Raw genomic sequence first — 54,168 nt, forward strand, 5'->3', positions numbered from 1 at the left:
CCCGGCGGCTGACCCCCGCCGCTCCGAACCCGCCCTCCGCCGCACCTCCCGTCACGACCGAAGGACCACCACGCATGAGCATGACCCCGGAGCAGGCCACCTGGTTCGCCGACGTCGCAGGCCGCATCGTGACCAACGTCGAGCAGGTGCTCCTCGGGAAGACGTTCGTGATCCGCCTCGCGGTCACGGCGATGCTCAGCGAGGGGCACCTGCTCCTCGAGGACGTCCCCGGCACGGGCAAGACGAGCCTCGCTCGTGCAATGGCGCAGAGCGTGCAGGGCACGACGAACCGCATCCAGTTCACGCCCGACCTCCTCCCTGGCGACATCACCGGCATCAGCGTCTACGACCAGCGCACGCAGGAGTTCGACTTCCACCGCGGCCCGGTCTTCGCGAACATCGTGCTGGCCGACGAGATCAACCGTGCGAGTCCGAAGACCCAGTCCGCGCTGCTCGAGGCCATGGAGGAGTCCGCGATCACGGTCGATGGCGTCAACCACCGTCTGGCCGCCCCGTTCATGGTGATCGCGACGCAGAACCCGATCGAGCAGGCCGGCACGTACCGGCTGCCGGAGGCGCAGCTCGACCGCTTCCTCATGAAGACGTCCATCGGCTACCCCGACCACGCCGCGACCGTGAAGATCCTCGAGACGTCGTCGGCTCCGTCGGCGTCCGTCCCGCTGGCGAGCGTCGTGCCCGCCGCGACGATCACCGAGATGGCCGCGCTGGCACGCACCGTGCACGTCGACGCCGTGATCGCCGACTACGTCGCCCGACTGGTCGACGCCACCCGTTCCGCGAGCGAGGTCCGACTCGGCGTCAGCGTCCGCGGAGCGATGGGCCTGATCCGTGCCGCCCGTGTCCTGGCGGCCCTGAGCGGTCGGCACTACGTCACTCCCGACGACGTGAAGGCCCTGGCGGTCCCGGTCCTCGCACACCGCATGGTGCTCGACGCGGAGGCCGAGTTCGACGGTGTCAGCGCGCCGAGCGTCATCGCGCAGCTCCTGGTGGAGACCCCGCCGCCCGCCGACCGAGTCACGACGTGACGGACCGCCGGCCCGTCTCCACGCGTTCGCGCCGTCCGTCCTCGACGCGGTCGCGTCGTGGCACGACGGCGTACGAGCGCACGGGGACGGTCACCGGCATGACCAACGTCCGCACGCGGATCGTCGGGGACCGCGAGGGCGTCGCAGCCGATGCGGTCATCGGGATCGTCCGGCTCTGGGCAACGGTCTGGAGGCTCGTCCTGCGTCTCTGGGGCGAGGTCTCGTCCGTCGTCACCGGGCTCGGGTGGACGGTCGCCGCGCTCACGCTCGTCGCGTTCGTGGCCGGCTACCGGTTCGGCCTGCGGGAGGTCGTCGTCGTCGGGTTCGCCGGTGCCGTGCTCGCCGTGGTCGCGGCGGTGGCGCTGATCGGACGGTCGCGGCTGGCGATCCGGATGCGGTTGCCGCAGCACCGCGTGGCCGTCGGCGACGAGGCCGGCGTGATCGTGACGGCCGAGAACCCCACGCGTCTGCCCTCGGTGCCGACCACCGTCGAGGTGCCCGTCGGCTCCGGGCTCGTCGACGTCGCCATCCCCGTGATCGGCCCGCACGGCACCTTCGAGCGGCAGGTCCCCGTCCCCACGGTCCGTCGAGGTGTGCTCGACGTCGGACCCGTGACCGGTGTCCGCGCCGACCCGGTGGGACTCGTCCGTCGCGAGGTCGTCTGGACCGCCCGCGAGCAGGTCATCGTGCACCCCCGCACCATCGCGATCCCGTCGACCAGCACGGGTCTGGTGCGCGACCTCGAGGGCCAGGCGACGACGGACCTGTCGCCGGCGGACATCGCCTTCCACGCCATCCGCGAGTACATGCCCGGTGACGACCCGCGCACCATCCACTGGAAGTCGACCGCCAAGTCGGGCGCGCTCATGGTCCGGCAGTTCGAGGACACCCGGCGTTCGCACCTCGTGGTCGCACTCGGCATCGCCCGTTCCGAGTTCGCCGACGACGAGGAGTTCGAGCTCGCGGTGAGTGCAGCGGCGTCGCTGGGCGCCCGCGCGATCCGGGACGGCCGCGAGGTCTCGGTCGTGGTGTCGCAGCGCACGCCGGAGTTCGCGAAGCGTGCGGTGTACGCCGTCCGGACGCTCCCCACCGTCACCCCGACGCGGCTGCTCGACGACTTCGCGTCGGTCGGTCTGGCCGACGCCTGCCTGCCGATCGCCGAGGTGTCCCGGATCGTCGGCAGCGACACCGATGGCATCTCCGTCGCGTTCCTCGTGGTGGGGTCGACCGTCGGACTCGCGGCCCTCCGGCTCGCCGCCACGCGGTTCCCGGTCGGCGTCGAGGTCGTCGCGGTGATCTGCGAGCCCGAGGCCCAGCCCCGGTTCCTGCGGGTCGCCGGCCTCACGGTCATGACCGTCGGCTACCTGGACGACCTCCGGCACGCCCTGCACCGATCGGCGTCGGCAGCGTGAGCGCGGCACCCGTCACCACCCCGGTCCCGGCGGACCGGGCGAGGCGTTCGACCCGCCGATCCGACCGTCGCGACGCACGACGGCTCGTCCCGTTCCGGCTGGCCGGCGGCACCCTGGCGGTGTGGCTGTTGCTGGCCGTCGCGAGCACGTCCTGGTGGCCGGTGTACCGCGACGGCGCGATGATCGCCGCAGCGGCCACCGCGATCGTCGCGGGCACGCTCGTCGCACTGCTCGGCACGGTGCTGCGGCTCCCGATGGCCGTGGTGTCGATCGCGACGGTCGCGGCCTTCACGCTCACCGGGGTCCCGGCCGCGGTGCCCGTGCAGGCGAACGGCCTGCTGCCCACCGGCCGCGGACTCCTCGACCTCTTCGCCGGCGTCGCCCTCGGCTGGAAGCAGCTGGTGACCATCAGTCTGCCGGTGGGGTCGTACGAGGCGCTCCTCGTGCCCTACTTCGTGACGTTGCTCGTCGCCACGGTGACGGCCGTGAGCGTGGCGACCCGCGCCTCCAGGCAGGAACTCGCCAGCATCCCGGCACTGGTGCTCTTCGCGGTCGGCGTGGTCGTCGGACCGAGCCGGCTGGACACGTCGATCGTGACGGCCGTCGTCCTTGTCGGCATCGCGCTCGTCTGGGCGCTGACGGTGCGGCACGCGCGGCGCGCGGTCGCGGTGGCGACCACCATCGGCTCGAGCGTGCCGGTCGCACGGTCCATCGTCCGCCCCGCGCTCGTGGGGACGGGGACCATCGTGGCCGCGGCGGTCGTGGCGACGGGGCTGGGCCTCGTGGCGCCGCCATCGGGGGACCGCACCGTCGCCCGCACCGACGTCGTCAAGCCGTTCGACCCCCGCGACTACGTCAGTCCGCTCAGTGGGTTCCGCGCCTACGAGGGGTCCGACGCGGCCGATGCGACGCAACTCCGGGTGACCGGACTGCCCGAGGACGGCTTCGTCCGCATCGCGACGCTCGACACCTACGACGGCGTGGTCTACCGCGTCGGTGGCGCGGACGGTTCCTCCGGGTCCGGCACCTTCGAACGCGTCCCGACCGCCGTCGACGTGCGTGGCGTCCGCGGCACCACCGTCGACGTCGGGGTGACCGTCGACGGGTACCGTGGTGTGTGGCTGCCGACGGTGGGCGACCTGGAGCGCGTGGAGTTCACGGGACCGGACGCCGACGACGAGCGCGGTGCCTTCTTCTACAACGGGTCGACCAGCACCGGAGCCGTGGTCGGCGGTGTCGGTGCCCGGACGTCCTACGACCTGACTGCCGTGGTGCCCGACCAGCCGACGGAACGACAGCTCGCCGCCGCGCGACCGGGGAGCGCCGCCGTGCCCACCGCGCGCGACGTCCCCGAGGCCGTCCGCGACACCGTGGAGTCGACGACGAAGAGCGAGTCGGCGCCCGGGGCGAAACTGCTCGCGGCGCTGCAGGCGCTCCAGCGGAACGGGTATGTCAGCCACGGCGTCGGTGACGACCGGATGAGCCGTTCCGGTCACGGCGCCGACCGCCTCCAGGAGCTGCTCACCTCGCCCCTGATGATCGGCGACCAGGAGCAGTACGCCGCGGCCGCGGCACTGATGGCGGACGAGATCGGGTTCCCCGCGCGGGTCGTGATGGGCTTCACGGCCGGGGGAGACTCGGGCACTGGCGGCACCGCGCAGCGTGGCGGCACGACGACGTTCCGCGGTTCGGACGTCACCGCCCGGATCGAGGTGGACACCGCCCAGTGGGGATGGGTGATGCTCAACCCCAACCCCGAGGTCCGGGAGATCCCGAACGAACAGCAGCAGACGCCGCAGCCGGTGACCCGACCGGAGACCGTCGTGCCGCCGCCCCCGGTCGACCGGCAGGACCAGGACCAGCAGGCGCCGCCGGAGAGCGACCGCAACACGCCGCCGGTGCAACCGCTGTGGCTGCAGATCCTCCTCGCGGTGCTGCCCTGGGCGCTCGGCACCCTCGGCGTGGTCGCCCTCGTGCTCCTGCCGTTCGTCGTGATCGTCCTGCTGAAGCGGCTGCGGCGTCGGCGACGGCGGAACGCCGCGACACCCCGCGGCCGCATCGTCGGCGCATGGGACGAGTACCGCGACGCCCTGCTGGACCGCGGGCACGACGTGCGTCGCTCCGCCACCCGCCGCGAAACGGTCGTCGGCGCACCCGGGGACGGTGGCGCCGGACTCGCCGCGCTGGCCGACCGGGCGGTCTTCGGGCCGAGCGACGTCGACCGGACCACCTCGGACCGCATGTGGGCGGCGACGGACGACGCGATCGGTTCGCTGCGGACCGGCCGCACCAGACGAGAGCGGTTCCGGACCGCGGTCTCGCTCCGATCGTTGCGCGGATCCGGTGGACGTCCGGCACCCGGTCGTCGACGCGGAACCGGCGGCCAGGGTGCGTCGGGGCACGGCGACTACGATGGCCAGAGGCCGGACGAGCGTCGTGGACGGCCGAGTGAGGACAGAGGCACCACGTGATCAGATGCGAACACTGCGGATCGATGCTCCCGGACGGGGCGATCTTCTGCGGTGAGTGCGGACGCGCGGTCACCGCCGCGGCCAGCCGTCGCCCGGTCGCGCCGACCCCCGTCGAACAGGCACCGCCGCCACCGTTGCAACAGCCGGACGCCCACGGCCGACGGTCCGACCCGGCGTCCGACGCCTGGTTGCCCGAGGCCACCCTCGACCCCGCCACCCGCGCCTGGCTCACCGGTGCCGACCGCAGGGGCACCGAGCCGCCCGCACCCGTTCCGGTGCAGCGCCCCGACGACTTCGCCCCGCGGCAGGCCCCGTCGCACGTGCACGGTGCCGGATCCGGGCTCGAGGACTGGTCGGGAGCCCCGGCCCAGTCGGACCCGGAGCCTGCGCTCGACCCGGACGCGTACCCGGCCGGACCCGTCGACGCCGACGACCCCGAGCACACGCGTCTCGCCCCGGCGACCCCCGCCACCCCTGTGGACGACGTCGAGCTGCCCGTGGCCGACCAGCTTGCCCCCGCTGAGCCCGTCGCGCCGGAACCGGTCGCACCCCGGCCGGTCGCCGAACCCACCGCGCCGGTCTGGGCACCGCCGGCGTCCACCGCGCCGCCCGCTGCACCCGCCGGTCCGTCCTGGTGGGTGGGTCGCGGCACCCCGGCCGCTGCCGACGCTCCGGCCGATCCGGCCGTCCCGCCGATGCCGGACGCTCCTGCAGAGCCAGCCGCCGAGCAGGCGGCCCCCGCTCAGGACGATCGAGACGCCCCCGAGCCGGACCACGACGAGACCGTCGTCGCTGCCTCGGATCCGAGCGCCGCCCAGGCACCCGCCACCGAGCAGCCGGCCGTCGTGTCGCCCCCGCAACCCGGGGACACCGCCGTCGTCGAGCCTCTGGTCGACCGTCGGCCCCCGCGTCCGGCCCCGCTCGTCACGCCCGGCATGCACGAGACGACCATCTGCCACGTCTGCGGCAACCGGCTCGAGCCCGACGACATCTTCTGCGGCGAGTGCGGAGCGGTCCGACCGGCCGTCACCGCGGCGTTCACCGGACCGGTCATGCCGCTGCCGATGACGCGACCCGACTGGGCAGCCGAGGATTCCGACGTCACCGATGCCGACGGTGCTGACGCGCACGACGCGTCGGACGAGTCCGATGCGTCCGCAGAACCGGACGACGAGATCCCGGTGGACGACGAGGTCCCGGTGGACGACGAGGTCCCGGCGGACGACGAGTCGGTCCGCGACGACGAGTCCGTCCACGCCGGAGTCGAGCAGTCCGAGCCGGGCCGACGGCCCCGCGGGGCACATGCGGCCCCGGTGGCCGAGCCGGAGACACGGTCCGATGCTCCCGCCGCGCCGCACGCTCCGATCCCACCGGTGCCCGGTTCCGCGACGGCCCCGTCCTCGGCGCCGTCCGCGACGACCGCGGGCGTGCCCCTCGCCGCGCCGCTGCCCCCGGTCCCCGGGGCGACCGGACCCGCGCTCCCACTGCCGCCCGCTGACCGCTCGGAGCCCGTCGCAGCGGCCGACGCGCTCGACGACCTCGACGAGGACGTCGACGAGACCCGCATCGTCGCGAAGACCCCGACCCGGGCGCCCTTCGTCCTGCACTTCAGCACCGGAGAACGCTTCGGGGTGCACGGCACTGGGCTCCTCGGCCGCCTGCCGCGCCCGCAGCCGGGGGAGCGGTACGACGACCTGCTGACCGTGCACGACCCGGGCAAGTCGGTCTCCAAGACCCACCTCGAGCTCGGCCGTGACGGCGATGACCTGTGGGTCTCCGATCGGTTCTCCGGCAACGGCACCGTGGTGCGGCACATCGACGGCTCCATCCGGCGTTGTGAGCCCGGGCGTCGGTACCGGGTCGAACGTGGCGCCCGCGTCGACATCGGCGAGCAGTTCTTCCTGGTGCAGTAGGCGACTTCTCCACAGATCTCGTTCGGCGCCGGTGCTGATCGGCCCGGCCTGGTGCGATGGGGTGGTGTCCCCGTTCACCGCCCGCTGCCTGGTCGTCGCTGCCGCGATCGTGCTCGTCGTGGCCGGGCTCCTGGCCCCGGTCAGCGGGCTGGGACACGGTGTCCTGCTCGCTGGCGGCGCCTGCTGCGCCCTGGTCGACGTCGTGCTCCATCGCTCGGCGTCACCTCGGTCCGGCACCGGCACCGGCACCGGCCCCGTCGTGATCGTCGCACCACCGCCACCAGGCCAGTACGACGCGACGGCCCGACCCGACGCGACGGCCCGACCCGATGGACCGGACCACCCCGAAGGACCGGACCACCCCGGCGCGCCGGAGCGCCTCGTCGGGGCCGGCGACGACGACGGAGCCGCCGTGCTCGTCCTCGGGTACGGGTGTGGGCCCGATGCCAGCGTGTTCGAGGTCGACCCGGTGTCCCACGTCGTGGTCCTCGGTACCGGGGTGCTCGCCGACGCCGTGTTCGGGGGACTCGCCGAACAGCTCCGAGCCGCAGCCGCCCGTGACGACGACGAGCTGCGGTGGGCCGTCTCGCCGGGGTTCGTCGCCGCGACGATCGGCATGGTGCCTCCGGACTGCGACACCGGAGACGTCGGCGACACGCTGATCTGCGGGGCCACCGGGGCCGCCGGGGCCGCTGCCGACGGTGGCCCGACGATGCGGACCCTGCCGCCGGGCACCTCCGTCGTCGCCCGGCTCACCGCGGACGGCCGACCGCACGGCACCGTGGTGCTCGTCGCCGGGCTCGGATCGATGCCCCGCAACTGGGACGTCGCGGTCGAGGTCACGCGCTACGGCTGCTCCGTCCGACGCCCCGACCAGGCACGGGCCGTCCGGGTGACACCGGTGCTCCCGCTCCTCACCGGATGAGGGTCAGCACCGACCGGTCAGCGCAGCCCGGCCCCGACGCGGACCGACCCGACGGGCACGCCGCCGCCGAGCACCGGCTCCCCGGTCGCGGCGAGCACCTCGGCGACCCCGTCAGCCGCGACGAGCCCGTTCCGCTCGAGCAGCGCGAGGGCCGCCAGGGTGCCGGCACGCTGCGAACCGTCGAGCACCTTCACCGCCACCGCGGCACCGCCGGGCAGGCCCATCACCATCACTCCCTCGGCACCGAGCTTGGCGAGGACCTGCAGCCGCTCGATCGTCACCGTGTTCGCACGCCCCACGCCGTCGATCGCCCACGGGTGCGCGAGGACGGCGTCGGTCAGCGCGGCGGAGTCGCCGTCGGCCCGGGCCACGACACCGGCGAACCCACGTGCCAGACCGGTCAGGGTCAGCGGGAACACGGGAGCGCCGCAGCCGTCGGTACCGACCAGGTCGACGGTCTCGTGCGTGTACTCCTCGACCACGGAGCGCACCCGCCGCTGCAACGGGTGCTCGATGTCGAGGTAGGTCGCCGCGTCCCACCCGTTCACCCGGCAGGCCGCGAGCATGCCGGCGTGCTTCCCGGAGCAGTTCATCGCCAGACGGCGGGGACCGTCCATCGTTCGGGCGGTGCCGCGGTCGAAGGGCATGTCGGGCGGGCAGCCGAGGTCGGCCTCGACGTGGTCGAACGACTCGAGCATGTGCAGGGCGAGGGCCTGGTGCGCCGCGGTGCCGGCGTGGCTCGCGGTGGTGAGGACGAGCTCCTCATCGGAGAACAGCGCACCGGCGCCTCGGACCGCCAGCGCCTGGAACGGCTTCATGGTCGAGCGCGGGTAGATGCTCGCGGCGACGTCGCCCACGGCGTCGATGACGGTGCCGGCCGCGTCGACGACGACACCTGCCCCGATGTGTCGGCTCTCGTCGAACCCTGAGCGTTCGAGCACCGCCAGCTCGACGGAACCGTCGGCGGTGAGAGGATGGCGATCAGTGCGGACTTCGGGGCTCACCGTCATGCCGCCATGCTAGCCAAGGCGGACACCCGCCACGGCCGGACCGACGCCGACGAGAAGGGCCGAACCGTGAACGACCACTCCTACGAGGTCTCCGTCAGCTGGACCGGCGACCGCGGGACCGGCACGTCCGGGTACCGCGACTACGGCCGCGAGCACGTGGTCTCGGCGACCGGCAAGCCCGACGTCCCCGGCTCCGCCGACCCGACGTTCCGCGGGGACCGCGACCGGTGGAACCCCGAGGAGATGGTGGTCGCGGCACTGGCGCAGTGCCACATGCTCAGCTACCTGCACGTGGCGGTCACACAGGGCTTCACGGTCGTCGACTACCGGGACACCGCGACCGCGTCCCTCCGCCTGAACCGTGACGGCTCGGGCGAGCTCACCGCGGCGACCCTGCACCCGGTGGTCACGATCCTCGAGGCCGACCGGGTCGCGGACGCCGAAGCCGCACACGTCACCGCCAACGAGCTCTGCTTCATCGCACGGTCCGTGGCGTTCCCGGTGCACCACGAGCCGCAGCTGGTCGTCCGACCTGCGTCATTGGCAGGAGACTCTTCGACAGGTGGGGCAGACTAGGTCCTCGTGAAGCGTCTGCGCCTGCTCCCGATCGCCATCGTCCCCGCCGTCGTGCTGGGACTCGCCGCCTGCTCCGGTTCCGGTTCGAACGGATCCTCCGCCTCGCCGACCCCGTCGGCCAGCGCCACGGCCTCGGCGATCACCTCCTGCCCCGACCCGGGCAAGTCGTCCGACGCCATCAAGGCGACCGGGTCGTTCGGCGGTCCGAAGGCGCCCGCGGTGAAGTTCACGTCCGGACTCTCCGCCAAGACCCCCCAGGCCACCCGGCTCGTGAAGGGCAAGGGCGCGGCACTCGCTGACGGCGACTACGCGCAGGTGTCCTACAGCGTGTACGAGGCGTCCGACGCCAAGAAGCTCGGCACCGTCGGCTTCGACGAGGGCAACCCGCAGGTGCTGTCCGTCGGCGGATCGGGCTTCGGCGCGCTCCTCGCCTGCTCGAAGGTCGGCGACCGGGTCGCCGCGGTCGGCCAGTCCTCCGCGCTCGGCTTCAACACCGGCGGCGAGATCGTCGTCGTCGCCGACGTCGTCGCGCAGACGCCGACCAAGGCGAACGGCACCCCGCAGGACCAGGACCCGGGTCTGCCCACGGTCACGCTCAAGGCATCGGGTGAGCCGGAGATCACGGTCCCCAAGGGTGTGAAGGCCCCCACCAAGACCACGGTCGAGGTCCTCAAGCAGGGCGACGGGGCCGACATCGCCGACGGCGACACCGCGCTCGTGCAGTACAAGGGCGTCGTCTACGACACCGGCAAGGAGTTCGACTCCTCGTGGTCGAAGGGCGTCCCCACCACCTTCACGGTGTCGGAGAGCGCGCTCATCAAGGGCTTCGTCACCGGGCTCGTCGGCCAGAAGGTCGGCTCACAGGTCCTCATCGTCGCCACCCCGGAGGACGCCTACGGCGCCAACCCGCAGGAGGGCTCGGGCATCCCGAAGAACGCGACGCTCGTCTTCGTGGTCGACATCCTCGCCAAGGGCTGACCATGACGGACCGCCGCGTCGGCAGCACCGGTCCGGACCGCAGACGGATCGTCGTCCTCGGCAGCACCGGGTCGATCGGCACCCAGGCGCTCGACGTCGTGGCCCGCAACCCCGACCGCTTCGAGGTCGTCGGCCTCACCGCCGGCAGCAACCGCGACCTCGTCGCCGAGCAGGCCGCCCGGTTCGGCGTCCGTGACACCGCGTTCGGCGCCGCCGACTCCGAGCGACTGGTCCGGGGCGTCGAGGCTGACGTCGTCCTGAACGGCATCACGGGTTCGGTGGGCCTCGGCCCGACGCTGGCAGCGCTCGAGAGCGGCGCGACCCTCGCCCTCGCGAACAAGGAGAGCCTGATCGTCGGCGGCTCCCTCGTGCAGCAGGCCGCGGCGCCCGGGCAGATCGTGCCCGTCGACAGCGAGCACTCCGCGATCGCGCAGGCGCTGCGCTCCGGCGCAGACGCCGAGGTGCAGCGGCTCGTCCTGACGGCGAGCGGCGGCCCGTTCCGTGGGCGCAGCCGCGAGCAGCTCCGCGACGTCACCCCCGCCCAAGCACTGGCGCACCCCACCTGGGACATGGGGCTCGTCGTCACGACCAACTCCGCGACCCTGGTCAACAAGGGCCTCGAGGTCATCGAGGCACACCTGCTCTTCGACGTCCCCTACGACCGCATCGACGTCACCGTGCACGCGCAGTCGATCGTGCACTCGATGGTGGAGTTCGTCGACGGCTCCACCATCGCCCAGGCGTCGCCCCCGGACATGCGCCTGCCGATCGCCCTCGGCCTGGCCTGGCCGGACCGGGTGCCCGGGGTCGGCGTCCCGCTCGACTGGACGACCGCGAGCACCTGGACGTTCGAGCCCCTCGACCAGGACGCCTTCGGTGCCGTCGCCCTCGCCAAGCGGGTGGGCGAGCTCGGCGGGACGTACCCGGCCGTCTTCAACGCCGCGAACGAGCAGGCCGTCACCGCGTTCCACGCCGGCGCGATCGGCTTCCTCGACATCGTCGACACCGTCGCGCGCGTCGTCGAGGAGCACACGGCGGGGGAGTCGTCACTCGACGGCGTGCTCGCCGCGGAGCAGTGGGCCCGCACCGCTGCGGACCGCGCGCTGACCCGCTGACGCGAGTCGCGCCTCCCGTCCGACGCGGAGGCGGCAGACCGCGGACGTGACGCACAGGCCTGGAGGCCCCGATCACCTCTCAGACGGCGCTCGGCTCCGTCATGGAATCAGTCCCGTACTCTTTCCCGGTGACCGTCGAATCCGTCCTGCTCTTCGTCCTCGGCGTGGTCGTCTTCATCATCGGCCTGCTGGTCTCGATCGGACTCCACGAGCTGGGGCACCTGTCCTTCGCGAAGCTCTTCAACGTCAAGGTGACGCAGTACTCGCTGGGCTTCGGCAAGGCGATCTGGTCGTTCAAGCGGGGCGAGACCGAGTACGGGATCCGCCCGATCCTGCTCGGCGGCTACATCTCGATGGTCGGCATGCTGAAGCCGCGCGCCTCGGGCCGGGCGAACGCCATCACGAACACCGGCATGTACGGCGCGTTCGTGCAGGACGCCCGCCAGGCCAGCGCGGAGCAGATCGCGGACTCCGGCGGGGACGACTCGCGAGCCTTCTACCGGCTGACGCCGTGGAAGCGCATCATCGTGATGGTCGCCGGTCCGGCCATGAACCTGGTGATCGGCATCGTGCTGTTCGGCGTGCTGCTGTGCGGGTTCGGGTCCCCGACCACGACCTTCACCTCGAGTGTCGCGTGCGTGCTGCCGGACAGCCAGACGACCGAGTGCTCGCCGGGCGACGCGGTGTCCCCGGCGAAGCAGGCGGGGATCGCGTCCGGTGACGTCGTGCTCTCGGTGAACGGCGAGCAGGACCCCACCATCGCGCGGGTCTCCGAGGTCTTCCAGGAGTCCGCCGGCGAGCAGGTCACCGTGGTGGTCGAGCGCGACGGGGCGGAGAAGACGCTCGAGATCACCCCGACGACCGCCACCCGCGACGTCTACGACGCCGAGGGCAAGGTCGTGAAGAACGACGACGGCACCACGAAGACCCAGCGCGTCGGCGTGGTCGGGGTCAGCATCGGACAGTCGCTGGTGCGGCAGTCCCCGGCCGAGGTGCTGCCCGCGACCGGCGCCCAGATCGCGGCGTCGGCGCACCTGATCATCGACCTGCCGCAGCGCCTGGTCGCCGTGTGGAACGCCGCGTTCGGTGCCCAGGAGCGGTCGCAGGACAGCCCCGTGTCGGTGGTGGGCGTTGGTCGCGCGATCGGCGAGGTCTCGTCGATGAGCGGTGTCCCCGTCGTGGACAAGGCGTACACGATCCTCGGGCTGCTGGCCTCGCTCAACATCGGCCTGTTCGTGCTGAACATGGTGCCGCTGCTGCCGCTCGACGGCGGACACATCGCTGGTGCGCTCTGGGAAGCGATCAAGCGACGGTCGTTCAAACTCGTCGGCAAGGCGGACCCGGGGCCCATCGACCTGGCGAAGACCATGCCGCTGACGATGGTCGTCGTGGTGCTGCTGGCGGGGATGAGCGCGCTGCTGATCTACGCCGACATCGTGCGGCCGGTGAACCTGTTCGGGTAGTCGGTCCGGCGCTACGCTCAACGGATGACCACAGCCGCCCCGAACCCTCCCGAGGTTCGCACCGTCGAGCGCCAGGGCCTCGACGTCATCGCCGAGTCCGATCGGAAGGGCACCCCACGGGGACTGTTCTGGCCGTGGTTCGCGGCGAACATCTCCGTCCTCGGTCTCGCCTACGGGTCGTTCGTCCTCGACTTCGGGATCTCGCTGGCCCAGGCGACGATCGTCTCGGTCATCGGGGTGGCCTTCTCGTTCCTGCTCTGCGGCATCGTCGCGATCGCCGGCAAGCGGGGGTCGGCGCCGACGATGGTGCTGAGCCGCGCGGCCTTCGGGGTCCGTGGGAACCGACTGCCCTCCTTCCTCAGCTGGGTGCTGACCGTCGGGTGGGAGACCTCGCTCGCCGCGGCGGCCGTGCTCGCCACCTCGACGGTGTTCACCGAACTCGGGTGGGACGGCGGCGTGCTGACGAAGCTCGTCGCCCTCGTCGTGGTCGCGGCCCTCATCGTCGGCGCCGGGATCGCCGGGTTCGACGTCATCATGCGTCTGCAGGCCGTCATCACCGTCGTCACGGCCGTACTGACCGTCGTCTACATCGTGCTCGCTGCGCCGACGATCGACTTCGCGACGCTGGGCGCTCTGCCGTCGGGCAGCGCCCAGAGCGTGACCGGGGCCCTCGTCCTGGTGATGACCGGCTTCGGACTCGGCTGGGTGAACGCCGCGGCCGATTACTCCCGGTACCTGCCCCGTTCGGCCTCGACCCGTGGGGTCGTCGGGTGGACCACGTTCAGCGGCGCCCTCGCGCCGGCGATCCTCGTGGTGATCGGTGTCATGCTCGCCGGGTCGTCGCCGGACCTGCAGGCAGCGATCGCGAACGACCCGATCGGCGCCCTGACGACGATCCTGCCGGTGTGGTTCCTCATCCCGTTCGCGATCGTCGCGATCCTCGGGCTCGTCGGCGGCGCGGTGCTCGACATCTACTCGTCCGGACTGGCGCTCCTGAGCGTCGGCGTGAAGATCCCGCGTCCGGTCGCCGCCGGGGTCGACGGCCTGTTCATGGTCGCCGGCGCCGTGTACATCGCGTTCTTCGCCTCGAGTTTCGTCGCGCCGTTCCAGGCCTTCCTCATCACCCTCGGCGTGCCGATCGCCGCCTGGGCCGGCATCTTCGTCGCTGACGTCGTCCTGCGACGCCGCGCCTACGCGGAGGCCGAACTCGACGACCGTCACGGACGCTACGGCGACGTCCGGTGGCTGCCGATCGCGCTCGTCGTGCTCGGCACCGCGCTCGGCTGGGGTCTGGTCACGAACACCCTCGGCGTGCCGTCCTGGCTCAACTGGCAGGGCTACCTGCTCGGCCCGTTCGGCCTCGGCGGACGCGAGGGGCCCTGGGCGTACGCGAACCTCGGCCTCCTCGTCGCCCTGGTCGTCGGGTTCCTCGGCACGCTGCTGTTCGCGCGCGGGTCGATCCGTCGGCAGGAAGCGATCGGCACCCCGGACGACCTGCGATGAGCGCGGCGGTCCCCGACGACGCCTGGCTCGTCGTCATCGACATGCAGCAGGTCTTCACCGGCGAGAACCCGTGGTCGACACCGCGGTACGACCACGCCGGTGCCGGCATCGAACGGCTGCTGCCGCGCTTCACAGGCCGCACGGTCTTCACCCGCTTCGTCGCTCCGACGCAGCCCGAGGGTGCCTGGGTGCCGTACTACCGCGACTGGTCCTTCGCACTGGTCCCCGACACCGACCCGCTGTACGCGCTCACCGAGCCGTTCGCGTCCGCAGCCGCGGACCGGAACGACCCCGTCGTGACGGAACCGACCTTCGGCAAGTGGGGGACGAGCCTCCAGGCCGTCGTCGGCGACCACCCGCACCTGGTGTTGACGGGCGTGTCGACCGACTGCTGCGTGCTGTCGACCGCGCTGGCGGCGGCGGACGCCGGTGCCACGGTGACCGTCGTCGCGGACGCCTGCGCCGGCGGGACCGACGAGGACCACGAGCGCGCCCTCGCGGTGATGCGGCTCTACGCCCCGCTCATCACGGTCGTCGACTCCGTCCAGGACCTCTGAACGAACCCACGGGGACCGGACCCGGCGCGCTCGGACCGAGCGCGTAGAGTGCTCACGTGCCCGCAGTCAACCTCGGTATGCCCAAGTCCCCCGAAACCCTCGCTCCGCGTCGCAAGTCGCGGCAGATCCGGGTCGGCAAGGTGCTCGTGGGCGGCGACGCCCCGGTGTCCGTGCAGTCGATGACCACGACGCAGACCACGAACATCAACGCGACGCTGCAGCAGATCGCCGAGCTGACGGCCTCCGGCTGCGACATCGTCCGGGTCGCCGTGCCCACGCAGGACGACGCCGACGCGCTGGCGATCATCGCGAAGAAGTCGCAGATCCCGGTGATCGCCGACATCCACTTCCAGCCGAAGTACGTCTTCCAGGCGATCGACGCCGGCTGCGCAGCCGTGCGGGTGAACCCGGGCAACATCCGCAAGTTCGACGACCAGGTCGGCGCGATCGCCAAGGCAGCCAAGGACGCCGGCGTCTCGCTCCGCATCGGTGTGAACGCCGGGTCGCTCGAGCCGAGCCTGCTGCAGAAGTACGGCAAGGCCACCCCCGAAGCACTCGTCGAGTCCGCCGTGTGGGAAGCCTCCCTGTTCGAGGAGCACGACTTCCACGACTTCAAGATCTCGGTCAAGCACAACGACCCGATCGTCATGGTCAAGGCCTACCGTCAGCTCGCGGCCGCCGGTGACTGGCCCCTGCACCTCGGCGTGACCGAGGCCGGCCCGGAGTTCCAGGGCACCATCAAGAGCGCCACCGCGTTCGGCATCCTGCTGGCCGAGGGCATCGGCGACACCATCCGCGTGTCGCTCTCCGCCCCGCCCGCGCAAGAGGTCAAGGTCGGCCTGCAGATCCTGCAGTCGCTCAACCTGCGCGAGCGCAAGCTCGAGATCGTCTCCTGCCCGAGCTGCGGTCGCGCGCAGGTCGACGTCTACCAGCTCGCGAACGACGTCACCAAGGGGCTCGAGGGCATGACCGTCCCGCTCCGCGTCGCCGTCATGGGCTGCGTCGTGAACGGCCCGGGAGAGGCGCGCGAGGCCGACCTCGGCGTCGCCTCGGGCAACGGCAAGGGGCAGATCTTCGTCAAGGGCCAGGTCGTCAAGACCGTGCCGGAGGCCGAGATCGTCCAGACCCTCATCAACGAGGCGAACCGCATCGCCGACGAGATGGGTCCGGCGGCGGCCACCGGCACGCCCCAGGTGATCATGGCGCCGTAGGCGCGACCACCCTCCGGTCCGTCGTCGTGTCGCGCTGGCGCTGGCGCCGGCGCCGGCGCCGGTCGGCACGGTGCGTGCTTCGTGCTTCCGTGCCGGGCTGGTTGCTGGGGGCGACCCTGCCGGCTCGCACGAGGCGATCGGTGGCGCACCGGCCGAGGAACCCCGCACCGTGCGGCTCTACTCCGCGACGCTCGCGACGCCCGCGACGCACCGCGGACCGGCCCGGAGGCCCGCTGCGGCTGCTCGACGCGCGTCCCCTCCGCACGGTGCGGACTTCGCGAGCGGCCGCCGGGTTGATCGCCCGGTGCGAGCCTGCAGGCGCGCACCCAGCGGCTGCCGCCGCACGAGCCAGCGAACCGCGCACCGTGCCGAACCTCGCACCGCGCCAAACCTCGCACCGTGCCGAACCTCGCTCCGCACGCCCAGCGGCGGGGACACCGCGGGGAACCCGCGTCGCCTGTCCGCCGCCACTAGGCTTGCCCCGTGGTCACACGGCTTTCGCATCTGTTCCTCCGTACGCTCCGCGACGACCCCTCCGACGCCGAGGTGACGAGTCACCGGCTGCTCGTCCGCGCTGGGTACGTCCGTCGCCAGTCCCCGGGGATCTTCGCCTGGCTGCCGCTCGGCCTCCGGGTCCGCGCCAAGATCGAGGCGATCATCCGCGACGAGATGGTCGCCGCCGGTGCGCAGGAGGTCCTGCTGCCCGCGCTGCTGCCGCGCGAGCCCTACGAGGCGACGAACCGCTGGACCGAGTACGGCGACGGCATGTTCCGCCTGCAGGACCGCAAGGGCTCCGACTACCTGCTCGCGCCCACGCACGAGGAGATGTTCGCGCTCCTGGTGAAGGACCTGTACTCGTCCTACAAGGACCTGCCGGTCACGCTGTTCCAGATCCAGGACAAGTACCGCGACGAAGCCCGCCCCCGCGCCGGACTCCTGCGCGGCCGCGAGTTCACGATGAAGGACGCGTACTCGTTCGACCTCACCGACGAGGGCCTCGAGCGCAGCTACCAGGTCATGCGCGACGCGTACGAGAAGATCTTCGCCCGCCTCGGCCTCGACTACGTGATCGTGAAGGCGGACGCCGGCGCGATGGGCGGCTCCAAGTCCGAGGAGTTCCTGCACCCCATCGGCGTCGGCGAGGACACCTTCGTCCGCAGTGCCGGCGGCTACGCGGCCAACGTCGAGGCGTACGTCACCCCCGTCCCCGAGTCGCTGCCGATCGACGGCCAGCCCGAGCCCGTGCTGCTGCCGGCGGCGGACACCCCGACGATCGACACCCTCGTCACCCACGCGAACGAGGTCGCACCGCGAGACGGCGCCCCGTGGACCGCGGCGGACACGCTGAAGAACGTCGTCCTCGCGCTCACCCACCTCGACGGCACGCGCGAGGTCGTGGTCGTCGGGCTGCCGGGTGACCGTGACGTGGACCTGAAGCGCGCCGAGGTGGCCTTCGCCCCGGCCGAGGTCGAGGCCGCCGGCGACGACGACTTCAAGAAGCACAAGGGACTGGTGAAGGGCTACATCGGCCCGCAGGTCCTCGGTGCCGAGAGCGCCACGGGCATCCGCTACTTCGTCGACCCGCGCGTGGTCGACGGCACGAGCTGGATCACCGGTGCCAACGAGCGCGGGGTGCACGTGTCCGGCCTCGTCGCCGGTCGTGACTTCGTGGCCGACGGTGTCGCCGAGGTCTCCGACGTCCGTGCCGGTGACCCGTCGCCCGACGGTTCCGGTCCCCTCGAGACCGCGCGCGGCATGGAGATCGGGCACGTCTTCCAGCTCGGCCGCAAGTACGCCGAGGCGCTGGGACTCAAGGTGCAGGACGAGAACGGCAAGCTCGCGACGGTCACGATGGGCTCGTACGGCATCGGCGTGACCCGCATCCTCGCGATCCTGGCCGAGTCCCACAACGACGAGAAGGGCCTGGCCTGGCCGAAGAACGTCGCCCCGTTCGACGTGCACATCGTCGCCACCGGCCGTGACCAGGTCGCCTACGAGCTGGCGGCCTCCATCGTCGCCGAGCTCGAGGGCGAGCGGTTCGACGTGCTCTACGACGACCGCCCGAAGGTGTCTCCCGGCGTGAAGCTCCGTGACGCCGAGCTGCTCGGCATGCCGATCGTCGTCGTCGCCGGCCGCGGCGCCGCCGACGGCGTCGTCGAGCTGTGGGACCGCGCGACCGGCGACCGCCGCGACGTGCCGGTGGCCGACCTGCTCGACGCGGTCCGCGCGATCTAGACGCGACCCCTGACGGACGGGCGCGCCCCGCTCAGCGGTGACGCGCCAGCGTCACGCGGGGCGCGCCGACCGAGCCTGCGAGGGAGGGGTGCGACGCCGCCACGGGCCTCCCGTGCGTCTCCTGGTTCTGGGGTACGCTTGTGGCCGACTTCTGCGCAGTTCCACCCCGCAGGAGCGACTCATCTGAATACGGAGGCACCTCGGTGAAGATCGATCTCGCAGTCCTGCGACTCATGGAGCGCGAGCGGGAGATCCCGTTCGACGAACTCGTCCAGATCATCGAATCTGCCATCCTGACCGCGTACCAGAAGCACGCCGACGAGAACGGCGAGCCGGCCCACGCGGAGTCCCGTGTCGAACTCGACCGCAAGTCGGGCGAGGTCAGCGTCTACGTCCCGGAGCTCGACGACGAGGGCACCGTCATCGGTGAAGCCGTCGACCAGCCGAGCGACTTCGGGCGCATCGCGGCCTTCGCGGCGAAGCAGGTCATCAACCAGCGCCTGCGCGACATCGGTGACGACAAGATCCTCGGTGAGTTCCGCGGCAAGGAAGGCGACATCGTCGCGGGCGTGGTCCAGCAGGGCCCGAACCCGAAGATGGTGCACGTCGACCTCGGCACGATCGAGGCGATCCTGCCGCCCGAGGAGCAGGTGCCGGGGGAGTCCTACACGCACGGCTCCCGCATCCGCGTGTACGTGACGAGCGTCGCCCGCGGCAACAAGGGCCCGCAGATCACGGTGTCGCGCACGCACCCCGGCCTGGTCCGGAAGCTCTTCGCGCTCGAGGTGCCGGAGATCGCGTCCGGCGTCGTCGAGATCACCTCGCTCGCCCGCGAAGCCGGGCACCGCACGAAGATCGCGGTCAAGGCGAACGAGCCGGGCGTCAACGCGAAGGGTGCCTGCATCGGCGAGCTCGGCGCGCGCGTCCGGTCCGTCACGAACGAGCTCGGCGCGGAGAAGATCGACATCGTCGACTACTCGTCCGACCTGGCGTCGTTCGTCGCGAGCGCTCTGTCGCCGGCGAAGGTGACGAGCGCGTTCGTGCTCGACGCCTCGACGAAGGCCGTCCGCGCACTCGTGCCGGACTACCAGCTGTCGCTCGCCATCGGCAAGGAGGGGCAGAACGCCCGCCTCGCCGCGAAGCTCACCGGTGCCCGCATCGACATCCAGCCGGACTCCATCCTGGACGGCGAGGACTAAGACGATTTCGCCTCCGGCGTGCCCCTCGAGGGCGCGCCGGATCGCGCACGTCCGAGGCAAGGAGTAGAGTGGTTCCCGTCAGAACGTGCATCGGCAGTCGTCGTCGCGCTTCCCGATCCTCCCTTCTCCGAATAGTCGCCCTGAGCGACGGTCGTGTCGTGGCGGATCCGAAGGCAGTCATGCCGGGCCGGGGAGCATGGCTCACACCGACCGTCGATGCCTACGATCTGGCCGTCAAGCGCAGGGCTTTCCGCCGTGCGCTCCGGTTGGATCGCGATCCCGACACGTCCGCGGTGCTCGACCACATCGTCGGTCTCCCACAGGAGCCGACCGAGCGCCCGGACATGACAGAACAGGCTGAACGGCTTATGGACAACTGATGAGCGGCTCGAAATGAGACCCGTCATCCATTGAGTCCTGCCCCTTCACGGGGTGGGACCCGTGAAGGAGAACAGTGGCTAAACCACGCGTACACGAGATCGCAAGCGAACTCGGCGTCGACAGCAAGACCGCACTCGAGAAGCTCAAGGAGCTCGGCGAGTTCGTCCGGGGTGCCAGCTCGAGCATCGAGCCCCCCGTGGCACGGAAGCTCCGTGCCGCACTCCAGGCAGACGGCGCCCCCGCGGCGAAGCCCGCCGCCTCGGCGTCCGCGCTGAGCGCACCCGCCAAGGCCAGCGCGCCGAAGTCGAGTGCACCCAAGCCCGGCGGCCCCCGTCCGGGTCCGGCTCGTCCGGCACCCGCTCCGGAGCCCGAGGCCCCGGCGGAGCCCGCCGCCGACGTGCCAGCACCGGCCGCACCGAAGTCCGTCGCCCAGCGACAGGCCGAGGCCGAGGCTGCGCAGAAGGCCCGTGCCGAGAAGCAGGCCGCTGAGAAGCAGGCTGCCGAGCAGGCAGGCGGCTCGACCGACGCAGCACCGAAGTCCGACGCGGTGAAGCCGGGCACCAGCCCGAAGGCCCCTGCGGCCGCCGGTCCCAAGCCGGGCGGCCCCAAGCCCGGTGCACGTCCGGGCAACAACCCGTACTCGTCGAACCAGGGCATGGGCTCGCGCCCGCCGCGCCCCGGCAACAACCCGTACTCGTCCAACCAGGGCATGGGCCAGCGCCCGGCCGCCGGCGCAGCCGGTGGCGGTGGCATCCCGCGTCCGCAGCCCCCGCGTCCGGGCACGCCCCGTCCGGGTGCTCCGCGTCCGGGTGGCCCCGGTCAGGGCAACCGTCCCAACGGCTTCGGGCAGCGCCCGGGCCAGGGTGGCGGCCGTGGCGGCCCCGGTGCCCGTCCGGGTGCCGGTGGCGGTGCCGGTGGCGGCTTCCCGCGTCCGGCCTTCAGCGGCCCGCGTCCCGCCGGTGGCGGTGGCCGTGGTCGTGGCCCCGGCGGTGGTACCGCTGGTGCGTTCGGTCGCGGTGGCGGCAAGAGCCGTGCCCGCAAGTCGAAGCGGACGAAGCGCGCCGAGTACGAGATGCGTCAGGCGCCGTCGCTCGGCGGTGTGCAGGTCCCTCGTGGCGACGGCAACACGGTCATCCGACTCCGTCGCGGTGCGAGCATCTCGGACTTCGCGGACAAGATCGACGCCATGCCGGGCAACCTCGTGACGGTGCTGTTCCACCTCGGTGAGATGGCGACCGCGACCGAGTCGCTGGACGAGGCCACGTTCGAGGTCCTCGGTGACGAGCTGGGCTACAAGATCCAGGTCGTCTCGCCCGAGGACGAGGACAAGGAGCTCCTCGAGGGCTTCGACATCGACATCGACGCCGAGTACGCCGACGAGGACGACTCCGTCCTGCAGCAGCGTCCCCCGGTCGTCACCGTCATGGGCCACGTCGACCACGGTAAGACCCGACTGCTCGACGCGATCCGCAACTCCAAGGTCGTCGAGGGTGAAGCCGGTGGCATCACCCAGCACATCGGTGCCTACCAGATCGTCGCGCAGCACGAGGGCATCGACCGCCCGATCACCTTCATCGACACCCCGGGTCACGAAGCCTTCACGGCCATGCGTGCCCGCGGTGCCCAGGTGACGGACATCGCGATCCTCGTGGTCGCGGCGGACGACGGCATCATGCCCCAGACCATCGAGGCGTTGAACCACGCGCAGTCGGCCGGTGTGCCGATCGTCGTCGCGGTCAACAAGATCGACAAGGAAGGCGCGAACCCCGCCAAGGTCCGCCAGCAGCTCACCGAGTACAACCTGGTGGCTGAGGAGTACGGCGGCGACGTCATGTTCGTCGACGTGTCGGCGCGGCAGAACATCGGCATCCAGGAGCTCCTGGACGCCGTGCTGCTCACCGCGGACGCCGGTCTCGACCTGCGTGCCAACCCCGACAAGGACGCACGTGGTGTGGCGATCGAAGCCCGGCTCGACAAGGGTCGCGGTGCAGTCGCCACGGTCCTCATCCAGTCCGGCACGCTGCACGTCGGTGACGCCATCGTGGCGGGCACGGCCTACGGCCGCGTCCGTGCGATGACGGACGAGAACGGGGTCGCGGTCAAGGCCGCGACGCCGAGCCGCCCGGTCCAGGTGCAGGGTCTGTCCTCGGTGCCCCGCGCCGGCGACACCTTCCTCGTCACCGAGGAAGACCGTACGGCCCGTCAGATCGCTGAGAAGCGTGAAGCGGCCGAGCGCAACGCCCTGCTGGCGAAGTCGCGCAAGCGCATCTCGCTCGAGGACTTCACCCGTGCGCTCGAAGAGGGCAAGGTCGAGTCGCTCAACCTCATCATCAAGGGTGACGTCTCCGGTGCCGTCGAGGCACTCGAGCAGTCGCTCCTGGACATCGAGGTCGACGACAGTGTCCAGCTCCGCATCCTGCACCGCGGTGTCGGTGCGATCACGGAGTCGGACATCGACCTCGCCACGATCGACAACGCCATCGTCATCGGCTTCAACGTCCGTCCGGACGTCAAGGCCCGTGAGCGTGCGGCGCGCGAAGGCATCGACGTGCGCTTCTACTCGGTCATCTACAACGCACTCGACGACATCGAGCAGTCCCTCAAGGGCATGCTCAAGCCGGAGTACGAAGAGGTCCAGTCGGGCGTCGCCGAGATCCGCGAGGTGTTCCGTTCCTCGAAGTTCGGCAACATCGCGGGTGTCATCGTCCGCTCCGGCACGATCACGCGCAACGCCAAGGCGCGCGTCATCCGCGAGGGTGTGGTGATCGCCGATGGCCTGGCCATCGAGTCGCTGCGTCGCTTCAAGGACGACGTGACCGAGGTCCGCACGGACTTCGAAGCCGGTATCGGTCTGGGCAAGTTCAACGACATCCAGATCGGCGACGAGGTCGAGACGACCGAACTCGTCGAGAAGCCGCGCGACTGATCGCGTGACTACCCTGGGCCCCGGCCTCCCCACGCGGGAGGCCGGGGCCCGACCCCTTTCCCACGCAGGACCACCGGCGGGAAGCGTCCCGCCACTTCCTCAGGAGGCACCCAATGGCCGATCCGCAGCGCGCACGCAAGATGGCGGACCGCATCAAGGAAGTCGTCGCACGTCGACTCGACAAGGGTCTGCGGGACCCGCGACTCGGGTTCGTCACGATCACCGACGTCCGTGTGACCGGTGACCTGCAGCACGCGTCGATCTTCTACACCGTCTACGGCACGGACGAGGAGCGCGCGGACTCCGCCGCCGCCCTCAAGGCCGCGACCGGCATGCTCCGGTCCGAGGTCGGCAAGAACATCACCGCACGGCTCACGCCGTCGCTCGAGTTCATCGCCGACGCCCTGCCGGAGACCTCGGCGCACATGGAGGACCTGCTCGTGCAGGCCCAGGTGCGCGACGAGCAGGTCCGCGCCGCTTCGGTGGGCGCGACGTACGCCGGCGACGCCGACCCGTACAAGCGCGACGAGGACGACGAGTCCGACGACGCTGCCGAGACCGACGAAGCCGAGCCGCGCGCCTAGACCCCGGGCAGCTGGTACCCGCTCGCGTCGTCCCCGACGGCCAGTCCGTCGCGCAGCAGCGACGCGAGCGCCCGGTCCCGCTGCTCGGCGTCCGGCCACACCGGTTCGATCTCCGAACGCATGACCGGCACGTCGCTCCCACGCAGCTCGGCCATGATCAGGCCGCGGACCTGACGGTCGCTGCCGGCGAACTTCGCCTGCCGCGGTGCCCGCGGCCCGTCGTGCTCCGGGTACCCGGCCGCGCGCCAGGCGCAGCGGTCCGCGATCGGGCACGCGTCGCACGCGGGGGCGCGGGACACGCACACGAGGGCGCCGAGCTCCATCACGGCGGCGTTCGTGGCGGCGGCGTCCTCGCGGTCGGCCGGCAGCACCGACTCCATCAGCGGCAGGTCATGCTTCGCCTTCGCCGGCCCGGGCTGGCCCTGCCCGAGGACCGCGCGCGCGAGGACACGACGCACGTTGACGTCCACGACGGGGTGCCGGTCGCCGTACGCGAAGACCGCGACCGCGCGGGCGGTGTAGTCCCCGATGCCCGGCAGCGCGAGCAGCGCGTCGACGTCACGCGGGACGACGTTGCCGTGGTCGGTCGCGATCGCGGTCGCCGCGGCGTGCAGCGCGAGCGCGCGTCTCGGGTAGCCGAGCCGGTCCCAGGCGCGCACCGCGTCCGCCGGGGGTGAGGCCGCCAGGTCCGCAGGGGTCGGCCACCGGGTGAGCCATGCCTCCAGGCGGGGGACCACGCGCGCGACCTGCGTCTGCTGCAGCATGATCTCGCTGACCAGCGTGCCCCACGCGGGGAAGCCGGGGCGCCGCCACGGCAGGTCCCGCGCTTCGCGCCGGAACCACGTGATCAGCGGGGTCGCGATGTCGGGTGCCGTCGCGTCGTCGACGTGGTCGACGGTCGGACGGGAGGCTCTGCTCGCGTTCACCACGACAGCCTACGGTGGACGCATGGCACGCTGGGCACCTGAAGAGACCGACACGATGGCCGCGATCGCTGCGGAGGCGATCGCGCAGGTCGGCACGAACCGCACCGTGATCGGCATCGACGGCCAGGACGGCACCGACCTCGAACGGGTCGCCGCCGCGCTCGTCACCGGCTTCGAGCAGCACGGGGTCCCCGCGATGGCGGCCGCCGCACCGTCGGCCGACCAGGACACCCTCCGGTCCAACCTCGTCGTGCCCTTCCGCACGACCGGTGCCGGCGACGGTGTCCTGATCGTGCACGGGCAGGGTGTCCTCGCCCCGGGTGTGCGCACGCTCTGGCGCTGGTCGCTGTGGGTCGAGCAGGAGTCCGGCCGGCTCGAACGCCGCGCCGACGTCAAGATCGCGGCGTCCGCCGTCCTCGACGTCACCGACCCCGAGCACCCGCGTCGCGAGTGGAACGACGCCTGCTGACCGGCGCTGGTAATCTCCTCTGGTGCTCGAAACCGCGCCGGACGGCATCCTCCTCGTCGACAAACCGCAGGGGATCTCCAGTCACCGGGTGGTCGCGATCGCCCGTCGTCGCCTCGGCCTGAAGAAGGTCGGTCACGCGGGCACCCTCGACCCGATGGCCACCGGGCTGCTGCTGCTCGGCATCGGCCCGTCCACCCGGTTGCTCACGCACCTGGTGGGCCTCGGCAAGACCTACACGGCCACCATCCGGCTCGGCGTCTCGACGGACTCCGACGACGCTGACGGCACGCCGACGGCGACTCCCGGTGTGGCCGCGGCCGACGTCTCGGACGCCGCGATCGAGGCGGCCGTCGCCGAGCAGCGCGGCGTGATCGACCAGGTCCCCTCCACGGTCAGTGCCATCAAGGTCGACGGGCGCCGCGCGTACGACCTGGCACGCAAGGGCGAGGCCGTCGAGCTGAAGTCCCGCACCGTGACCGTCTCGCAGTTCGACGTCACGACGCGGAACGACCGCATCGTGGCCGTGGACGGCGCCGACGTCGCCGTGGTCGACCTCGACGTCGTCGTGACGTGCTCGTCCGGCACCTACGTCCGCGCGCTCGCCCGTGACGTCGGCGCGGCCCTCGGCACCGGCGCGCACCTGGTCGCCCTGCGGCGCACCCGGGTCGGACCGTTCGACGTACAGGACGCCGTCGACCTCGAGGACGACGACGTCGACGTCCGTGCGGCCCTCGCGCGCCCGGCGGACATCGCACGCCGACTCTTCTCCTCGGTCACGCTCGACGCGGCATCGGCGAAGGACCTCACCGACGGCAAGCGCGTGGCCGCCGAGCACCCCGACTCCGACGGGCCTGTTGCTGCGGTCGCCGCGGACGACGACCGGCTCGTCGGCCTCGTGTCCGTCCGGCGCGGACTGCTGCGGGTCATCACGAACTTCCCGGCGCCCGGTGCGTCGTCCTCCTCGCAGACGGGTGCACGCGCGTGATCGAGTGGTTCATGTGGGTGCAGGTGGTGCTCGCGGTCGTGGTGGGGCTGTTCGCGGTCGTGGTGGGGTTCATCGGGTGGAAACCGAACGACTACACCGTCGGCGCGCTCGTGCTCGTCGAGCTGCTGCTCCTGGTGCAGGGCGTCATCTCGATCGTGCTGCCGGTGACGGGCAGCCCGCCCGAGGGCAACGCGCTGGAGTTCGGCGTGTACGCCGTGTCGGTGCTCCTCGTGCCTCCGGCCGCGGTCGTCTGGGCACTGATCGACCGCACGAAGTGGAGCACCGTCGTGCTCGGAGCCGGGGCCTTCACCGTCGCGGTGATGGTCTACCGGATGTACCAGATCTGGTTCGCGCTGAACTGACGCCGGAGGTCATGGTCGGCCCCGCACGTCGGTAGAATCGGTGCAATGGCGACCAGATCCTCACTCGCGACGGGCATCGGCCGCGTCCTCATCGCCGTGTACGGCATCCTCGCGCTGGCGGCGACCGGGCGCAGCGTCGTGCAGATCATCGAGAAGTTCTCGTTCGCTCCGTTCGCGTACACGCTCAGCGCCGTCGCGGCCGTCGTCTACATCGTCGCGATGATCGCCCTCATCGTCCCCGGCCGGACCTGGTACCGGGTCGCCTGCGTCACCATCGTGTTCGAGATGACCGGTGTGCTGGTCATCGGCACCCTGTCGCTGTTCGATCGCCAGCTGTTCCCCGACGACACCATCTGGTCGTACTACGGCATGGGCTACGCGTTCGCGCCGCTCGTGCTGCCGATCGCCGGGCTCTGGTGGCTCCGCAAGCACCACCGCGCTGCCGCAGCGGCCGTCGACCCGGCGACGACGGCGTCGTCGGCCACCCCGTCGAACGCCGCCTCGACCGCTCCCGCGAGCGAGTAGGAGCCACCGTGCAGTTCTACGAGGACACCGCCGACGTGGCGGACGGGTTCGGGCCGACCGCGGTCACGATCGGCAAGTTCGACGGCGTGCACGTCGGTCACCGCGCCGTGATCGCGCACCTCGAGCGTGCTGCCCGCGAGCACGACCTCGTCGCCACCGTCGTGACCTTCGACCGCCACCCGCTCAACGTCATCGACCCGCCGCACGTGCCGCCGGCTCTCACGAGCACCGCGCAGCGCCGAGAGCTGCTCGAGGAAGCCGGGGTCGACGCCACCCTGCTGCTCCGCTTCGACCAGGAACTCCAGTCGAAGTCGCCCGAGGCGTTCGTGTCCGAGATCCTCGTGGACACCCTGCACGCCCGGCTCGTCTTCGTCGGCAGCGACTTCCGCTTCGGCGCGAAGGGCGCCGGTGACGTCGCGCTCCTCCGCTCGCTCGGGGAGCAGCACGGGTTCACGGTCGAGCTCATCGACGACGTCGACCTGATCGACGACGTCCGACCCGACGGCGAGCGTCGCGTGTCCTCCACCTGGATCCGGGAGCTCCTGGGCCAGGGCCGCGTGGCCGAAGCAGCCCGGCTCCTCGGCCGCGAACACTCCGTGCGGAGCGTCGTGGTGCACGGCAACCAGCGGGGGCGTGCCATGGGGTACCCGACCGCGAACCTCGACCCGGCGTGCGAGGGGTTCGTCCCCGCGGACGGTGTCTACGCGGCCCGGGTGCTGCACGACGGTACGGTCTACCCGGCCGCGGTGTCGGTGGGCAACAACCCCACGTTCGAAGGGGTGCCGGCGAAGCAGATCGAGGCGCACCTGCTCGACGTCGACATCGACCTGTACGGCGATCGCATCTCGGTGCTCTTCGTCTCGTACGTCCGCGGCATGGTGAAGTTCTCGTCGATGGACGACCTCGCGGCGCAGATGCGCCAGGACGACCTCGACATCCGGCTGCTGCTCGGGCTCCCCGCGCCGGTCTGACCCGACGAGCACGACGACGACGCCCCCGTGACCGATCGGTCACGGGGGCGTCGTCGTGTGCGTGCGGGGTGTCAGCCGCCGAGGGCGTCGAGCCAGATCTTGCGGGCGTCGAGGGCTTCCTGCGCGTCCTTGATCTTCCGGGCGTCGCCGGTGGCCTGCGCCGCGGCGAGTTCGGACTGGAGCTTGCCGATGGCGTCCTCGAGCTGGCTCGCGAGGCCGTTCTGACGGGCCTTGCGCTCCGGGTTGGACTCCTTCCAGTGCGCGTCCTCGAGACCACGGACGTGGTCCTCGATCGCACGCAGGCGGTCCTCGACACGACGCACGTCGCCGCGGGGGACCTTGCCGATCTCGTCCCATCGGCGCTGGATCCCGGTGAGGGTCTTGCGCGCCGCGACCCGGTCGGTCGCCTTGAGCAGCGGCTCGGCCTCGGTCAGGAGCGCCTGCTTCGCTTCGAGGTTGGCGGAGAACTCTTCGCTCTCCGCTGCGCTCTCGGCGTGGCGCTGCTCGAACAGCACGTCTCCGGCGGCCTTGAAGCGCGCCCAGAGTGCGTCGTCGTGGCGCTTGCCGGCACGGCCGGCGTTCTTCCAGTCGTCGAGCAGCTGCCGGTAGTCGGGGATCGCGTCGGAGCCGCGAGGCGCGAGGGCCTCGGCCTGTGCGACGAGCTCCTGCTTGCGGGTCCGGGCGTCACGGTGCTGCGCGTCGAGCTCCGAGTAGAACGCACGACGGTGCTGGTCCACGGTGGACCGCGCTGCGCGGAACCGCTTCCAGAGGTCGTTCGCCTCGTTCTTGGGGATCCGCGGGCCGTCGTGCTGGTGCTGCTGCCACCGTGCGAAGACGTCGTCGAGCTGCGCGGTGATCTGCTTCCACTGCGCGCGCGCCGGGTCGACCGCTGCGAGTGCCTCGGCTTCTTCCACCAGGGCGGTGCGGTGCGCCAGGGCGTCCTGCAGGGCCTGCTGGGCCTGCTCCGCCTGCTCCTTGGTCAGCGAGCCGAGCTGCTCGGCGAGCACACCCACGCGGGTCTCGAGCGACTTGATGTCGCCCACCACCCGTGCGTCGGCCACCAGGGCCGTCAGGTGCTCGACCGTCCGGGCGACGTCGTTGGCCGACGCACCGCGCTGGACGCGCTGCTCGGCGATCTTCACCTGCCCCTCGAGGTCGGCGTACTTCCGCGCGAAGTAGGCGAGGGCTTCTTCGGGGGTGGCGTCCGGGTACTCACCGACAGCACGTTCGGTCTCTTCGTACCGGACGTACACGGTCCCGTTCTCGTCGACCCGCCCCCAGGTCGTTGCTTCGTCAGATCCCACAGGTCTCGCCTCGATCGTGGTCGTGCATCGCCGACGTCACCGTCGGCACGGTCAGGTCGTCAGCCTATTGCACGGACGGGCTCCGCCGCCCGACCGGTGCGACGGGTTGTGGACTACTTCTCCTCCGCGATGGTCGCGTCGGTGATCTTCGTCGCCACCTTCGGCTCGCCGGTGCCGTCCCTGCCGGGGGACGCGATGCCCTTCGCGGCGATCTTCGACTCGAGCTCGGACAGGCCGCTCGTGACCTTCCCGACGACCGTGTAGCCGCCGGTCGAGCCGTCGAGCGTGGTGTCGCCGTAGACGATGAAGAACTGCGTCGACTGCGAGTACGGGGAGTCGGACCGGGCGATCGCGATCGTGCCCTCGTCGTAGACGCCGTCCTCCGGCACGTTCTCGAGCGGGCCGTACTCGAACCCGGCGTCGCCGGTGCCGTCGCCGTTCGCGGAGCCGCACTGCAGGAACTTCAGCCCGTCGCTGTCCGCGAGTCGATGGCACGTGGTGCCGTTGTAGAACTGGTCGCGGATCAACGAGATCTCGACGCTCGCCGCCTGCGGGGCCTTCGCACCGTCCAGCTCGATGCCGAGGTCGATGTCCTTGTTGAGCGTCAGCGTGCCGGACCAGGTCGCGCCCTTCGCGATCGACTTGCTCGGCACGTCGCCGGTGTTCCCGGCCGTGGCGCTGGCCGACGGCGTGGGTGTCGACGACGCGGAGGCGCTCGGGTCCGGGGCGTCCGACCCCCGCGAGCCGGCGAAGGCGAGCTGCGACCCGGTGGCGAGGGCAGCCACGAGGACGAGGGCACCGGCGCCGATCAGGTTGTCGCGCACACGGCGGCGGCGCTGCCGCTCGTGGAGGCCCTGACGGGCCTGGTAGAGGCGGAGGCGCTCGCGCGCCTCACGGTTGTCACGCGCTGGGTTCTTCGGTGCCACGGTGCTGGTCTGCCCTCTCGTCGCAGTGTGCAACGAGCGTAGCCGAACGGTCACCAGCGTCGACCGGGACCGCGGGGGAGGCGCGGCCCGCGTCGGTGGACCGGCCTACGATTGCAGCATGGCAGCGGATCGTTCGGGCATGCACGCGCCCACCACGGGTGGTCGCGCCGGTCTCGCGCAGGGTTCGGTCCCGCTCGCCGTCCGGATGCGTCCGACCAGCCTCGACGAGGTGGCCGGCCAGCAGCACCTGCTCGGCCGGGGATCGCCCCTCGTGCAGCTCGCCACCGGCACGCGGGAGAACCCCGGCGGGGTCTCCGTGATCCTGTGGGGGCCGCCCGGCACCGGCAAGACCACGCTGGCACAGGCGATCGCGCGGCAGTCCGGTCGTGAGTTCGTCGAGCTCTCCGCCGTGACCGCGGGCGTGAAGGACGTGCGCGAGGTCATGGAGAAGGCGCTGACCCACCGCGACCTCTACGGGTCGACGACGGTGCTGTTCCTCGACGAGATCCACCGGTTCAGCAAGGCCCAGCAGGACGCCCTGCTGCCCGGGGTCGAGAACGGGTGGGTGATCCTCATCGCTGCCACCACCGAGAACCCGTCGTTCTCGGTCATCTCGCCGCTGCTCTCCCGGTCGCTGCTCCTGACGCTCAAGCCGCTCACCGACCCCGACCTCGGCATGCTCGTCGACCGCGCGGTCGAGGACCCGCGCGGGCTCGGCGGTGCGGTCGTCCTGGGGGACGAAGCCCGGAGCGCGATCATCCGCCTCGCGTCCGGTGACGCCCGGCGCGCCCTCACCGCGCTCGAGGCAGCGGCGGCGTCGGCCACCGCGGCGCAGGACGAGGATGACGACACCGTCCCGGTCGTCGACGCCGACACCGTCTCGGCTGCGGTCGACCGGGCCCTGCTGCGCTACGACCGACAGGGTGACGAGCACTACGACGTCATCAGCGCGTTCATCAAGTCGGTGCGGGGGAGCGACGTCGACGCCGCGCTGCACTACCTCGCCCGGATGATCGAGGCCGGCGAGGACTCCCGGTTCATCGCGCGGCGGATCATCATCTCCGCGTCCGAGGACATCGGCATGGCCGACCCGCAGGCGCTGCCCATCGCGGTCGCCGCGGCGCAGGCCGTCCAGCTCATCGGGATGCCCGAGGGACGGATCCCGCTGGCCGAGGCGGTCGTCTACCTGGCGACGGCGCCGAAGTCGAACGCCGCCTACAACGGGATCAACCAGGCGATGGCCGACGTCAAGGCGGGGCGCATGGGCACGGTCCCGATGCACCTGCGCGACGCGCACTACGCCGGGGCGAAGCGCCTCGGGCACGGCAAGGGGTACGTCTACTCGCACGACGCCGAGCACGGGGTCGCCGAGCAGCAGTACCTGCCGGACGCCCTCGAGGGCACCGAGTACTACACGCCGACGGCCAACGGCTACGAGCGTGAGGTCGGGCCCCGGCTCGAACGACTCCGGAAGATCACACGCGGTCAGTAGTGTCGGTGCTTCTGCGCTCGCCCCGATGCTGCTAGCATTGGCGGGCCTACGTCCTGGTCCTCGAGCACGGCTGCGTCGAGGACAGAGTGCCACTCCGGTGGTACGGGGGCAGAGGTTCGGACTGTAGCCGTCCGATCCCACAGGCTCATCCCTCTGGATCCCGTCGTCGGGGCCGAGCACGTGCTGCGTCATCGAGCGTGTTCGTGGAGTGCCCGGCGAGTATTCAGTTCGAACAGAGAAAAGGACCCTGTGTCTACCAAGTCACGTACCCGCAGCAAGACCCGCCTTTCGCGCGCACTCGGCATCCCGCTGACGCCGAAGGCGGCCCGTTACCTCGAGAAGCGCCCCTACGGGCCCGGTGAGCACGGCCGTACGCGCCGTCGTGCGGACAGCGACTACGCCGTCCGCCTCCGTGAGAAGCAGCGTCTGCGCGCCCAGTACGGCATCCGCGAGAAGCAGCTCCGCATCGTCTTCGAAGAGGCCCGCAAGACGAAGGGCCTGACCGGTGAGAACCTGGTCGAGCTCCTCGAGCAGCGCCTCGACGCCCTCGTGGTCCGTGCCGGCTTCGCCCGCACCACCGCGCAGGCCCGTCAGCTGATCGTGCACCGCCACATCCTGGTGGACGGCAAGCTCGTCGACCGCCCCTCCTTCCGCGTCAAGGAGGGCCAGCTGATCCACGTCAAGGCGAAGTCCGAGTCGATGGAGCCCTTCCAGGTCGCCGCTGCCGGTGGCCACCAGGAAGTCCTCCCGAAGGTCCCGGGCTACCTCGAGGTCGAGATCGAGAAGCTCCAGGCCCGCCTCGTGCGTCGCCCGAAGCGCGCCGAGGTCCCCGTGACCTGTGAAGTGCAGCTCGTCGTCGAGTACTACGCAGCTCGCTGATCCACTGATCACGCCCGAACGGCGGGTCGTCCTCTCGAGGGCGACCCGCCGTTCGGCGTTCCGGCACCGGCGGCTAAGCTTGTCCGGGCATGCACCGCCCGGGTGCACAGAGGGAGAGGCACCGTGAAGCAGCTGTTCTTCGTCGCCGTCGGCATCGTCATCGGGTTCGCCGTCGCACACCAGGTCGCCCAGACCTCCGGTGGTGCGCGGCTCGTCGCCGAGGTGAACGCCAAGACGAAGGCCTTCACGGGTGCCGTCGCGGACGGCTACCGGTCACGCGAGGCCGAGCTCCGCACCGACGTCTGAGCGCGCCGGCCGAGCCGCCACGCCCCTCCTCCACCACGACCTGAACCCAGGAAGCACCATGCAGACCGCAGAGATCCGCCGCCGTTGGCTCCAGTACTTCGGTGACCGCGGCCACACCGTCGTCCCGTCCGCGTCCCTCGTCTCCGACGACCCGTCGCTCCTCTTCACGGTCGCCGGCATGGTGCCGTTCATCCCGTACCTGACCGGGCTCATCCCGGCGCCGTTCCCACGGGCGACGAGCGTGCAGAAGTGCATCCGCACGAACGACATCGAAGAGGTCGGCAAGACTCCGCGCCACGGCACGTTCTTCCAGATGAACGGGAACTTCTCGTTCGGCGACTACTTCAAGGAGCAGGCGATCCAGTTCGCCTGGGAGTTCCTCACCAAGGCGGAGTCCGACGGGGGACTCGGGTTCTCGGCGGACGACCTCTGGGTCACCGTGTACGAGGAGGACGACGAGGCGATCGCCTTCTGGAAGCAGCACTCCTCGCTGCCGGACGAGCGGATCCAGCGCCTCGGCAAGGACACGAACTACTGGTCGACCGGGCAGCCCGGCCCCGCGGGCCCGTGCTCGGAGATCTTCTTCGACCGTGGCCCCGAGTACGGCATCGACGGCGGCCCCGCGACGGACGACGACCGCTACGTCGAGATCTGGAACCTCGTCTTCATGCAGTACCAGATCGCCGACGTGCGGTCGAAGTACGACTTCGAGATCACCAGCGAGCTGCCGAACAAGAACATCGACACCGGCATGGGGCTCGAGCGCGTCGCCTTCATCAAGCAGGGCGTCGACAACATGTACGAGATCGACCAGGTGCGGCCGGTGCTCGACCGCGCCGCCGAGATCTCCGGCCGGCGGTACGGCGCCGTGCACGAGGACGACGTCCGCATGCGCGTCATCGCCGACCACGTCCGTTCCTCGCTGATGCTCATCGCCGACGGCGTGAGCCCGTCGAACGAGGGCCGCGGCTACATCCTCCGTCGCCTGCTCCGCCGCACGGTCCGCGCGATGCGGCTGCTCGGTGTCGAGACGGCGACGTTCCCGGAGCTCTTCCCCGCGTCCCGCGACGCGATGCGCGACGCCTACCCCGAGGTGGCGTCCGACTACGACCGGATCTCCCGCATCGCCTACGCGGAAGAGGAGACCTTCCTCCGCACGCTCGCGCAGGGCACGACCATCCTCGACGTCGCGGTCGAGCGCGCCAAGCAGGACGGTGCCCCGTCGATCGGCGGCGACACGGCGTTCCTGCTGCACGACACGTTCGGGTTCCCCATCGACCTGACGATGGAGATGGCCGAAGAGGCCGGCGTGCACGTCGACCGCACCGCGTTCGAGACCCTGATGTCCGAGCAGCGTGCCCGGGCGAAGGCCGACGCGAAGAGCAAGAAGACCGCGATCGCCGACCTGAGCGTGTACAGCGCCTTCCGGGCGAGGGGCGAGACCACCTTCCTCGGCTACGACGCGCTCGAGGCCGAGACGCGCGTGCTGGGCATCATCGTGGGCGGCGTGAGCGTCGACCGTGCGGTGGCGGGCGACATCGCCGAGGTCATCCTCGGCGAGACCTCGCTGTACGCCGAGTCCGGCGGCCAGGACGCCGACCAGGGATCGATCGTCGGCAACGGCTTCGACCTCGAGGTCCTCGACGTCCAGCGTCCGGTCTCCGGGCTCTGGAGCCACACGGTGCAGGTCCGCTCCGGCGAGGTCGGGGTCGGTGACGCGGCGAGCACCGTCGTCGACGCCGAGTACCGTCGCGGCGCGACCCAGGCACACTCCGCCACGCACCTGGTGAACGCGGCGCTCCGCGACATCCTCGGGCCGGAGGCGCTGCAGGCCGGCTCGTACAACAAGTCCGGCTACATGCGTCTGGACTTCTCCTGGTCGCAGCCGGTCTCGCTCGAGACCCGATCCGAGATCGAGGAGGTCGTGAACACCGCGATCCGCACCGACCTCGAGGTCTCGACGCGCATCCTGCCCATCGACGAGGCGAAGGCCCTCGGCGCGCAGGCCCTCTTCGGCGAGAAGTACGGCGCCGAGGTGCGCATGGTCGACATCGGCGGCCCGTGGTCCCGCGAGCTCTGCGGCGGCACGCACGTCGCCTCGAGCGCCCAGATCGGGCTCGTCAACCTGGTGGGGGAGTCCAGCGTCGGTTCGACGAACCGCCGCGTCGAGGCGCTGGTCGGGCTCGAGGGGTTCCGCGACCTCGCCGTCGAGCGCACGATCGTGTCGCAGCTCTCGAGCGCGCTCAAGGCCCCCCGCGCCGACCTGCCGTCCCGTGTGCAGAGCCTGATGGAGGACCTGCGTTCCGCCCAGAAGAAGCTCGCCGAGTACGAGTCGGCGAACCTGCAGCAGCGCGTGCCCGCGATCGCCCGGAACGCCACGACCGTCGGCGCCACCACGGTGGTCGCCGAGACGGTCGACGGCCTGCAGTCCGGCGACGACCTGCGCTCCCTCGCGATCGGCGTGCGCGGGCAGCTCGGTGACGGTGCAGCCGTCGTCGTGCTCGGTGCCGTCGTGGGTGGGAAGCCGATCGTGATCGTCGCGACCAACGACGCCGCTCGTGCCGCGGGCGTCCAGGCAGGCCCCCTCGCGAAGGAGGCCGCCGGTGTGCTCGGAGGAGGTGGCGGCGGCAAGCCGGACCTGGCGCAGGGCGGCGGGACCGACGCGGCCGCACTCCCGGCGGCGCTCCGCGCCGTGACCGCACGGCTCGCGGGCTGACCGTGGGCATCCGGTCCGGGCGCCGGCTCGGCATCGACGTCGGCCGCGCCCGGATCGGCGTCGCCGTGTGCGACCGTGACGGCCTGCTGGCGACGCCCGTCGAGACCGTTCGTCGCGACGACTCGAAGGACCTCCGGCGCATCCTCGACCTCGCGGACGAGTACGACGTGCTCGAGGTCGTCGTCGGGCTGCCCCTGTCGATGTCGGGTGGTGACACCGCCTCGACCGAGGACGCCCGCGTGTTCGCGGCCCGCATCGCGGCGCGTCGACCGGTGCGCCTGGTCGACGAACGACTGTCGACGGTGACGGCCCAGCGGGGGCTGCACCAGGCCGGCAAGAACACGAAGAAGTCGCGGGCCGTGATCGACCAAGCAGCCGCTGTTATCATTCTGCAACACGCGCTCGACCACGAGCGCAGTGCCGGTGCCCCTCCGGGCACCACGCTTCCCTGACAGGGCTGCCCGGTACCACACATGGGTGCTCTCGTCGTCACCTGTGAGGACGACGGTGCCCAGGTGGAGTTCCCGACCGAGAGACCGAGGACGTTGGCAGACGATCTGGACTGGAACGCGATCATCGCGCCCGGCAACGACGCCGAGCGGCGGAAGGCGACTTCCGACCGCACGACAGGTACCGATGTCCGCGACGACGCTGGTCAGGTGAACCCACCCCCGGCTCGTCCGATGTCCCGACGGGAAGCCCGCGCCCTCGAGGCCGAACGCGCCCGCATCGCAGCGGCGGACGAGCCGTCCGCGGTCGACTCGTCGAGCGAAGCACCGACCAGTGCGGCACCGACCAGCACGGCACCGACCAGCGACGAGCCGGCGCCCGACCGATCGGCAGGGACCGACGATCGCCCGGCGTCCCCCGCCGACGCACCGATCGCCACCCGCCCCGAAGAGCTGCACCCCGAGGTCGCCGCACTGCTGACCGGCGAACTACCGACCGAGACCGAGGCCGCGGCCGGCGGATCCGGTTCCGACGGGACCGACGACCGTGACGCGACCGGCGGCGGTGGCGCCGCGGGAGGCGGCGGACGCGGGGGACGAGGCGGCGGAGGACGTGCCTCCAGGCCGCCCCGCGAACCCCGACCGAAGCGTCGACGCGGACCGCTCGTCGCGGGGATCGTCATCGTCGCCGTGGTGCTGGCCGCCGGTGTCGGGGCCTACACGTTCGCGGCCCCGAAGATCCAGCAGCTCGTCGCCGCGGTCAGCGGCGCGCAGGAGCCCGACGACTACACGGGCGACGGCACCACGAAGGTGACCATCACCATCAAGCAGGGCGACATCGGTGAGAACGTCGCCGCGACGCTGCAGCGCAGCGGCGTCGTCAAGGACTCCAAGGTGTTCTACAAGCTCCTGCTCGCGTCGCCCGACGTGCAGTTCCAGCCGGGTTCGTACGCGCTGAAGAAGGAGATGAGCTCGAAGTCGGCGCTGGCGGCCCTGCAGGACGAGGACAACCGCGTGCAGGCGTCGATCATCATCCCGGAGGGCACCGCTCTGGCCGACATCAAGGCCGGCATGGTCTCGAAGGCCGGTTTGACCAAGAAGGAGGTCGACGCGGCGGCGAAGGACCTCGCGGCGTACGACCTGCCGTCCGGTGTCACGACGCTCGAGGGATGGCTGTTCCCGGCGACCTACCCGATCAACCCGGGCTGGACGGCCGAGCAGTACTTCGCGTCGATGGTCGACACCATGAAGGAACACCTGGCCGCCGCCGGCGTCAAGGAGGCCGACCAGGAGCGCACCATCGTGTTCGCGTCGCTGGTGCAGAAGGAAGCCGGGCTCGCAGCCGACTACCCGAAGGTCGCGCGGGTGTTCCAGAACCGACTCGACCAGGGCATGAAGCTGCAGTCCGACGCCACGGTCGCCTACGGCACGGGCAACACGCACACGGTGACGACGACCGACGCCGAGCGTGCGGACGCGTCGAACGAGTACAACACCTACGTGCACGAGGGGCTGCCGCCGGCACCGATCTCGAACCCGGGTGACATCGCGATCAAGGCGGTCACGGCCCCGGCCTCGGGCAAGTGGTTGTACTTCGTGACGGTCGACCTCGAATCGGGTGAGACGGTCTTCTCGGACACCTACGACCAGCACCTGGTCGCGGTCGAGCGGTTCCAGGCCTGGCTCCGGGCACACCCCGACTACCAGTAGTCGGCGACGTCGCACGGACGAACGCTGTGGGAGGATTGCGGCATGCTTCGTTGGTTGACTGCTGGTGAGTCCCACGGACCCGAACTGATCGCCATGCTCGAGGGCCTGCCCGCGGGTGTCCCGGTGTCGTTCGAGTCCATCCGTGCCGACCTCGCGCGCCGCAAGCTCGGCTACGGCCGTGGCTCGCGGATGAAGTTCGAGCAGGACGAGCTGCACGTGTCCGGCGGCGTCCGCCACGGGTACTCGCTCGGCAGCCCCATCGCGATCCGCATCGGCAACACCGAGTGGCCGAAGTGGGTCGAGGTGATGAGCCCCGAGCCGGTCGAATCCACCGAGATGTCCCGCGGTCGGAGCGCCCCGCTGACCCGACCGCGTCCGGGCCACGCGGACCTGGTCGGCATGCAGAAGTACGGCTTCGACGAGGCCCGCCCGGTCCTCGAGCGTGCGAGCGCCCGCGAGACGGCTGCCCGGGTCGCGCTCGGTGCCGTCGCGAAGGCGTTCCTCGCCGAACTCGGCATCCGGTCGGTGGCGCACACGCTGCAGGTCGGGACCGTCCGGGTCCCGGACGGCACGGACCTGCCCCTGCCCGACGACGTGGACCGCCTCGACGAGGACCAGCTGCGCTGCTTCGACGCCGAGACCTCCGCACGCATGGTCACCGAGGTCGAGGCCGCGAAGAAGGACGGCGACACCCTCGGCGGCGTCGTCGAGGTGCTGTTCTACGGCGTCCCGCCGGGCCTCGGCTCGCACGTGCACTGGGACCGCCGGCTCGACGCCCGCCTCGCCGCGGCGATCATGGGCATCCAGGCCATCAAGGGGGTCGAGGTCGGTGACGGCTTCGCGACCGCCGGGCGCCGGGGCTCCGCCGCCCACGACGAGCTGTACCGCGAAGACGGCGAGATCTACCGCACGAGCGACCGCGCCGGTGGGACCGAGGGCGGGATGTCCACGGGCACGGTGCTGCGGGTCCGCGCCGGCATGAAGCCGATCGCGACCATCCCGCACGCCCTGCACACGGTGGACGTCGTCTCCGGTGAGGACGCCTCGGCGCACCACCAGCGCTCGGACGTCTGCGCCGTGCCGGCTGCGGGCGTCGTCGCCGAGGCGATGGTGGCCCTGGTGCTCGCCGACGCGGTGCTCGAGAAGTTCGGCGGCGACAACGTCGTCGAGACGAAGCGCAACCTCGACGCCTACCTCGCCGCGATCCCGGAGACCCTGCGCACGCGCCGGACCGAGCCGTCGGCGACCTCGACCGACCTGTGAGCACCGACGTCCGACGCGCCGACGCGCCCGTGGTCGTCATCGGCCCGATGGGCGCGGGCAAGTCGAGTGTCGGCAAGCGGGTGGCGAAGGCCCTCGGCGTCCCGTTCACGGACACCGACCGGGTCATCGTGCGCGAGCACGGGCCGATCCCCGGGATCTTCGCCGACCGCGGCGAGCCGGCGTTCCGCGCGCTCGAGGCCCAGGCGGTCCGGGCAGCGCTGGCCACCGGCGGCGTGATCGCCGTGGGCGGGGGAGCCGTCACCCACGCGGACACGCGGCAGGCCCTGAGCGGGGCACGCATCGTCCTGCTCACCGTCTCGCCCGAGGCCGTCGCCGACCGCATCGCCGGGTCCGACCGGCCGCTGCTGGCGAACGGCGGGATCGATGCCTGGCAGACGATCATGGACGAGCGGGCGGCCACCTACGCGGAACTCGCGCACGTCGTGGTCGACACGTCACGCCGCCCGATGTCCCGCGTGGTCGACGAGGTCGTCGCGTGGCTGCGCAGCGACGCAGGCAGCACCGAGCGCAGCGACGCCGGCACCACCGAGCGCAGCGACGCCGGCACCACCGAGCGCAGCGGCACCACCACCGCGCCCGGCAGCACGACCAGCAGCACCACCAGCACCGAAGGAGCACCGTGACCGAGTCGACCCTGCCCGCCGGGACCACCGAGATCCGGGTCGGCGGTGACGACGGCTACACGGTGGCCGTCGGCACGGGCCTGCTCGGCGCCCTGCCCGCGATACTGGGCCCGCGTGTCGCCAAGGTCCTCATCGTGCACTCGCCGACCCTCGGCGCCCGGGCGAACGAGCTCCGCGCGCTCCTGGTCGAGGCCGGGCTCGAAGCCCTGATCGCCGAGGTCCCCGACGCCGAGGGGGCCAAGCGCGTCGAGGTCGCCGCCTTCTGCTGGCAGATCATGGGGCAGGCCGACTTCACCCGCACCGACGCGGTGATCGGCCTCGGTGGCGGCGCCGTCACCGACCTGGCCGGCTTCGTCGCCGCGACCTGGTTGCGCGGTGTGCCGTACGTGGCCGTCCCGACCAGCGTGCTCGGCATGGTGGACGCCAGCGTCGGCGGCAAGACGGGCATCAACACGAACGAGGGCAAGAACCTGGTGGGCGCCTTCTACGCCCCCCGTGCCGTCGTCGTGGACCTCGAACTCGCCCGCACGCTGCCGCGCAACGAGATCCTGACCGGTTTCGCGGAGATCGTGAAGGCCGGGTTCATCGCCGTGCCCGAGATCCTGGACATCGTCGAGGCCGACGTCGACCGGGTCACCGACCCGACGACGCCGGAGTTCCGCCGGGTCGTCGAGCTCGCCATCGCGCTCAAGGCCGAGGTCGTCTCGGACGACTTCACGGAGCAGGGCCGACGCGAGATCCTGAACTACGGGCACACCCTCGGGCACGCGATCGAACACGCCGAGCGGTACCAGTGGCGCCACGGTGCAGCGGTGTCGGTCGGCATGGTGTTCGCCGCCGAGCTCGCCCGACTCACCGGGCACCTGGACGACGCCACGGTCGACCGGCACCGGGCGATCCTCGAGTCGCTCGACCTGCCGACCTCGTACGGTGTCGGTCGGTGGCAGGGGCTGCTCGCCACGATGCGTCGTGACAAGAAGGCCCGTGCCGGCATGCTGCGGTTCATCATCCTGGACGGCGTCGGCAAGCCCGTCGTGCTCGAGGGCCCCGAGGACCACCTGCTCTTCACCGCCTACCAGGAGGTCGGCGTCTAGCCCCGCCGGTCAGCGCAGGACCCGGCGCGTCCTGCGCCACCACCAGGTGACGCGCGTCGAGACGGTGACCACACCGGTGCGCTGGGATTCCCGCCATTCGTCGACGGTGGCGCCGTGGTCCCAGGCGAAGAGGACGTCGTCGTCTTCGTCGAGGTCGGGAGCGTCCGGAAGCGGTCGCAGGATCGACATCAGTCGGGGTCCCTTCGTTCGTCGTCGTCATGTGCCTGGTCGGCGCTGGCTCGCCTGCGGAGCGCTCGGCTCGCGAGTCGGCGATCGGCCTTCGACCACTACGGTACGGTCTCCAGGTCTCGGAGCACCGTTGTCGAAATGTCGTATGTGATCGAGCACGAGTGTCCGCTCCGAGACCGCGCCCCGCGCCGGGCCCGCGCCGGCCTGTGGAAGCCGCACCGGGCCTCCAGGCTGTGGAGGAGGATGGGACGACGCGACGGACCGCGCCACCCGCACGCTGCGGACCCAGCACCGGGGAGCAGACTGGCGGGCGTGCCCACCCCACCCCGACTGAGCGACCTCTCCGGCCCGCGCGACGCCGACACCGGCACCCTGCGCTCCCGTGGTCGACGCTTCACCGAACTCCTCTCGATCGCCCGCCGCCACCACCTGGTGCCGTTCCGTCGTCTCGACTTCTCGCACGACCCGGCAACGTCGGAGCTGCGGCGCGACCAGGCCGAGCACCTGCGCCGGGCGCTCGAGGAAGCCGGTGGCGGGTTCGTGAAGATGGGCCAGCTGCTCTCCACCCGCGACGACCTGCTGCCCGAGGAGTGGACCGAGGAGCTCGCGCACCTGCAGCGGAACGTCACGGCGGCCCCGGCGGACGAGGTCCGCGCGCTCCTCGAGCAGGAGCTCGGCGCCCCGGTCGACCAGGTCTTCGCGACGTTCGACCCGGTGCCCGTCGCAGCGGCGTCCATCGCGCAGGTGCACCGTGCCCGGCTGCCCGACGGCACCGCGGTCGCCGTCAAGGTGCAGCGGCCGGGGATCGACGCAGCGGTGCGCCGCGACGTGGACATCGCACTGCGGGTCGTCCGGTTCATGGCCCGGTGGTCGACCGAGGCACGGCAGGTGGGGGTGCAGGACATCGCGGCCCAGTACGCGGACGACCTGATCCGTCAGGTCGACTTCGTCTCGGAGCTCCGCAACCTCACCGCGCTGCGTGCGGCCCAGGCCCGCAGCGCGCGTCCGGACGAAGTCCGGTTCCCGGACCCCTACCCGGACCTGTCCGGCCGGCGGGTGCTCGTGATGGAGTTCCTGGAGGGCGACACGCTCAGCGCGATCCACGCCGAGCGTTCCGAGCGCGACCTCGACGCGCCGATGCGCGCCATCCTCCGCGCCTTCCTGCGCCAGGTCGTCTTCGACGGCCTGTACCACGCGGACCTGCACCCGGGGAACGTCCTGGTGCTGCCCGACGGGCGGCCCGCGTTGATCGACTTCGGATCGGTCGGGAGGCTCGACCCGGGTCTCCGGGACACGGTCCAGGACCTGTTGGCCGCCTACCTGCAGGACGACACGTCGCGCATCGCCGATGCGGTCCTGCGGATGGCGCCCGTGCGCGATGCGCACGACGAGCCCGACTTCCGTCGGGACATCGCCCGGTTCGTCGCGGACGAGCTCGGCCCGGGTGCCCGCATCGGGGTCGAGACGGTGGACGACGCGGTCGAGGTCTTCGGCCGCTACCGGCTGAAGCCGCCGCCGGACTTCGTCGCCGCGGCCCGCGCCCTGGCCATCTTCGAGGGCACACTCCGCACGCTCGCGCCCTCGTTCGACCTGCTCGAGGAGTCCCGCGGGCTCGCCCGGGAGCAGATCACCGACCAGCTGCGACCCGGCAAACTGCGCGACCTCGCGGTGAAGGAGCTGCTCGGCGTCGTGTCGGCGGCCCGTCGGCTGCCGCGCCGGGTGGACCGCATCGGCGAGGCGATCGAGACCGGACGGTTCACCGTGAACATCCGGCTCTTCGCGGACAGCCGCGACCGGCAGCTCGTGTCCGGGATGATCCGGAGGATCCTGCTCGTGCTGCTCGGCGCCGGGGCGGGGGTCCTGGCGATCGTCTACCTGGCGCTCCCGGCACGGCCGACCGCTGCGCTGTCCACCGGCGTGGCCGGCGCGTTGCTCGGGGGAGCGGCGGTGGTGCTGCTCGCCTGGGCGGCGATCGACGCCTGGCGCGCCCGCCGGCGGCGCTGAGCGGGGCGTGCACGTCGCGCCGCAGTGGCGTGCACGCCCCGCCGCTGCGGCGCGCATGCTCGGCCGCTGCGGCCGTCGTGCGGGCGTCCGCTACACTCGTCCGGGGCCGTCCGCGGCCCGAGGACACTTCACAACACGACCGAACGGGACACCGACGACTCATGGCCAGTACCACAGACATCAAGAACGGCGCCGTTCTCATCATCGACGGCCAGCTGTGGTCGGTCGTCGAGTTCCAGCACGTCAAGCCGGGCAAGGGCGGCGCGTTCGTCCGCACGAAGCTGAAGAACGTCGTCTCCGGCAAGGTCGTCGACCGCACGTTCAACGCCGGCGCGAAGATCGACACCGCCGTCGTCGACCGTCGTGACTACCAGTTCCTCTACGAGGACGGCGACTCCTACGTGTTCATGGACACCGACACGTACGACCAGATCCCGGTCTCGGCGACCGTGGTCGGCGACGCCAAGAACTACCTGCTCGAGTCCGCGATGGTCACCATCGCGATGAACGAGGGCAACCCGCTCTACGTCGAGCTCCCGACGTCGATCGTCACCGAGGTCGAGACCGAGCCCGGCCTGCAGGGCGACCGTTCCTCCGGCGGTACCAAGGACGCGACCATCATCGCGACCGGTCACCGCATCCAGGTCCCGCTGTACCTCGAGAGCGGCACCCTGGTGAAGATCGACACGCGCGACGGCAGCTTCCTCGGCCGCGTCAACTCCTAGGCGCTGACCGCATGAGTGCTCGTTCGAAGGCCCGCAAGCGCGCCCTCGACATGCTGTACGTGGCCGAGGTGCGCGAGCTGCCGATCGCCGACGTGCTCGCCACCGAGACGGTCCGGCACCTGGACCAGCCGGAGCGTGCCTCCAGCTGGGACTACGCACGCCAGATCGTCACGGGTGTCGACGACGCCCGGCACGAGATCGACGCCGTCATCGTCGACCACGCCCAGGGCTGGTCGATCGCCCGGATGCCGGTCCTCGACCGCTGCATCCTGCGCATGGCCGTCTGGGAGCTCCGGTTCAACCCGGAGGTGCCCGACGCGGTCGCGATCGCCGAGGCGGTCGAGCTCGCGCAGTCGCTGTCCACCGAGGACTCGGCGGGCTTCGTCAACGGCGTGCTCGGGGCCGTCGCCGGGGGTCGTGCACCGTCCGGTCGGACGGTCGCAGGAGACCAGGAGTCCCGGTAGGGTTGACCACGTCAGCATCCTTTAATGCCGTCCAGTGAGGCGGGGAAGGGGGTCGACGTGGGAACCAGAACGGTCCTGCAACAGCCCGACATCACGCGTGCCCTGACACGCATCGCGCACGAGATCCTCGAAGCCAACCACGGGGGCTCGGACCTCGTGCTCCTCGGCATCCCGACCCGCGGTGCCGTCCTGGCGGAACGCCTCGGCCGGATCCTCGCCGGCATCGAGCCGGAGTGGGCCTCGGCGGCCGGCGGCATCGGGACGGAGCGTGTCGGCACGCTCGACGTCACCATGCACCGCGACGACCTCGGCCACGGCATCGGCCGCGCGCCGCACCGGACGGTCATCCCCGCCGGCGGCATCGACGGCAAGGTCGTCGTGCTCGTCGACGACGTGCTGTACTCCGGCCGCACCGTCCGTGCCGCGCTCGACGCGTTGCAGGGCATCGGCCGGCCGCGTGCCGTCCGGCTCGCCGTGCTCGTCGACCGTGGGCACCGCGAGCTGCCGATCCGTGCGGACCACGTCGGCAAGAACCTGCCGACCGCGTCCGACGAGCGGGTCACGCTGCACCTGGCCGAGACCGACGGCGACGACACCGTCTTCATCGAGCAGGGGGTGGCGTGATGCGGCACCTGCTCTCCACCGCCGACCTGTCCCGTGACCAGGCCGTCCACATCCTCGACGTCGCCGAGGAGATGGCCGAGGTGAACACGCGCGAGGTCCGGAAGCTCCCGGCCCTGCGTGGCAAGACCGTCGTGAACCTGTTCTTCGAGGACTCCACGCGCACGCGCATCTCGTTCGAGGCCGCCGCGAAGCGCCTGTCCGCCGACGTCCTGAACTTCGCGGCGAAGGGCTCGAGCGTCTCGAAGGGTGAATCCCTGAAGGACACCGTGCAGACCCTCGGCGCGATGGGCATCGACGGCATCGTGATGCGGCACGGCGCGTCCGGCGCCCCGCGGGTGCTCGCCGACGCCGACTGGATCGACGTGCCGGTGATCAACGCGGGTGACGGCACCCACGAGCACCCGACGCAGGCACTGCTCGACGCCTTCACCATGCGCCGCCGCCTGCACGGCGCCGGTTCGCGCGGCCAGGGCCTCGACGGCGTGCGGGTCCTGATCATCGGGGACGTGCTGCACAGCCGCGTCGCGCGGTCGAACGCCTGGCTGCTCCGCACCCTCGGCGCGAGCGTGACCTTCGCCGCGCCGCCGACGCTGCTGCCCGCCACGACGACGCCGTTCGGCGCCGCGGTGCACCACGACCTCGACGTCGCCCTGGCCGAGGACCCGGACGTCGTCATGACGCTCCGCATCCAGCAGGAGCGCATGAACGACGCCTTCTTCCCGAACCCCCGCGAGTACACGCGGCACTGGGGCCTGACGGCGGCACGCTTCGGGCGGCTGTCCGAGCGCACGCTGGTCATGCACCCCGGGCCGATGAACCGCGGGCTGGAGATCGCCGGCGTCGCCGCCGACGACCCACGCTCGACCGTCGTCGAGCAGGTCGAGAACGGCGTCTCCGTCCGGATGGCGGTCCTGTACCTCGCCCTGACCGGCAGCGCCGCCACCGGTACCGATTCGAAGGAGTCCGCCGTATGACCGCTCACCTGATCCGCGGCGCGCAGCTGGTCGACGGCTCGCGTGCCGACATCCGAACGGAGGGCGGGCGCATCACCGCGGTCGGGTCCGGTCTCGACGCGGCCGGCGCCACGACCGTGGATGCGGACGGCCTCATCGCCCTGCCCGGTCTCGTGGACCTCCACACGCACCTGCGCGAGCCCGGTCACGAGGAGTCCGAGACAGTCCTCACCGGCTCGCGTGCCGCGGCTGCGGGCGGGTTCACCGCCGTCAACGCGATGGCGAACTCGAGCCCCGTCGCGGACACCGCCGGGGTCGTCGAGCAGGTCCAGGCGCTCGGTGACGACGCCGGCTACGTGACGGTCCGCCCGATCGGCGCCGTGTCGCAGGGGCTGCAGGGCACCCACCTGTCCGAGATCGGCGCGATGGCGACGTCGCGGGCGAAGGTCCGGGTGTTCTCGGACGACGGCTCCTGCGTGGCCGACCCGCTGCTCATGCGCCGCGCACTCGAGTACATCAAGGGCTTCGGCGGTGTGCTCGCACAGCACGCCCAGGAGCCCCGACTGACCATCGGCGCGCAGATGAACGAGGGCCGGCTGTCCTCGGAGCTCGGCCTCGCCGGCTGGCCCGCCGTCGCGGAAGAGGCGATCATCGCCCGCGACGTCCTGCTCGCCGACCACGTCGGGGCACGCCTGCACGTCTGCCACGTCTCGACGGCGGGCAGTGTCGAGGTGATCCGCTGGGCGAAGTCCCGCGGCATCGACGTCACGGCCGAGGTCACCCCGCACCACCTGGTGCTCACCGAGGACCTGATCGCCGGGCACGACGGTGCCCCCGGGTACGACGCCCGTTACAAGGTGAACCCCCCGCTCCGCGCGAGCGAGGACGTCGAGGCGCTCCGTGCGGCCCTGGCCGACGGCACCATCGACATCGTCGCGACCGACCACGCTCCGCACACCGCCGAGGCGAAGTGCTGCGAGTGGCCCGCCGCCGCGAACGGCATGGTCGGGCTCGAGTCCGCACTCAGCGTCGTGCAGGCCGCCGTGGTCGACGACGGCCGGCTCGACTGGGCCGACGTCGCCCGGGTGCTGTCCGAGGCACCGGCGCGGATCGGCCAGGTCGAGGGGCACGGGCAGCGGATCGCCGAGGGAGCCCCCGCCGAGATCACGCTCTACGACCCGTCGGCCAGCCGCGAGTTCGCGGTCACCGACCTCGCCGGACAGTCGCAGAACTCGCCGTACCTCGGCATGACGCTGCCCGGCCGGGTCGTCGCCACCTTCCACCAGGGGTACGCGACGGTGCTCGACGGCCGGGTCGTCGACGCGGAGACGATCGCGGCGCACGCTGCGGCACTGCGGACCGGGGCGCGCGCATGAGCGGCGACGCGCAGCGCTGGCTCCTCGGCGCGGTGATCCTGCTCGCCGTCGCCGCCCTGTTCGTCGCCATGGCACGCACCTGGCGGACCCGGACCAAGCGGCAGGCCGAGGCCGTGCCTCCAGTCCGTGTGCCGGCCGACCTGGCACCGGCGGTCGGGTCGTGGGACGGGTTCACCGTCGCGACGACCCGCGCCGACCAGCCGCTGGAACGCATCACCGCAGGCGGCCTCGGGTTCCGCGGCCGCGGCGGGGTGACGGTCCACGCGACCGGCGTGGTGATGCGCCTCGCCGGTACCGACGACCGCTGGATCGCGCGCGACGCGGTCCGTGGCGCCGACCGCTCCACGTGGGCGATCGACCGAGTGGTCGAGCCCGGGGGACTGGTCCGTCTGCGATGGACGGCGACCGGCGCCGCAGGTGCGACGGACCTGGACACCTACTTCCGGTTCCCGGAGGGCGACGCTGCTGCGCTGCACGCCCTGCAGGGACTGACCGAGACCGGGCCGCAGGCGACTGCGGCCGATGCTCCGCGAACCGCGGGCGAAGGGAAGAACGCATGACACGCGAACGGGCCGTCCTGGTCCTCGAAGACGGCACCCGGTACGACGGCTGGGCCTACGGCGCCCGTGGGCGCACGCTCGGTGAGGTGGTCTTCGCGACCGGCATGACCGGCTACCAGGAGACGCTGACCGACCCCTCCTACGCCGGACAGATCGTGGTGCAGACCGCGCCGCACATCGGCAACACCGGGGTGAACGACGAGGACCCTGAGTCCCGTCGCATCTGGGTCGCCGGGTACGTGGTGCGCGACCCCAGCCGCGTGGTGTCGAACCACCGTGCGAACGCCACGCTCGACGAGCACCTGGTGCGCGACGGCATCGTCGGCATCTCCGGCATCGACACCCGCGCCCTCACCCGCCGCATCCGCGACGCCGGTGCCATGAAGGGCGGCGTCTTCAGCGGTGCCGACGCGGCGCTGTCGGAGTCGGAGCAGCTGGACGCCGTCCGGTCGCAGGCCACGATGGCCGGTGCGAGCTTCTCGGCGGTCGTGTCCACCCCGGAGACCTACGTCGTCCCCGCCGTCGGCGAGCAGATCGGCACGCTGGCCGTGCTCGACCTGGGCGTGAAGGCCTCGACCACCCGGTACCTCGCCGCCCGCGGATTCGAGGTGCACGTGGTCCCGCAGGACATCTCCGCTCGCGATCTGGAAGCCCTGGCACCGGACGCCCTGTTCTACTCGAACGGCCCAGGCGACCCCGCCGCGTCGGACGCACAGGTGGAACTGCTGCAGGACAGCCTGCGCACGGGCCGCCCGTTCTTCGGTATCTGCTTCGGCAACCAGCTGCTCGGCCGTGCGCTCGGCTTCGGCACCTACAAGCTGCCCTTCGGCCACCGCGGCATCAACCAGCCGGTGCTCGACACGACCACGGGCAAGGTCGAGATCACGAGCCAGAACCACGGTTTCGCGGTCGACGCGCCCCTCGGCGAGGTCCTCGAGTCGCCGGCCGGGTTCGGTCGGGTCGAGGTCTCGCACTACTCGCTGAACGACAACGTCGTCGAGGGTCTCCGCGCGCTCGACGTGCCGGCGTTCAGCGTGCAGTACCACCCCGAGGCCGCCGCCGGGCCGCACGACAGCATGTACCTCTTCGACCGGTTCGCGGACATGGTGCGCGAGCGTCGCGACGGGGAGCCGCTCGACGCGGCCACCGCAGACGCCACGACCCCCGCAGCAGACATCACCAAGGAAGCGAACTGATGCCCAAGCGCGCAGACATCAACTCCGTCCTCGTCATCGGTTCCGGCCCGATCGTCATCGGTCAGGCCGCCGAGTTCGACTACTCCGGCACCCAGGCGTGCCGCGTCCTCCGGGCCGAGGGCGTCCGGGTCATCCTGGTCAACCCGAACCCGGCGACGATCATGACCGACCCCGACTTCGCCGACGCGACGTACATCGAGCCGATCACGAACGCGTCGCTCGAGGAGATCATCCGCATCGAGAAGCCGGACGCCGTCCTGCCGACCCTCGGCGGCCAGACCGCCCTGAACGCGGCCATCGCGCTCGACGAGGCCGGCATCCTCGCGAAGCACGGCGTCGAGCTCATCGGCGCCAAGGTCGAGGCGATCCAGCGCGGCGAGGACCGCCAGCTCTTCAAGGAGCTCGTCCTCGAGTCCGGCGCCGACGTCGCCCGCAGCCACATCGCGCACACGCTCGAAGAAGCGAAGGAGTTCGCGAAGGACCTCGGGTACCCGCTGGTCGTCCGTCCGTCGTTCACGATGGGCGGCCTCGGCTCGGGCTTCGCGTACAACGAGGAAGAACTCGTCCGCTTCGTCGGCGACGGGCTGCAGTCCAGCCCGACCACCGAGGTCCTGCTCGAGGAATCCATCCTCGGCTGGAAGGAGTACGAGCTCGAGCTGATGCGCGACAACTTCGACAACACCGTCGTCATCTGCTCCATCGAGAACGTCGACCCGGTCGGTGTCCACACCGGTGACTCGATCACGGTCGCCCCCGCGCTGACCCTGACCGACCGCGAGTACCAGAACATGCGGAACATCGGCATCGACATCATCCGTCGCGTCGGCGTCGACACCGGTGGCTGCAACATCCAGTTCGCCGTCGACCCGTCCAACGGCCGCGTCATCGTCATCGAGATGAACCCCCGCGTGTCACGCTCGTCGGCCCTCGCGTCGAAGGCCACGGGCTTCCCGATCGCCAAGATCGCCGCGAAGCTCGCCATCGGCTACCGCCTGGACGAGATCGAGAACGACATCACGAAGGTCACCCCGGCGAGCTTCGAGCCGACGCTCGACTACGTGGTCGTGAAGACCCCGCGGTTCGCGTTCGAGAAGTTCCCGGCCGCCGACGCCACCCTGACCACGACGATGAAGAGCGTCGGCGAGGCCATGGCCATCGGGCGGAACTACGCCACCGCACTGCAGAAGTCGTTGCGCTCGCTCGAGAAGCGCGGATCGAGCTTCCACTGGGACACCCCGGCGGCCGAGCTCGACAAGGACGCCCTGCTGACGAAGTCGTCGATCCCCACCGACGGTCGCATCGTGACGGTCCAGCAGGCCCTGGTCGCGGGTGCCACCGCGGCCGAGGTCTTCGAGGCCACCAAGATCGACCCCTGGTTCATCGACCAGATCGTGCTCATCAACGAGGTCGCCGAAGAGGTCCGGGCCGCCGAGTCCCTCGACGCGGACACCCTGCGCTGGGCGAAGGAGCACGGCTTCAGCGACACCCAGATCGCGAGCCTGCGCAGCACGGACTCGGCGCCGGTCTCCGAGCAGCAGGTCCGTGACGAGCGGCACGCCCAGGGCATCCGCCCCGTCTTCAAGACCGTCGACACCTGCGCCGGCGAGTTCCCCGCCCTGACGCCGTACCACTACTCGTCGTACGACACCGAGACCGAGATCACGCCGAGCGACCGCAAGAAGGTCGTCATCCTCGGCTCCGGCCCGAACCGCATCGGACAGGGCGTCGAGTTCGACTACTCCTGCGTGCACGCGTCCTTCGCGCTGAGCGCCGCCGGGTTCGAGACGATCATGATCAACTGCAACCCCGAGACCGTGTCGACCGACTACGACACCTCGGACCGCCTGTACTTCGAGCCGCTGACCGCCGAGGACGTCCTCGAGGTCATCGAGGCCGAGGCGGCGTCGGGCGAACTCGTCGGCGTCGTCGTGCAGCTCGGTGGCCAGACCGCCCTCGGCCTGGCGAAGCCGCTCGAGGCCGCGGGCATCCCGATCCTCGGCACCAGCCCCACCGCGATCGACTCGGCCGAGGAGCGCGGGCAGTTCTCCGCCATCCTCGACGCCGCCGGTCTGCTCGCACCGCGGAACGGCACGGCCCACGACCTGGCGAGCGCGACCACGGTGGCCGAGGAGATCGGGTACCCCGTCCTCGTCCGTCCGTCGTTCGTGCTCGGCGGCCGCGGCATGGAGATCCTCTACGACTCCCCGTCGCTGGCGGACTACTTCGACCGGATGGCCGACCAGGCGATCATCGGCCCGGAGCTCCCGCTGCTGGTCGACCGGTTCCTCGACGACGCCGTGGAGATCGACGTCGACGCGCTCTTCGACGGCGAGCGGCTCTACATCGGCGGCATCATGGAGCACCTCGAAGAAGCCGGCATCCACTCCGGTGACTCCGCGTGCACCCTGCCCCCGGTCGGCCTCGGCCGCGCCGAGATCCAGGGCGTGGTGGACGCGACCGAGAAGATCGCCCGAGGCATCGGCGTGCAGGGTCTGCTCAACGTCCAGTTCGCCATCGGCGCCGGCGTGCTCTACGTCCTGGAGGCGAACCCGCGCGCCAGCCGCACGGTCCCGTTCGTCTCGAAGGCGCTCGGCATCCCGCTGGCGAAGGCCGCGTCACGCATCATGACCGGCACCACGGTCGCCGAGCTCGTCGCCGAGGGCATGCTGCCCGAGCGTGACGGGGCGTTCGTGCCGCCGCAGTCGCCGGTCGCCGTGAAGGAAGCCGTGCTGCCCTTCCGTCGCTTCCGCACCCGTGAAGGTCAGGTCGTCGACTCGGTGCTCAGCCCCGAGATGCGCTCGACCGGCGAGGTCATGGGCATCGACCGTGACTTCCCGCGGGCGTTCCTCAAGTCGCAGGACGCCGCGTACGGCGGCCTGCCGACCAGTGGCACGGTCTTCGTGAGCGTCGCCGACACCGACAAGCGCGCGATCGTGCTGCCGGTGCACCGTCTGCAGCAGCTCGGCTTCACGATCATCGCGACCGAGGGCACGGCGGAGATCCTCCGCCGCAACGGCATCGAGGTCGGGATCGTCGGCAAGTACAGCCAGGGCGGCGAGAGCGTCGTCGACCTGCTGACGCGCAACGAGGTCGACATCGTCATCAACACGCCGTCGGGTGCCGCCGGTCGTGCGGACGGGTACGAGATCCGTGCGGCCACGGTCGCCGCGGACAAGCCGCTGTTCACGACGATCGCGCAGATCGGCGCGGCCGTCGCGGCGATCGAGACGATCGGCACGCCGCTCAACGTCCGCAGCCTGCAGGACTACGCGCTCGAGCGCGCGACCTGGTGACGGCTGCCAGCGTGGGCACGACCCGCTCAGGAGGCCCGGCCTCCTTCGGCGATCGGCTCGCGTCCGCGATGCGCGAGCGCTCACCGCTCTGCGTCGGCATCGACCCCCACGCCGCCACCCTGGCGGCGTGGGGGCTCGCCCGCGACGAGCGGGGGCTCACCGCGTTCGGCGCGACGCTGGTCGACGCGGCCGCCGGCCGTGCGGCGATCGTGAAGCCGCAGGTCGCCTTCTTCGAGGCGGCGGGGGTGGCGGGCTACCGCGCGCTCGACGCGACGATCCGTCGGGCACGCGATGCGGGCCTCCTGATCGTCGCCGACGTGAAGCGGGGCGACATCGGGACCACCGGTGACGACTACGCGCTCGCGTGGCTGGACCGTGACGGGCCGTTCGCGGCCGACGCGATGACCGTGTCGCCGTACCTCGGCTACGGCTCGCTCCGGGGCACGATCGACGTCGCGCGCCGGAACGGTGCCGGGGTCTTCGTGCTCGCGGCGACGAGCAACCCCGAGGCCCGGGTGCTGCAGACCGCGGTGCTGGCCGAGGGGCCGCGTACCGGCCGGACGGTCGCTGCCGGTATCGTCTTGGACGTGGCAGACGACAACCGGTCCGTGGGCGATCAGGCCCTCGGCGACGTCGGGCTCGTGCTCGGCGCGACCCTTCACCTCGACGACTTCGGCATCGACGCGGACGCGATCGGCACCGCGCCGGTCCTCGCCCCGGGCTTCGGCGCCCAGGGCGCCCGCATCGAGGACCTCCGCGCGCTGTACGGCAGCCGTGCCGAGCAGGTGCTCGTGAGCGAGTCCCGCGGCCTCCTGACCGACGGTCCGGACGGCGTCGCGGCGCTCGTCGCCGACCGTGCCGACCGCATCCGTACCGCTCTGGTGGCGGCAGCGTGACCGACGAGCACGAGGGCCTGCCTGCCCACCGCACCCCGCCAGAGGTCGACCGCGTCGCCGCGGCGAAGGCCGCCGTCGCCGCGCGACGCGCCCGGGCCGCGGTGAAGACCGCGATCGCGTCGGGGGAGCGCTCCGCACTCGACGTCGCCCGTGCCGCCTGGGACGACTCGCTGGTCGAGACGACCTCGGCCGAGCGTTCGCTCCGGGTCCGTGACCTGCTCGTCAGCCTGCCGGGCATCGGCCCCGCGCGGGCCGAGGCGATCATGGGGTCCCTGCGCATCGCACGGTCGAAGCGCCTCGGTGGCCTGGGCACCCGGCAGCGGACCGCCCTGGCGGACTGGCTCGCCGCCCGCGGTCGCAAGCGTGGCGCCTCGAAGCTCGTCGTGCTCGCCGGACCCACCGCGGTCGGCAAGGGCACGGTCAGCGCGCACATCCGACAGCACTACCCGGACGTCAACCTCAGCGTCTCCGCCACCACCCGGAAGCCCCGTCCCGGCGAGGTCGACGGCGTGCACTACTACTTCGTGGACGACGCCGAGTTCGACCGCATGATCCGCGACCGCGAGCTGCTCGAGTGGGCGACCGTGCACAACTCGTACCGCTACGGCACCCCGCGCCCGCCCATCGACCGCGCGCTCGACGCCGGCGAGAAGGTCATGCTCGAGATCGACCTGCAGGGTGCCCGGCAGGTCCGTGACGCCATGCCCGAGGCGGTGCTCGTGTTCCTGCTGCCCCCGACGTGGGAGGAACTGGTGCGCCGGCTCATCGGCCGCGGCACCGAATCCGCGGAGGAACAAACGCGTCGTCTCGAGACCGCGAAGGTCGAGCTGGCCGCGCAGGACGAGTTCGACGTGCGGATCGTGAACTCCGATGTCGGCACCGCGGCACGTGAGGTCGTAGACTTGTTCTCTGCGCCCTGACGGGTGCACTGACTTCGAGGAGACACCATGGCCAACCCCCAGGGCATCATCGACCCGCCCATCGACGACCTGCTCAGCAAGGTCGAGTCGAAGTACGCGCTCGTCATCTTCGCGTCCAAGCGCGCCCGCCAGATCAACGACTACTACGCCGACCTGCACGAGGGCTCGCTCTTCGACAACGTCGGACCGCTCGTCGACTCGACGATCGACGACAAGCCGCTGTCCGTCGCGCTCCACGAGATCAACGAGGACAAGCTCACCGTCACCAAGCAGCAGCAGCCCACCGACTGATCCCGGTGACTGCAGCTGCTCTCCGCCTCTTCACGTCCGAGTCGGTGACCGAGGGGCACCCCGACAAGATCTGTGACCAGATCTCGGACAGCATCCTCGACGCACTGCTGACGGTCGACCCGAACGCGCGCGTCGCCGTCGAGACGATGGT

Annotated in this window: 49 protein-coding genes; 44 read left to right on the forward strand and 5 right to left on the reverse strand. The window is 71.4% G+C overall.

The features are described from left to right. Window positions 1-74 precede the first annotated feature (74 nt). The 5 genes from KK097_RS14720 to KK097_RS14740 all read left to right on the forward strand — a co-directional run bounded on the left by KK097_RS14720 (window position 75) and on the right by KK097_RS14740 (window position 7,767). Entirely contained in the window at window positions 75-1,046 is a 972-nt protein-coding gene (locus KK097_RS14720) for an AAA family ATPase (RefSeq protein ID WP_214530858.1), read from the forward strand. Between the two features lie 98 nt (window positions 1,047-1,144). Next, complete coding sequence (locus KK097_RS14725) at window positions 1,145-2,458, forward strand: DUF58 domain-containing protein (protein ID WP_250896786.1); 1,314 nt, start codon at window positions 1,145-1,147, stop codon at window positions 2,456-2,458. Continuing rightward, window positions 2,455-4,929, forward strand: coding sequence for a TgpA N-terminal domain-containing protein (locus KK097_RS14730; RefSeq protein WP_214545297.1), 2,475 nt, complete (start codon window positions 2,455-2,457; stop codon window positions 4,927-4,929). The genes KK097_RS14725 and KK097_RS14730 overlap by 4 nt, the downstream gene beginning before the upstream one ends. Then, window positions 4,926-6,842, forward strand: coding sequence for a zinc-ribbon domain-containing protein (locus KK097_RS14735; RefSeq protein WP_367575486.1), 1,917 nt, complete (start codon window positions 4,926-4,928; stop codon window positions 6,840-6,842). The genes KK097_RS14730 and KK097_RS14735 overlap by 4 nt, the downstream gene beginning before the upstream one ends. Before the next feature lie 64 nt (window positions 6,843-6,906). After that, a complete protein-coding gene (locus KK097_RS14740) occupies window positions 6,907-7,767 on the forward strand; it encodes a hypothetical protein (RefSeq protein ID WP_214545298.1) in 861 nt (286 codons plus the stop codon). 17 nt (window positions 7,768-7,784) lie between these two features. Here the strand turns inward: KK097_RS14740 and KK097_RS14745 are convergent, their stop codons facing one another. Next, window positions 7,785-8,777, reverse strand: a complete 993-nt coding sequence (locus tag KK097_RS14745; RefSeq protein WP_214530868.1) for an asparaginase — start codon at window positions 8,775-8,777, stop codon at window positions 7,785-7,787. Window positions 8,778-8,783: 6 nt separating this feature from the next. On the opposite strand from KK097_RS14745, the gene KK097_RS14750 reads away from it, so the two are divergent. The 12 genes from KK097_RS14750 to rbfA all read left to right on the forward strand — a co-directional run bounded on the left by KK097_RS14750 (window position 8,784) and on the right by rbfA (window position 23,505). After that, the gene (locus KK097_RS14750; protein WP_250896787.1) at window positions 8,784-9,353 is read left to right on the forward strand and encodes an OsmC family protein; all 570 of its coding nucleotides are present in this window, start codon (window positions 8,784-8,786) and stop codon (window positions 9,351-9,353) included. A 6-nt stretch (window positions 9,354-9,359) separates the two neighbouring features. Further along, the gene (locus KK097_RS14755) at window positions 9,360-10,331 is read left to right on the forward strand and encodes an FKBP-type peptidyl-prolyl cis-trans isomerase (protein WP_214530870.1); all 972 of its coding nucleotides are present in this window, start codon (window positions 9,360-9,362) and stop codon (window positions 10,329-10,331) included. Window positions 10,332-10,333: 2 nt separating this feature from the next. Next, window positions 10,334-11,446 (forward strand): 1-deoxy-D-xylulose-5-phosphate reductoisomerase, encoded by a 1,113-nt coding sequence (dxr, locus tag KK097_RS14760; RefSeq protein WP_214545299.1) that lies wholly within the window; start codon window positions 10,334-10,336, stop codon window positions 11,444-11,446. 128 nt (window positions 11,447-11,574) lie between these two features. Further along, entirely contained in the window at window positions 11,575-12,909 is a 1,335-nt protein-coding gene (locus tag KK097_RS14765; protein WP_214530873.1) for a M50 family metallopeptidase, read from the forward strand. 24 nt (window positions 12,910-12,933) lie between these two features. Next, window positions 12,934-14,412, forward strand: a complete 1,479-nt coding sequence (locus tag KK097_RS14770; protein ID WP_214545300.1) for a purine-cytosine permease family protein — start codon at window positions 12,934-12,936, stop codon at window positions 14,410-14,412. Then, window positions 14,409-14,969: a cysteine hydrolase family protein gene (locus tag KK097_RS14775; RefSeq protein WP_214530875.1), complete on the forward strand. Its 561-nt coding sequence runs from the start codon at window positions 14,409-14,411 to the stop codon at window positions 14,967-14,969. The genes KK097_RS14770 and KK097_RS14775 overlap by 4 nt, the downstream gene beginning before the upstream one ends. Window positions 14,970-15,025: 56 nt before the next feature. After that, window positions 15,026-16,180: a flavodoxin-dependent (E)-4-hydroxy-3-methylbut-2-enyl-diphosphate synthase gene (ispG, locus tag KK097_RS14780; protein WP_171907786.1), complete on the forward strand. Its 1,155-nt coding sequence runs from the start codon at window positions 15,026-15,028 to the stop codon at window positions 16,178-16,180. 483 nt (window positions 16,181-16,663) lie between these two features. After that, on the forward strand, window positions 16,664-18,415 hold the full coding sequence (locus KK097_RS14785) for a proline--tRNA ligase (protein ID WP_214545301.1): 1,752 nt from the start codon (window positions 16,664-16,666) through the stop codon (window positions 18,413-18,415). A 203-nt stretch (window positions 18,416-18,618) separates the two neighbouring features. Then, window positions 18,619-19,614, forward strand: coding sequence for a transcription termination factor NusA (gene nusA / locus KK097_RS14790; protein ID WP_214530877.1), 996 nt, complete (start codon window positions 18,619-18,621; stop codon window positions 19,612-19,614). Window positions 19,615-19,682: 68 nt separating this feature from the next. Beyond that, window positions 19,683-19,994 (forward strand): YlxR family protein, encoded by a 312-nt coding sequence (locus tag KK097_RS14795; RefSeq protein ID WP_214530878.1) that lies wholly within the window; start codon window positions 19,683-19,685, stop codon window positions 19,992-19,994. 74 nt (window positions 19,995-20,068) lie between these two features. Then, complete coding sequence (gene infB, locus KK097_RS14800) at window positions 20,069-22,921, forward strand: translation initiation factor IF-2 (protein WP_214545302.1); 2,853 nt, start codon at window positions 20,069-20,071, stop codon at window positions 22,919-22,921. A 113-nt stretch (window positions 22,922-23,034) separates the two neighbouring features. Then, a complete protein-coding gene (gene rbfA / locus KK097_RS14805; RefSeq protein WP_214530881.1) occupies window positions 23,035-23,505 on the forward strand; it encodes a 30S ribosome-binding factor RbfA in 471 nt (156 codons plus the stop codon). On the opposite strand, the gene KK097_RS14810 is transcribed toward rbfA, so the two are convergent. Next, window positions 23,502-24,431, reverse strand: a complete 930-nt coding sequence (locus tag KK097_RS14810; protein WP_439647657.1) for an HhH-GPD family protein — start codon at window positions 24,429-24,431, stop codon at window positions 23,502-23,504. The two genes, rbfA and KK097_RS14810, sit on opposite strands and share 4 nt — an antisense overlap. 22 nt (window positions 24,432-24,453) lie before the next feature. On the opposite strand from KK097_RS14810, the gene KK097_RS14815 reads away from it, so the two are divergent. Genes KK097_RS14815 through KK097_RS14835 form a run of 5 tightly spaced genes read left to right on the forward strand, consistent with a single transcriptional unit; the run spans window position 24,454 to window position 27,743 of the window. Beyond that, window positions 24,454-24,900 (forward strand): hypothetical protein, encoded by a 447-nt coding sequence (locus KK097_RS14815; protein WP_214545303.1) that lies wholly within the window; start codon window positions 24,454-24,456, stop codon window positions 24,898-24,900. Between the two features lie 22 nt (window positions 24,901-24,922). Further along, window positions 24,923-25,885, forward strand: coding sequence for a tRNA pseudouridine(55) synthase TruB (gene truB, locus KK097_RS14820; protein ID WP_214545304.1), 963 nt, complete (start codon window positions 24,923-24,925; stop codon window positions 25,883-25,885). Beyond that, entirely contained in the window at window positions 25,882-26,247 is a 366-nt protein-coding gene (locus tag KK097_RS14825; RefSeq protein ID WP_214530887.1) for a hypothetical protein, read from the forward strand. Before truB ends, KK097_RS14825 begins: the two co-directional genes overlap by 4 nt. A 45-nt stretch (window positions 26,248-26,292) precedes the next feature. Continuing rightward, the gene (locus KK097_RS14830) at window positions 26,293-26,772 is read left to right on the forward strand and encodes a hypothetical protein (RefSeq protein ID WP_214530889.1); all 480 of its coding nucleotides are present in this window, start codon (window positions 26,293-26,295) and stop codon (window positions 26,770-26,772) included. Between the two features lie 8 nt (window positions 26,773-26,780). Next, a complete protein-coding gene (locus KK097_RS14835) occupies window positions 26,781-27,743 on the forward strand; it encodes a bifunctional riboflavin kinase/FAD synthetase (RefSeq protein ID WP_214545305.1) in 963 nt (320 codons plus the stop codon). Between the two features lie 71 nt (window positions 27,744-27,814). Here the strand turns inward: KK097_RS14835 and KK097_RS14840 are convergent, their stop codons facing one another. Next, on the reverse strand, window positions 27,815-29,047 hold the full coding sequence (locus tag KK097_RS14840) for a DUF349 domain-containing protein (RefSeq protein ID WP_214530893.1): 1,233 nt from the start codon (window positions 29,045-29,047) through the stop codon (window positions 27,815-27,817). Window positions 29,048-29,160: 113 nt separating this feature from the next. Beyond that, window positions 29,161-29,973, reverse strand: a complete 813-nt coding sequence (locus KK097_RS14845) for a peptidylprolyl isomerase (protein ID WP_214545306.1) — start codon at window positions 29,971-29,973, stop codon at window positions 29,161-29,163. A gap of 139 nt (window positions 29,974-30,112) precedes the next feature. Between KK097_RS14845 and KK097_RS14850 the strand changes: the two genes are divergently transcribed. From KK097_RS14850 to aroB, 9 genes are all read left to right on the forward strand, one after another. Beyond that, window positions 30,113-31,465: a replication-associated recombination protein A gene (locus KK097_RS14850; protein ID WP_214545319.1), complete on the forward strand. Its 1,353-nt coding sequence runs from the start codon at window positions 30,113-30,115 to the stop codon at window positions 31,463-31,465. Between the two features lie 249 nt (window positions 31,466-31,714). After that, a complete protein-coding gene (rpsD, locus tag KK097_RS14855) occupies window positions 31,715-32,344 on the forward strand; it encodes a 30S ribosomal protein S4 (protein ID WP_017887166.1) in 630 nt (209 codons plus the stop codon). A 123-nt stretch (window positions 32,345-32,467) separates the two neighbouring features. After that, on the forward strand, window positions 32,468-32,650 hold the full coding sequence (locus tag KK097_RS14860; protein ID WP_214530897.1) for a hypothetical protein: 183 nt from the start codon (window positions 32,468-32,470) through the stop codon (window positions 32,648-32,650). A gap of 58 nt (window positions 32,651-32,708) precedes the next feature. Beyond that, window positions 32,709-35,366: an alanine--tRNA ligase gene (alaS, locus tag KK097_RS14865; protein ID WP_214545307.1), complete on the forward strand. Its 2,658-nt coding sequence runs from the start codon at window positions 32,709-32,711 to the stop codon at window positions 35,364-35,366. Between the two features lie 8 nt (window positions 35,367-35,374). Next, window positions 35,375-35,818, forward strand: a complete 444-nt coding sequence (gene ruvX / locus KK097_RS14870; RefSeq protein WP_214530926.1) for a Holliday junction resolvase RuvX — start codon at window positions 35,375-35,377, stop codon at window positions 35,816-35,818. Between the two features lie 93 nt (window positions 35,819-35,911). Beyond that, complete coding sequence (mltG, locus tag KK097_RS14875) at window positions 35,912-37,525, forward strand: endolytic transglycosylase MltG (RefSeq protein ID WP_250896789.1); 1,614 nt, start codon at window positions 35,912-35,914, stop codon at window positions 37,523-37,525. Window positions 37,526-37,567: 42 nt separating this feature from the next. Further along, window positions 37,568-38,788, forward strand: coding sequence for a chorismate synthase (aroC, locus tag KK097_RS14880; protein WP_214545308.1), 1,221 nt, complete (start codon window positions 37,568-37,570; stop codon window positions 38,786-38,788). Then, the gene (locus KK097_RS14885; RefSeq protein WP_214545309.1) at window positions 38,785-39,432 is read left to right on the forward strand and encodes a shikimate kinase; all 648 of its coding nucleotides are present in this window, start codon (window positions 38,785-38,787) and stop codon (window positions 39,430-39,432) included. Before aroC ends, KK097_RS14885 begins: the two co-directional genes overlap by 4 nt. After that, the gene (aroB, locus tag KK097_RS14890; protein WP_214545310.1) at window positions 39,429-40,526 is read left to right on the forward strand and encodes a 3-dehydroquinate synthase; all 1,098 of its coding nucleotides are present in this window, start codon (window positions 39,429-39,431) and stop codon (window positions 40,524-40,526) included. Before KK097_RS14885 ends, aroB begins: the two co-directional genes overlap by 4 nt. A 9-nt stretch (window positions 40,527-40,535) precedes the next feature. Here the strand turns inward: aroB and KK097_RS14895 are convergent, their stop codons facing one another. Further along, the gene (locus tag KK097_RS14895) at window positions 40,536-40,715 is read right to left on the reverse strand and encodes a hypothetical protein (RefSeq protein ID WP_152377801.1); all 180 of its coding nucleotides are present in this window, start codon (window positions 40,713-40,715) and stop codon (window positions 40,536-40,538) included. A gap of 312 nt (window positions 40,716-41,027) precedes the next feature. Between KK097_RS14895 and KK097_RS14900 the strand changes: the two genes are divergently transcribed. The 13 genes from KK097_RS14900 to KK097_RS14960 all read left to right on the forward strand — a co-directional run. Beyond that, window positions 41,028-42,719, forward strand: a complete 1,692-nt coding sequence (locus KK097_RS14900) for an ABC1 kinase family protein (protein WP_214545311.1) — start codon at window positions 41,028-41,030, stop codon at window positions 42,717-42,719. 161 nt (window positions 42,720-42,880) lie between these two features. Then, window positions 42,881-43,444 (forward strand): elongation factor P, encoded by a 564-nt coding sequence (gene efp, locus KK097_RS14905; protein ID WP_017887175.1) that lies wholly within the window; start codon window positions 42,881-42,883, stop codon window positions 43,442-43,444. An 11-nt stretch (window positions 43,445-43,455) separates the two neighbouring features. Then, the gene (gene nusB / locus KK097_RS14910; protein ID WP_017887176.1) at window positions 43,456-43,908 is read left to right on the forward strand and encodes a transcription antitermination factor NusB; all 453 of its coding nucleotides are present in this window, start codon (window positions 43,456-43,458) and stop codon (window positions 43,906-43,908) included. 24 nt (window positions 43,909-43,932) lie between these two features. Continuing rightward, the gene (gene pyrR / locus KK097_RS14915) at window positions 43,933-44,532 is read left to right on the forward strand and encodes a bifunctional pyr operon transcriptional regulator/uracil phosphoribosyltransferase PyrR (RefSeq protein ID WP_250893317.1); all 600 of its coding nucleotides are present in this window, start codon (window positions 43,933-43,935) and stop codon (window positions 44,530-44,532) included. Beyond that, window positions 44,532-45,506 (forward strand): aspartate carbamoyltransferase catalytic subunit, encoded by a 975-nt coding sequence (locus tag KK097_RS14920; protein ID WP_214545312.1) that lies wholly within the window; start codon window positions 44,532-44,534, stop codon window positions 45,504-45,506. The genes pyrR and KK097_RS14920 overlap by 1 nt, the downstream gene beginning before the upstream one ends. Then, the gene (locus tag KK097_RS14925) at window positions 45,503-46,861 is read left to right on the forward strand and encodes a dihydroorotase (RefSeq protein WP_214545313.1); all 1,359 of its coding nucleotides are present in this window, start codon (window positions 45,503-45,505) and stop codon (window positions 46,859-46,861) included. The genes KK097_RS14920 and KK097_RS14925 overlap by 4 nt, the downstream gene beginning before the upstream one ends. Then, complete coding sequence (locus KK097_RS14930) at window positions 46,858-47,421, forward strand: PH-like domain-containing protein (protein ID WP_214545314.1); 564 nt, start codon at window positions 46,858-46,860, stop codon at window positions 47,419-47,421. Before KK097_RS14925 ends, KK097_RS14930 begins: the two co-directional genes overlap by 4 nt. Further along, window positions 47,418-48,617, forward strand: a complete 1,200-nt coding sequence (gene carA / locus KK097_RS14935) for a glutamine-hydrolyzing carbamoyl-phosphate synthase small subunit (protein ID WP_214530916.1) — start codon at window positions 47,418-47,420, stop codon at window positions 48,615-48,617. Before KK097_RS14930 ends, carA begins: the two co-directional genes overlap by 4 nt. Continuing rightward, a complete protein-coding gene (gene carB / locus KK097_RS14940) occupies window positions 48,617-51,910 on the forward strand; it encodes a carbamoyl-phosphate synthase large subunit (protein ID WP_214545315.1) in 3,294 nt (1,097 codons plus the stop codon). The genes carA and carB overlap by 1 nt, the downstream gene beginning before the upstream one ends. An 11-nt stretch (window positions 51,911-51,921) precedes the next feature. Continuing rightward, window positions 51,922-52,806 carry an orotidine-5'-phosphate decarboxylase gene (gene pyrF, locus KK097_RS14945; RefSeq protein ID WP_307858405.1) on the forward strand — a complete coding sequence of 295 codons (885 nt, stop codon included), beginning with the start codon at window positions 51,922-51,924 and terminating at the stop codon, window positions 52,804-52,806. After that, window positions 52,803-53,726 (forward strand): guanylate kinase, encoded by a 924-nt coding sequence (gene gmk / locus KK097_RS14950; RefSeq protein WP_307858404.1) that lies wholly within the window; start codon window positions 52,803-52,805, stop codon window positions 53,724-53,726. Before pyrF ends, gmk begins: the two co-directional genes overlap by 4 nt. A 27-nt stretch (window positions 53,727-53,753) precedes the next feature. Next, window positions 53,754-54,017, forward strand: coding sequence for a DNA-directed RNA polymerase subunit omega (gene rpoZ, locus KK097_RS14955; protein ID WP_017887186.1), 264 nt, complete (start codon window positions 53,754-53,756; stop codon window positions 54,015-54,017). 5 nt (window positions 54,018-54,022) lie between these two features. Then, window positions 54,023-54,168: S-adenosylmethionine synthetase N-terminal domain-containing protein (locus KK097_RS14960; RefSeq protein ID WP_307858406.1), on the forward strand; the 146-nt coding region annotated here is incomplete at its 3' end.

The sequence above is a fragment of the Curtobacterium flaccumfaciens genome (assembly GCF_018598405.1).
Classification (GTDB): domain Bacteria; phylum Actinomycetota; class Actinomycetes; order Actinomycetales; family Microbacteriaceae; genus Curtobacterium; species Curtobacterium aurantiacum.

What these genes read in the sequence shown, in the direction of transcription:
- KK097_RS14720 (WP_214530858.1), top strand. Translation starts at nt 75, where the DNA reads ATGAGCATGACCCCGGAGCAGGCCACCTGGTTCGCCGACGTCGCAGGC.
- KK097_RS14725 (WP_250896786.1), top strand. Translation starts at nt 1,145, where the DNA reads ATGACCAACGTCCGCACGCGGATCGTCGGGGACCGCGAGGGCGTCGCA.
- KK097_RS14745 (WP_214530868.1), bottom strand. Translation starts at nt 8,777, where the DNA reads ATGACGGTGAGCCCCGAAGTCCGCACTGATCGCCATCCTCTCACCGCC.
- KK097_RS14750 (WP_250896787.1), top strand. Translation starts at nt 8,784, where the DNA reads ATGCTAGCCAAGGCGGACACCCGCCACGGCCGGACCGACGCCGACGAG.
- dxr (WP_214545299.1), top strand. Translation starts at nt 10,334, where the DNA reads ATGACGGACCGCCGCGTCGGCAGCACCGGTCCGGACCGCAGACGGATC.
- KK097_RS14770 (WP_214545300.1), top strand. Translation starts at nt 12,934, where the DNA reads ATGACCACAGCCGCCCCGAACCCTCCCGAGGTTCGCACCGTCGAGCGC.
- KK097_RS14775 (WP_214530875.1), top strand. Translation starts at nt 14,409, where the DNA reads ATGAGCGCGGCGGTCCCCGACGACGCCTGGCTCGTCGTCATCGACATG.
- rbfA (WP_214530881.1), top strand. Translation starts at nt 23,035, where the DNA reads ATGGCCGATCCGCAGCGCGCACGCAAGATGGCGGACCGCATCAAGGAA.
- KK097_RS14815 (WP_214545303.1), top strand. Translation starts at nt 24,454, where the DNA reads ATGGCACGCTGGGCACCTGAAGAGACCGACACGATGGCCGCGATCGCT.
- KK097_RS14830 (WP_214530889.1), top strand. Translation starts at nt 26,293, where the DNA reads ATGGCGACCAGATCCTCACTCGCGACGGGCATCGGCCGCGTCCTCATC.
- KK097_RS14850 (WP_214545319.1), top strand. Translation starts at nt 30,113, where the DNA reads ATGCACGCGCCCACCACGGGTGGTCGCGCCGGTCTCGCGCAGGGTTCG.
- alaS (WP_214545307.1), top strand. Translation starts at nt 32,709, where the DNA reads ATGCAGACCGCAGAGATCCGCCGCCGTTGGCTCCAGTACTTCGGTGAC.
- aroC (WP_214545308.1), top strand. Translation starts at nt 37,568, where the DNA reads ATGCTTCGTTGGTTGACTGCTGGTGAGTCCCACGGACCCGAACTGATC.
- KK097_RS14895 (WP_152377801.1), bottom strand. Translation starts at nt 40,715, where the DNA reads ATGTCGATCCTGCGACCGCTTCCGGACGCTCCCGACCTCGACGAAGAC.
- efp (WP_017887175.1), top strand. Translation starts at nt 42,881, where the DNA reads ATGGCCAGTACCACAGACATCAAGAACGGCGCCGTTCTCATCATCGAC.
- nusB (WP_017887176.1), top strand. Translation starts at nt 43,456, where the DNA reads ATGAGTGCTCGTTCGAAGGCCCGCAAGCGCGCCCTCGACATGCTGTAC.
- pyrR (WP_250893317.1), top strand. Translation starts at nt 43,933, where the DNA reads ATGCCGTCCAGTGAGGCGGGGAAGGGGGTCGACGTGGGAACCAGAACG.
- KK097_RS14920 (WP_214545312.1), top strand. Translation starts at nt 44,532, where the DNA reads ATGCGGCACCTGCTCTCCACCGCCGACCTGTCCCGTGACCAGGCCGTC.
- KK097_RS14925 (WP_214545313.1), top strand. Translation starts at nt 45,503, where the DNA reads ATGACCGCTCACCTGATCCGCGGCGCGCAGCTGGTCGACGGCTCGCGT.
- KK097_RS14930 (WP_214545314.1), top strand. Translation starts at nt 46,858, where the DNA reads ATGAGCGGCGACGCGCAGCGCTGGCTCCTCGGCGCGGTGATCCTGCTC.
- carA (WP_214530916.1), top strand. Translation starts at nt 47,418, where the DNA reads ATGACACGCGAACGGGCCGTCCTGGTCCTCGAAGACGGCACCCGGTAC.
- carB (WP_214545315.1), top strand. Translation starts at nt 48,617, where the DNA reads ATGCCCAAGCGCGCAGACATCAACTCCGTCCTCGTCATCGGTTCCGGC.
- rpoZ (WP_017887186.1), top strand. Translation starts at nt 53,754, where the DNA reads ATGGCCAACCCCCAGGGCATCATCGACCCGCCCATCGACGACCTGCTC.